Source organism: Anaerobacillus sp. ABD4_527, assembly GCF_056160805.1.
On record NZ_JBSWXZ010000002.1, the window covers coordinates 799,546 to 856,642 of the forward strand.

Sequence of the window (57,097 nt, forward strand, 5' to 3'; positions counted from 1 at the left end):
ATGGGGAAAAGTTCCGAACAATCCAAATTCTTGATAGGATTTTTGAACACCGATACAATTATTGAACAGAATGGAGGAATGTAGAGTGAACGTAAATTTTGAAACGCAGTCAGGAAAACGATCGTTCGAACAGATCGTTGAAGAAAACAGTAAGACCATGATCGTCTTTGTCCGCCACCTCGGTTGACCGATCTGTCGTGAATATCTCACGCAGTTGCGTGAGCGAATTGATGAGTTTCAAGGGGTCACTGTTTATGCGATTGCCCCTTCGAATGCTGAATTTATTGGAAAGTTTATCGAAGCATTCGGACCTTTTCCATTTCCGATTCTTGGTGATCCAAATAAAGAGGCGTATGATCGATTAGGTCATAAAACCTCTCCAAAATGGAAGCTTCTTTCACAAGCCGCAATCGGGTTTGTTTCTGGAAAGGTAAAGAATTTTATTCCAAGTGATGAGCGACAGAAAAAAGTCGTGTTAACATCTATGAAAAAAGCCGATGTTTACATACAAGGCGGAACGTATCTCTATTCTGAGAAAGGTGAGTTGATCTGGCGACATGTTGATTCCTCGCCTGAAGACCATGCGAAGATCGATACGGTATTGGAAAAAATAAAATAATTATGCTGATGTATAGAATAATGAATAGAGCTTGTGTAAGCACATGTACTTACCCAAGCTCTATTTTATGAAACGATTATAAGTTCAATCCTTTAGCAAGTAGCTTTACTGGATAGAGTGGATCGATGAGCTTGTCCATAGACCATGTCCACCAAATCCACCCTGTTACAAGGGACATTAATATAAACTTTTTGAGGTTCGTTTTGTCTTTCTTAACGATAAGATAAATCACTGTAATGAGGATGAAAGCAAGAAATGGGAAAAACATGAACACATTCATGACTGAACTCCCTTTCGCACATATGAAATGATTAGCAATAGTAGCGGCAGAAAAATACCAAGGATTACAGAATAGATGGGTACCAGTGTTTTAGCGTAATGAATGTTTTCAACGATATTAACATGAACACCCATTGAAAAAGCGGTCGTAGTAAATAGAAGGATAAAGAGTATGGGAGTTTTGTATGGAAAACGGAAGATGCATTTTATAAAGATAAATGCCGCATAGAGCAGAATCGAAACTTTAATCAATACAGTCGTTATCAAGATTGATGAAACAAACACGTCAAGGTTTTCAATGGTTTTAAATAGACTAATTTCTTGAGCGGAAGCCATGGTAGGATACGTTAAGTTGGATATACGCATACAACCGATCGTTCCTACTAGAAGGAAAATGACTCCGATCGTAGATACCGTCGTAACGGTGCTAGCTAAATACACACTCTTCCTTGTTCGGTTGCTATTTCTTGTGAGTGGAATCAGCATGAGAATCGGAAGAAATTCAAGATAAGGAAAGCTGAAAAACGAGACCGTCATGCTGCCGATCGCTTTCATATCGAATGACCCAGGCAGTGGAATGAGGCGTTCTGTGTCCCATTCCCCGATAACGAGCAAGAGTGAACCCCAGAATATGACGAAGATTAAAGGAGTTAAGATTTCTACTGTACGACCTAGAGTGCGTATTCCTTTAGAAATGACATAGATCGCGACGGTAATGGTAAGGAGGTTAAACACGACGGTTGGCGTAAAGTCCATCGCTACGGTATTGATTACATCACCAACATTTCTAGTTGCAAGAGATGCGATTAAGATGAAGATATAGATAAAGATCAAGGAGATAACGAACCCTATTTTTTTCCCAAGCAGGTTAACCGTAATTTCTGCAAGGTCTTTTCCTGGATGTCTTTTCAGGAGATGTAGCCAAAGCCAAATAACACCAAGGCTCATGATGAATGCAAGAATAGGAGGAATCCATGACCATTGTTTTGTTGTTCCGATCAACCCGCTCATTTGGACGAAATAGGTAGGTCCGATCAAGTAGTTCGTTGCAAGTAAGAAGAATTGCCACGTTGTTAAGTGGTTGACGCTTGAATCCTTCATCTCTCTTCCTCCTAGTCACTGTATGGATTGATGATGTTTCCGACGTCATCGATTCTGATGGTAACGTCATATGAAATCGTAGCGTTCTTGAATGCTGCCCGTTTCTCTTCAGTGTTCATCGAAGGATACCTCGCGAAAAGCCCGAGTAAGTCTAGCTCTTCCTCTTGCAGCTTTTCAGTTAACTCTTTTAGTTTTTCTTCAAGAGTTTCGTTGGCATTTTTCTGGATGTTATCGATTGTATTGATCGTTATAGATTTTGAAACTTTACTGTTTAAAAAGTCAGCATTGCATTTAACATCGAATGAAAATGCAAAAGGATATTTTTTTGTGGTTTTATGGTTTGTTTCGCATCGATTGATATCTAAAAAATGAGCATCCTTCTCATCTTCCATAACTGTGATCGGCATTTGATTTAGTTGATTCGTTAATAGATGGTACAGCGCCATCTCCTCATTTGAAAGTGATACCGGATCAGCTTTTTTTTGATACGCCACTCCACCTACAAACTGAGCATGGCCACTACTCGTGTCGACTTCACTTAAGAATTCCATGTTTTCTGCTTCTTGGTCTAAGAAGATAACTGCAGGGAACAAGAGGTTTCCGTCTCTGTAGTATTTTTCTACGTTGTCTCTGATTCGATACTTCGTATGTGTTGCTGTGTAATGTTTTTGAGAGGCTTGAAAGTTATCAGAGAGCCACTGCCCTGGAATAAAATTTATCTTTGTGAGACGAAACATCGTTTCACTTAGCGGTTGGAGAGAGACGGCAGTTTGAATGGGTGCTCTTGTTTCGCTATTTCGATCGAGGAAGTTAAACACTTCGATCATATCCGCTACTTCTAACTCGTTTGATAACAATAGAATTTTTGTTTTAGCAAAAAACATATGTCTTGGAACTTGTAGACTCGCTTTATCTACTGCAGCTTTTAATGACTTGTGTCTGCTAACATACGTATAGACTGGACTTGATTCTACTCTTCTATCCTGTGTTGCAAAAGATGTTGGGTTGACAACTTGAAAGTAGAGGATAAATTCATCGGTCGTTTTATCTTTATCGATTCCTATCATGTCCACGATTACGAGTTCTGAAATATCCCCCTGATCCCAGCATCCAGAAAGGAGCACGAGGATAAGAAGAGGGAGAAGAGCAGTAATTTTTCTCATCTTCCTACTCCTTTCTTTCAATTCCTTTAGGTAGTTGGTTTTTCACCCAGTTACTTGGTAAACGCACGAACGTATCTTGTAAATCACGCAAGTTTATTGGTGCAAAAGGTGTGAGGTATGATACTCCAAATGATTGAAGGGAAGCAGCATGGATCAGGACGATCAAAAACAAGAAGAACATGCCATAAAATCCTAGAAATCCGCCTGCTAAAAGGAAACCGAATCGAAGGATTCTTCCAGTGACACCGAAGTTGTAGGCAGGACTAACAAAGTTTGCGACGGCTGTGAGTGACACGACGATAACAACCGCAGCAGAGATTAACCCTGCTTGCACCGCAGCCTGACCTAGGACGAGCGCTCCAACGATCGATATGGCCGAACCGATCGCAACTGGCATCCGAACCCCAGCCTCACGGAGCACTTCAAAGATAAACTCCATAATGAGGACTTCCACTAGGGATGGATAAGGGAGCCCCTCACGTTGTGCCGCAAAGCTGTATAAGAGATGCCCTGGTATCATTTCTTGGTGATAGGTTGTGAGTGCTACAAAGAGTCCCGGTACGAGCGTGCCCCATATGAACGTTGTAAATCGTAACAGTCGAAGCAGCGATGCAATGTCCCAACGCTGATAATAATCTTCTGGAGCTTGAAAGAACTCGGTGAAAAGGGAAGGGACGGTTAGTACGAAAGGCGTCCCTTCAGTGAGGATCGCAACTCGTCCTTCGATCAGTCTAGAAGCTACTTTTGCAGGAAGCTCTGTATTTGAAATTGTTGGGAAAAGCGATATTTGTTTATCTACGATTGCTTCTTCAATCATTTGGGATTCTAAAACAATGTCTACATCGATTTGGTTCAGCCTAGTGAATACTTCTTCCACGATTTCTGAAGGAGTCGTCCCTTCGATATAACTCACGACGACTTTCGTCTTGGTTACGTTTCCTAGTTGAAGGCTGACTAGACGTAGGTTAGGATTTCGTAGTCTCATACGAAGTAATCCTAGATTTTTATCAAGTCTTTCAGTAAATGCTTCATGTGGACCTCTAATGTTAATCTCGGTTTCTGAAGGAACGATATCTCTTCCTTCAGTCGATGCAACATCACACATCACGTATGCATCTGAATGACTCACGAGCACAACGGCCATTCCTTCTAAAAGGTCATCCAATATTTCGTCTTGCTCTTTGAGTGAAGCGGGTGATGTCACTACATTCATGTAGCTTTCTAGAAAGTCTTCATCAACGGAAGAAAGCTGGATCTTCTTGACGACTTCCCTTTTTAATGCATCTTGTTCTACGAGGCTTTTAAAGTAGATGATGGCAAGAGTAATGGATCCTTTTTGAACAATATGAACGATCAAGTCATCAGGCTGTCCGAACGCCTGCTTTATGTTCTCGATCCGTTTATGAAAAGACTTCTTCTTATTGAACATCACCATCACCTCGCTTTTTACGTATATAGCTTTACTGTGTGCAATCGTCGCAGGAATATGCCATAAGATGAAATTTCAGGAATCGACTGGACATACAAAACGGCCGCTCATATGAGCAGCCGTGCACCTGTTATTCTTTCAGTTCTTTTTGACAAAGGTACCAGTCGATGCACTCGAGGTTTGGATCCATCGTCCGTTCGTTCATTGCTTTAACCGTTTTAGGTGGAGAGACGAGGACCTTATCTCCAGGTTCCCAATTTGCAGGAGTTGGGACTCCTTTTTCATCCGTTGTTTTTAATGCTTTCACGAGTCTCAAAATTTCTTTCATGTTTCTCCCGGTTGTTAATGGATAATAGATAATCGACCTTACGACCTGCTTATCATCGACGACGAAAACGGCTCGACTCGTTTCAGTTTGACTTTCTCCAGGCATAATCATGCCGTATTTTGTTGCGACTTCACGGTCAAGGTCTGCGATGACTGGAAACTCGATCTCTTTGTTAAAATTCTTCTCGATATTTCGGATCCATGCGAGGTGAGAAGATACGCTGTCAACGCTCAAACCGATAAGCTCGACCCCATAATCTCGGAGCTCTGGATAAACCTCTTGAAAAGCGACGAACTCAGTCGTGCAAACAGGTGTGAAGTCTGCAGGGTGAGAAAAGAGAATGAACCACTTGTCTTTATAGTCTTCAAGAGAAATCTTTCCATGTGTACTTGTTGCTGTAAAAGCAGGTGCTGGTGAACCAATCCTTGGCAGTTGATAAGTCGTTTCAGTTTCAGGCATAGAGCTAACATCCTCCTTTAATTGATTCTATAGCAAATCTTCCACCGACATTGAGAACTAAACTGAGGAATCCGTTGTGTATTTTAAGTAAAACTTTACTACTATTTCTCTTTTTTTCCATAAAGAACTTCGGTAGACTGATTGCAAGGGAGGAGTGGAGGTATGAAGATTGAGTTCTTAGGAACAGGGGGAGCGATGGCTGCACCGCGTCCGCTTTGTCATTGTCATGTATGTAACGAAGCGAGAGAGAAAGGGGTCCCATATAGTAGGTCAGGCCCAAGTGTTTTTGTTCATGGTCCGAACGTCTTGATCGATACACCAGAAGATAGCTACATGCAATTGAATCGCTCATCCGTTCAGAAGATCGATGGTGTTTTGTATTCTCACTGGCATCCTGACCATGTGATGGGAAGAAGGGTACTAGAGACGATGAATGCAGATTGGATCAACTACCCACCGAATGGAACGACGATGGATGTGTATTTACCTGAACAAGTAGGCATCGATTTTAAAACGAGGTTAGGTTCCGGTGAGCACCTTTCCTTTTTTGAAAGTCAAAACTACATAGGAATTCATCATCTTCTGGATGGTGAATCGATTACACAAAATGGGGTGACGATCACACCATTCCGTTTATCAGAGGACTATGTGTATGCCTTTTTATTTGAAGGAGATAAAAGAATTTTGATTGCCCCAGATGAGCTATATGGCTGGAATCCACCAGACTTAGGAGAACTTGATCTCGCTGTTGTTCCATCAGGAGTATTTGAGTTCAATCCGTTAACAGGGAAAAGGAAAATTCAAGAAGAGCACCCCGTTCTTTCTGAAGAAGCAACATTCGAACAGACGTTAGAAATTGTTTCGAAGTTGAATGTAAAACGCGTTCTGTTTACACATATTGAAGAACCGGACGGGTTGGGATACGACGACTTATTAAAAGTTGAAGAAAAGCTTAAGCTAAAAGGAAAGCACATGTCATTTGCTTACGATACGTTGCTAGTTGACGTTTAAGGGGAGTAAGCAATGATTTAAGCTGTTTATTTAAAAATTCAATAGGGTATCATTTTACCAACAGAGAAGTGAGGTGAGTTCATGGAGCTATCATTGAGTTTATTGATTAATATCGTAATCGCTATTTATTTATATGTTGATGCGAAGAAACGAGACAAAAGCGCTATTATCTGGGCGATACTTGGATTCTTCATCGGTCCGCTCGTACTAGGGATCTATTTCATCCAAACAGGTAGAAAGTTTATCGGTTGGATTATTGTAATCTTTGCGATCTTCTGGGTAATCCTTATCATTATTTTAGGAGTTCTAGGAGCGATTGCAGGAGTGCTGTTTTAAGTGATAGATCCGAAGCATAAGCTTCGGATTTATACATATCGGTTCACAAAAGAATAAGGGAGCGGGTGAAGCAGAGGTGAAGGATCAAAAAAGAATGTTGATGGATTTGATGGAATGGGGAAGCGCAGATGATCATGTTCGAGCGTTATTGATGACGAGCTCTCGTGCAAACCCTCATGCATTTCGCGATGTATTTACAGACTATGATATCGAAGTATTTACAGACAGCTTGGACCGGTTTCTTGAAGATGACACGTGGCTGAATCGGTTCGGTGATCGTTTGACTACTGTCCCGCTCGTCCCGAGAGAGAATGAAGGTTGGATTACGAGGCTCGTCATGTATATGGACGGTACTCGAATCGATTTTCAAATCTCAACCACAGAGACGTTAAAAGAAATCGCACAGCTAAAGGAATTGCCACCTCACTATGATTTAGGATATAAGGTGTTATTAGATAAAGATCAGATCGTTGAGGATATGGTAACGCCTAGCAACAAAGCATTTCAGGTAAAAAAGCCTACACAAGATGAATTTCAGGAACTCGTTAACAGCTATTGGTGGGATACAACGTATGTTGCGAAAAGCCTGTGGCGTGATGAACTCTTTTTTGCTAAATATATGCTCGACAATGTGATGCGGTTTAAATACTTGCAAAGAATCCTCGAATGGTCATTAGGGGTTCGTTTCAACTGGGAAGTGAACCCCAATAAATGCGGACGCTGGTTTAAGCGCTATCTTGATTCAGAAACGTGGGAAAAGCTTGAAGAAACGTATGCAGGGGCAGACATTGAGGATAATTGGAACGCGCTTTTCAACATGAACGACCTATTCATGGATCTTTGTAGAGATGTTGGAGAAGAGCTAGGATTTGAATGTCCACATGAAGTTGAGAAGAATATCACTTATTACTTACAAAAAGTACGGAACCTCGATCCAGAGGCTAAGGAAATGGAAATCTAACAAATAATGGTTTTAGTAACCCTGATGTGTGGAAACGTAATGTTAATAAGCTACATCTTAGGGGGAAGTTATGGGTGAGAATGAAGCGGTGATGGAGTGGATCAGAACAGAATTAAATTGCGATTCTCTACAAATCAACGAGTATCCGTTGTATAATTGTGGTAAGTGCATGAAAGATCAAAGTGGAGACTATCTAATAGTCTACTTTCATCCTGATCAAGAAGAAGTTGTTTATACCTTTAAAGACAATGAAGATGTTTATTTTTCTGGATATGCATATCAATGGGGTCAGGCGCGTGCCTGACCCCATTTTAGGAGGTTTACCGATGGGGAATGATTTAAGCACGAATCACCACTACCTAGATGTGAACGGCTCGCAGTTTGAGTGGGATACAGACGAAGGAAGTTTTACGTATGAAGGAGATGGGGCATTAATCTTCTGGATTAATACCGCGTTTAAAGTTTTTCTGGATTCCATTGAAGAAATAGCAGGGGGAGACGAGGCAGCTCTCGTATTAGAAACGGCAGGCTATCGAACTGGAGAAATCGTAAGTGATTTTTATCATGAATCGATTGGAGAGCTCGACCTTATCGTAAATAGTTTACCTAAAACGTACAACACAGCTGGTTGGGGCATCACGACGATCCTAGAGGTTGACGAAGCAAGAAACAAAGCTATTGTTCGTGTGAAGAACAGCTGGGAATACAAGGTTAATAGAGAACAAGGGAAACAGGAGGAAGGAACGTTTATTCCAGGACATTGGGCAGGGGTTTTCAGTGGCTTGTTCAAAGAGAAGGTTTGGTACAACGTTAGGAAAAGCCAAATTAAAGGCGACAGCTATTCGGAGTATGAATTCGCGCCATCATCCATTACACCCAAGGAACACATCAGGGATATGATTCAGGAGAAAAAGCGACTGGAACTCGTGGATCTAGAGAAAAAAGTTTCGGAGCGTACCAATGAGCTTCAGCAGATGATCAAGGAAATATCGGCACCAATCATTCCAGTATTGGATCATATTCTCGTCATTCCACTCATAGGGAAATATGATGAAACTCGAATAGATGACCTTATGACAAAAACGCTTCAAAAGCTTCCAGACTATAAAGCAAATACATTGATTCTCGATTTAACAGGAATCAATGATGTTGATAACGTGACCATCGACTTACTGCATAGAATGGTAAAAGCGTCAGAATTATTAGGCGTAACATGCTTGTTAGTTGGGATCTCACCAAAGCTTAGTATACAAGTTGTTCAATCAAGGGCAGAACTTGAAGGACTTACGTGTTTTTCAACATTACGTCACGGCATTCATTACGCACTAGCGAGAGAAGGATTAACGTTAGTAAGTCAAACATAAACAAAGGGTCGGGCATTTTGCCTGACCCTTGTTCATTAATTGTTGATGTAGCGTTCGAATACATCTCCAAAGTCCTTGATCGTGTATTGTTTCTTTGATTGTTCGAGCCAGTTGAATGCAATCTCGTTGATCTGCTTGAACTCTTCATGAAGGTTAGTATTACTGTGGCGCATGCTGGTTAAGGTAGAAGAAGCTAAATCTAGACTTTTTCTTGAGAATTCATGATACGTTTCGTTTTCTCTAGAAAGCTCAGCAATTCGGATGAGAGATTTATAGAGATCTTTCAGCTCCTCGATAAACTTCTTATGTACATCGATCGAAAACACTTCATTTCCTAGCTGAAACTTGATTTCGACGTCAAGGTCAACGGTACCAGCTGTTTCAAGGGCTACGTTCTTAAACGTGTTGTGGCTGTATTCATAGCGTCTTAACGTACGTTTGCTGCTCGTAGCGCTCTTACCATCGACATGAATCAAAGCGAGGTTTGTGAAACAATATTCATCAGCTTTCGATTTAATCAAAAAGTAGATTTTCTCTCCATCTTCGTGAAGGACGTAGTCATCAGCATCGACCTTGTCATAATCAGCGGGTTTAATGACACTTCCTACATCACTTAGTCCTAATACGTCTGAGGCAACCTTTTTAAACAATGAGATCATCCTTTCAATTGTGAGGTACAATACATATACGAATGAAGGGAAGAGAAAGTTTCATATAAGATGGTCGATCCTCTTGATCACGTTGTTTCATCAATTTCTATAATGGGAAAAGAACCATAGCTTTCTACCTATCAATTAGTTAGAGAAATGGGGATGTTGTATGAAAAAAGCGATGTTGATCGTCAATCCTTCTTCCGGAAAAGAGAAGGCAGTGGAATTTGAAGAAGAAGTTGTAGCGCTATTGAAAGGGAATCACGATGAGGTGACCGTCCGCTTTACAGAGAAAGAAGGAGACGCCACAAGGTTTGCGGTGGAAGCGTGTGAAGGACCATATCAAACGCTCATTTCTTTAGGTGGGGACGGGACGATCAATGAAAGTATCAACGGTCTTGCTGAAAGAGAAGACAGACCTGATTTTGGATTTATCCCACTTGGAACGGTCAATGATTTTGCAAGAGCACTCGGTATACCGATGCAGCCTGAGAAAGCGCTCGACGTTCTAAGAGAACGTCATACAAAATCGGTTGATATTGGAAAGATCAACGATCAGTACTTCATGAACGTGCTTGCTGTCGGAGCAATTGCTGAAGCGGTGTATGATGTAACCCCTGAAGAAAAGTCGCGTTTTGGTCCACTCGCTTATTTCATCGAAGGAGGAAAAGCGCTCAGAGACAAAACGCCTTTTGATCTCACGGTTACATACGATGACAAAGAGTGGCGTGGTGAAGGTTATCTGATGCTCGTAGCTCTAACGAATTCGGTTGGTGGCATCGAGTCGTTCGCATCACATGCTGAAGTAAACGATGGGTATTTTCATGTGTTCATTCTTAAGAAACTTTCGATTCCGCATGTGATCAAATTGATTCCAGACCTTTTCAATGGCAAGCTGCAGAGTAACGAGCAGATCGAGTACTTCAAAGCTTCAAACCTTGAAGTGAGCTCCTCGGTGGACCTCGTCGTGAACATCGACGGAGATGAAGGCTTTCCCCTTCCGTTCAGCGCGAAAGCCCTGCACAATGAGCTAACGATTTTTGTGAAAGAGCAGTAGGTGAGAACTGCTCTTTTTCTTGTATGAAAGCAATGAAAAACAGGTTAGACAAGACTCAGTTTCGACGATTCTTTTCGAATACGTCTATATGCCGCTCTTATTGAATAAATTCCCATAAGGATGAAATCGGATGAGGTGGATTCTATGGGACAGAAGGTATTGTTTTTTGGAGACGTAGGGATCGATGATACGATTGCACTTCTGTATGCTCACTTATCGGGTGAAATCGATGTGATTGGGATCGTTGCCTGTTATGGAAATGTTTCGAAACAACAAACTGCGAATAACGTTCGTTATCTTTTAAAGAAAGTGGGGCGTACGGACATTCCCGTGATGGGTGGTGCCGAAAAACCTATGACCGGTGAAGTTCCTGTTTTCTATCCCGACGTTCATGGGCCAGATGGACTTGGTCCCATCACGCCACCAACGAATCATTCTCCACCGCTGGAAAACTTTTTTCAGGTGATTCCGTTAATCGAAAAGTATGATGATCTCGTAATCGTGAACGTAGGGAGGATGACGTCACTCGCGACGTTGTTTTTGTTGTATCCGGAGAAGATGGAAGAGATCAATGCTTTTTATGTAATGGGTGGTGCGTTTAATGTACCTGGTAATGTGACACCGAGTGCAGAGGCCAATTTCCATGCAGATCCAGTAGCAGCGAACATTGTGATGCGCTACGCTCAAAATGTGAATCTTTTTCCGCTAAACGTGACACAAAGCGCGATCATTACGCCTGGGATGGTCGATTATATCGATTCGAAAGGCAAGTCTGATTTAATCAAGCCACTACTGGATTACTACTACTATGAATTTTATCAGAAAAAGGTACCTGGTTTAGGTGGATCACCTGTTCATGATGCCACAACGATCATGGCGATCGTTCATCCCGAATTGTTTACGTTTTTTCAGACGCCAGTTGCGGTTGAAATCGATGGTGTCGCACGAGGGCTCAGTATCGGTGATTTCAGGCAAAGTTTTGAGCAGGAAGAATTTGATGGTAGGCCGGTACAACACGTTGCGATAAAACTGGACTATTTCAACTTTTATAGAGATTTCATGGAAATTATGACAGGAGACTCATTCTAGCTATGAAACTTTTAGTATAGAAAAATCGTAAGAAATGTATATGGTACTGCTCTTGAACCGTTACCATAGTGGTAGTGGTTCTTTCGTATATAATAGAGATAACGGCAGGATCAGGAGAGGAAGAGACCCTATGACAACAGCAGTCGATCTCGTTAACAGCATTCGTTTTGAAGGGGCATCCATCGTTACGTATCCAGACGGACTCCATCCGATAGGGAAAGGAAGGAGTGCAGCGGTATTTAAACTTTCTGGTGAAGAGAAGGTTGTGAAAGTTTTTTATCCTGAATTTCATAACCTAGCAGTTCAAGAAGCAGAAATTTATAAAGAACTTGATAATGACGTCTACTATCCGAAGCTCTACGAGGTTGGGGAAGGTTATTTGATTCTGGAATATTTGGATGGCATCACGTTTTATGATTGCTTGATCGAAGGGGTCGAAATCACAAGGCAAATGGTTGAGGTCGTCGATGAAGCCCTCAACTATGCTAGAAAGAAGGGGTTGAATCCAAGTGACACGCATCTTCAAAACGTCATGTTACTTAAAAATGGAGAAGTGCGTGTGATCGACGTTGTTCGTTTTCGCCAGACGAAAGAATGCAGCCATTGGGAAGATTTGAAGACAGCTTATGATACAATTTACTGCAATTCTTATTTTCCGAAAAAAGTGCCAGCATGGCTCGTAGAAACGATCATCAGATTATATCGAAAAGGGATCATTAAATTTAACAAAGAAAAGTGAGTGATGCTTATGATCGAACGGTCGCGTTTGTTTCGTTTCCTCATATGGCTTCTATTGATTTTTACAGTGATATGGGTCGGAAGTAAAATCGAATTTCTATTTCGACCGATCGGGATTTTAATTACCACGCTCGCATTCCCTATTATTGCAGCAGGGGTATTCTATTATTTATTGCGCCCGATCATTGCTTTATTAGAAAAGGGGAAGGTTCCGAGACCGCTTGGAATATTGATCGTGTACCTCGCTCTTGCTGGTGGGATAACAGGTCTTGTACTGAGCATCGGACCCATTCTGACAGAGCAGTTTAATAGTCTTGCTCAAGGTGCGCCTGCACTTGTCGCTGACCTCCAAGACGCACTAACAGAGTGGGAAAGCAATCCTTACATAGCGAATCTTTTACAGAGTGAAATGGTGTCGGTCGATGGCTTAACAGAACGGATATCAGGTTCGATCGGAGAGATCAGTTCATCGTTCGGTAACTACTTACTTTCGTTCTTGAACATCGTGACGGATGTTGTAATAGGAATTGTTCTTCTACCTTTTATCCTCTATTACATGTTGAAGGATGGAAAAAAGCTTATGCCTTCTTTGTTACGGGTAGTGCCTCGGGCTCACCGTAAGGAAGGTGCAAAGATTCTTGAAGATATGGATGATGCACTCAGTGGGTTCATTCAAGGACAGCTGATCGTAAGCCTGTTTATCGGAACGTTCGTCTATATCTGGTACGTGATCATCGGCCTCGACTATGCGCTGATTCTAGCATTCATAGCGCTGTTCTTAAACGTTGTACCGTTTATTGGACCAATCATCGGGACAGCACCAGGTGTGATCGTCGGGTTTATTCAGTCTCCACTAACTGCGCTTTACGTCGTCTTAGGTGTCATCGTGATACAACAAATTGAGAGTAACTTGATCTCACCTCAGGTGATGGGGAGAAGACTCGATATTCATCCTCTGACAATCATATTATTATTGCTAGTTGCTAGTAGTCTAGCTGGGTTTCTCGGACTCATTCTAGCCATTCCGACCTATGCTGTTCTAAAAGTGATCGCTACCCATACCTATAGACTCATAAAGCTCCAGCAGCGCGGTAAGCATAGCGCTAGTTAAACAAAAACTCTCCACTTGAGGAGAGTTTTTGTTGTTAATGGAAGAATTTTTTGACATTATCTATCAAAAAACCAGTTCGTTGTTCTCAGACAGAAACTTGTTAGATTCGACCAATAGCCCCCTGAAATCGTGTGTTTAGTTGTGCTAGATTAATAGTTGTTCGAATCTAAAATAAAAAAACTTGGGGGAAACATCACATGAAACGTAAAGGGTTTGTTGCGCTATCTCTAGCACTTACGCTAGCGATCGCGCCAGGGTTTTCAACGCATGACGCTCATGACGGAGAAACTACCGTCGATTCTGCAGGGAATAAAGTCATGATCGAAACACTTCCAAAAGCGAAGAATAAAGGGAAAAAAGAGTTCACTGAAGCTGCTGAAGTAGAGAATGATTCCGTTGCAGAGATCGTGAACGAACAAGGCAAGAAAATCGGAGAAAAGAAAATTAAGAAGAATGCTACGAAGAAACAATTGAAAGAAGATCGAAAGATTGCAATGAACAAAACAAAGGAAAAAGATCTAATCTGCTTGTTCTGTGGCGGCGGTGGAGGTGGATCTGATGACGATGGCGATACAGGTTCAGGAGATAACGGAACGCGTGTCGTAACGGTCATTGTTGCAGCTGACGAAGAATACCGTGCAGCACACAGCGACTGGCAAACGTATACTCAAAACATTATTGAAAACGCAGATAACGGATTTACTCGTGACCACGATATTGATTTTCAGGTGAAGACATTCGCACAATGGAAATCAGATGGTGCGAACGCTTCTGAAATTCTTCAAGACCTTGACCGAGACTGGAATGGAAATGGAGAAGATTTCTTAGTAGGATTCACAAGGGATGCGAACTTTAATTCTGGAGGAATCGCTTATGTGTACTCCAACGACCCATATCAGAGCGCAGTTTCAGTAAACCTTGACCAAGGTGCTGAAAACACATGGCATGCAGCTCAGCATGAGTTCTCGCATAACTATGGCCTAGGTCATGACCAGCAAGGAAGCGGCATCAAGTGCATCATGAACTACGATTACTCTTATAGTGTCGACTACTGGCACCAAGAGCATGACGACCAAATCGAAGCCAACAAAAGCTGGTATGGAAAATAAGATAGTTTAGTAAGAACGCCCGGTAGAAACCGGGCGTTCTTTGTATGCAATACCGAATGATCGTTATGAAAGAGAAATTCTATGATAAGCTTGTCATAGTAGGATTTTCCAGAAAGGAAGCGAAAATAAAAAGCGAGTTTGAGGGGAAAGGGTTGGTTCGGTTGTATGGTATTGAACCATATTTTTGGCTGAAGTTATTGATTGTGCTGATGATCTTGGTTTTATTAATCACATCTTTCAATGCGATTATGAGAAGGTTGCTAAAGGTAGAAAAGAAGAAGCTCTTTTCCAATACCATTGTGAATAGCACACATAAGAAAGTGGATCGGGTTATAAGAGCGGTAGCAATCGTCCTTATCCTTTTGGGATTTTTCTATAATATAACAAGAGCTCCGACAGAGTTTGTATGGTTTCTCGAACCTTGGTTTTTATTAATGTTATTAATCATTATTTCTGATTCATTTACTGCTTTCATGGAATGGAAGCATGCAACGAATCGAAAGGATTTCCTGTTTACGATAAGTCAACTAATCTTTTTCATCTTCGTTATGGTGTCAGCATTTTATAGTGATTTCTTTTGGTTGATGTGACCATAAAAGCGTTAAGAAATAATAAATTATTCAGAGACTGGGGCAAAACCAACATACATGAAGGAAATCGCGAATGTTGAATGTTAAAGAGTAAGACCTTAGCGTAGCCAACATACGTAGACTCCTGCGGGAACAGCACGAGTAGGAAGGCCACGCAGGAAACCGTTTTTTGCTTTCTGAGGAGACTGAGGCCGTGCACGCGGAAGCGAAGTATGTTGGCGAAGCGGCGGTTTCCTATCTGTAAATTACAAAAGACCCGATCTAATTCAAATGAATTGATCGGGTCTTTCTCATGGTTATATGCTTATGTCACAGCCTATTTTTATAATAGTTGAATAGAATAGAAATTTATAGCTTTGTGTAAGAAGTATGGTTTAAATGTAAGAAAATTCATGAAAACACTTGAAAACCACGATTATGTTTAATATTATATACTTAAATTTAAGTATATAAATGAGGGATAACATGTATAGGTTAATCATTCTCGGATTAATACACAAAAAACCGATGCACGGATATGAAATTCAACAAATTTTACATGATAGTCAAGTGGATCTATGGACAAGGATTCAAACAAATTCAATCTACCATGCGTTAAGGCAAATGGAGAAAGAAGGGTTAATTGAAGAGTTGCGTAAAGAAACGGCTGGGAAAAGAGTAAGAGTCGTTTATACGATAACTGAAGAAGGAGAACGTGAATTTAATAAGTTATTAGAGGCGTCAATAAAACAACCAACCAAAAACGTACCTTCAGAATTATATGCTAGTTTGTCTTTCATAAAAGACCTTGCTCCAAAAGATGCTAAAGAAAATATTTCGGAACATATCGAAGAGTTACACACTGTTATTTCAAAATGGGAAGAAGGGTTAGGTGTAGATAAGGGGTTTGATGATGAATTTGAATCTTCAATGTACCATTTAATTCTTCAAAATGGTATTGAGCATATGAAAGTGAATATGAACCTACTGAAAGAAGTAAACAAACTAATAACGGGGAGGAACGAATGAAGAACCTTGTTTTGTTGGATGTTCTTTTTTACTTTATCTTTCCGGTAGCAATTTGGAACCTTGTTAAAGAGCCTATAGGAATTTACCATGCCATGTTACTATCTGCTGTACCAGGTTTCTTGTATACAGTATATCGAACAATCAAAACAAAACGGATTAATTTTTTTGGAGTGTTTATTCTGTCGACCCTAACCATAAGTACATTGGTTGATTTATTGTCAGGCACAGGTATTGAGCTACTTTGGAATAATGTCTATTATCAAGTAGCATTAGCAATATTTTTTATTAGTTCTATTTTGATAAAGAAACCAATCGTGTTATTTTTTTCGTTAGATTTTGCAGAATTACAAGGATTTAATAGGACTAATACTAAATTGAGGTTTTACCAAAGAGATATTTTCAAGATCTTTCAATTCATTACATTAGGTTTTGGGCTTAGAAGCGGAATATTAGCGGGTACAAAAGCTTGGTTGATTTTAAATTATGGTGTAGAAGCATTTGATGAAGGTGTTGTTCTAGAAAATTTAATAAGCTGGGGAATGTATGGTCTATGTTTCTATGGTTTTTATGTTATCAATCAAAGAATTCAATTGAAACAGCCTGATGCTAATGAACATTACAATCATTAGAAAAAGTTAATGAATATATAGCTTCTAAAAAGCAGATGTAAAAAAACGTACCGCCTCTACTTCCAGAAGCGGTACGGCATTTATTTACTTGATTACTTTAATCTTCACGTCTTTACGACCCCATGCCATTGCATCGTCTTGATCTTCAATAAAGACATCGATTTTCTTTCCGTTGATCGCGCCGCCTGTGTCAGCAGCAATCGCACGGCCGTATCCTTCTACTTCAACGATCGACCCTAACGGAATCACTTCTGGGTCAACTGCAATTAGATTTGCGTCAGGGTACTTCTTCAAGTTTACACCCATTCGCGTTACACCTGAGCAGCCTTCACAATGAGCCGTGTAGGCTGTGCTTTCAACGGTTAGTTCTTTCCCTGCAGCTGTACCTTTTGAAGCAGCTTGATCAAGAGCGGAGCGGGTGCTAGGTCCGGCGATTCCATCCACTGTAAGGCCGTTTGCTTTTTGGAAGCTCTTCACGGAGGATTTTGTTCCGCTTCCATAAACACCGTCAAGGCCTGACGTGTGATAGCCTGTCTTTTCAAGCTGACTCTGGATATGTATGACTTGTTTACCGATATCACCATAGCGAAGCACTTTGATTTTACTGTTCGTGTTCGGTCCAGCGATGCCATCTACTTTCAGATTACGAGATTCTTGAAATTCTTTCACTGCATTCTTTGTGATCTCTCCATAGTATCCTGTTGCCGTATGATACGGAAACACACCTTTTGTTAGGAGATAGTTTTGAAGTTCCACAACGTCAGAACCTCTGTCTCCTTTGTTTAATGTTCGATCCCCAAGCTCGGCTGATGCTAGCGCGGGCGTTGCCATCATTACGAATGCAGCAACTACGAACATCATGATCATTTTTGATTTAAGAAACATCATGTTTCCTCACTTTCTGCAATTGTATTCACAGAAAGGTATTCGGCAAGGTTCGCTATGTAACGACAATCGAGCAGGAAAACACTACCTTTTAACCAGAGAACGACCAGAAAATGGTTTTACAAAGAAGGCGACGCATTGTTATATACTAGAAAAGGAGAATAGTAGGGATAGCGAAAGGAGAATTCGTATTGAAGCCGCTTGAAAAGAAATGGATACATATCATAAATGGAATTCTTGGAATCATCATCGTGCCATACTCGATACTCGAGTTGATCGGCGTGATTGTCTTGAGGTCAGATAACGTGTACGGCTTGATTCCAATCGGGCTTTTGCTCATTTGGCTTGTTTTATATATTGTACAACTGAAAAAGCAAAACACGTTACTCGTCTTCGGAGCAGTTTTCTTGAATGTTTTTTACATGTTCTTTATCATTCCAAAGGTACTGTATTAGTCTAGCCACTTCGTATGATTAAAAATGAATTCATCGGGTAATATACAAAAGTGGTTAGATCACAGAAGATAAAGGAGAGGATTTCATTGAGTAAAAAAGTACTAATGGTCGTAACGAACCATACGGAAATCGATGCAGAAAATAAAACAGGCCTTTGGCTTGAAGAGTTTGCAGTTCCTTACAATATCTTCAAAGAAAAAGGTTACGATATTAAGGTAACGTCAATAAAAGGTGGACGAGTAGAACTTGATCCAAACAGTATTCCTGAAGAGAACCCAGCAGAGTGGGAGGAAGCGCAGGAGAAGCTAACGAATACAACACAATTATCGAATGAAGATGCGAATCAGTTCGATGCCGTATTCTTGCCTGGTGGACATGGTACGATGTTCGACTTCCCAGATAGCGAAGCGCTTCTTCACGTTCTTCAAGAACAAGCAGAGAATGACAAGGTCATCGGAGCTGTTTGCCACGGTCCAGCCGGACTCGTTAACGTAACGTACAAAGACGGCTCACCACTTGTGCAAGGTAAGCAAGTGACTGCATTTACAGACTCTGAAGAAGAAGAAATGCAGCTAGTCGAAAAGATGCCGTTCTTGCTTGAGTCGACACTTCGTCTTAAAGGCGCAGATTTCACTTCACAAGACAACTGGGCTGACTTTGCAGTACGCGACGGCAAGCTAGTAACGGGACAAAACCCTCAATCAAGCGCTAGCGCAGCAAATAAAGTCGTCGAAGCATTAGAAGCATAAGCATATACGGAGAGCGAATCCTTGAGATTCGCTCTTTTTCGTTTTATCGTGGGTTTTCAATGACGATAATTAAGGGAATAACAGATATATCGACGAAAATTGAAAGAATATCAGCGACTTTTTCTTTTTATCAGCGAAACTTGGTTGGATATCAGCGAAACATGAGTTTTATCAGCGAAATCTCTCTTATATCAGCGAAACCCTGCTACATACGTTCCAAAAGAAGGAGCTAGAGGGCATGGTGTAGAAGTGGATTTTTACTGAAGGTTTAAAACATGGTATAACAGGCATATAGTTTAAACTGAGTATATGTAAAGAAAGCAGTGACGAACATGACATTTATCACTTCTCATCCGTTTATAGAAATGGTTCGTAAGATTGAGCGGACCGGTCAGCATACGGTAGAAGAAAAATATGAATTAGAGCTCTATGAAGATAGCATTCGCTCCACGTCTCAGTATTATCGGTTGAACGATGTGTTCGATGTTTCGTATCGGTTCACATCGGAAAGCTTTGGTTTTCTTTATCTGCACACAAACAGAGGCGTCATCTCTTTTATGATAAAAGAAGATCCTCGTTCGTTTGTTGAAGAATATAAAAAGTTGATTTAACCACAGGGGGAGGATGAAGAGGGGATGGGAATAGCACGCGTGACACTCTCAAACGGCGTGAAGATGCCAGAGGTTTGTTTTGGTGTTTTTAAGCTAAATGGAAATGAAGCTGTTCAAGCTGTGACCGAAGCGCTGCAGTGCGGATACCGAGGCATCGATACCGCTTCTTACTACGGAAACGAAGAAGAAGTTGGCGAGGCGATTAAGCAATCAGGCATTCCTCGTGAAGAACTCTTTGTAACCTCAAAAGTTTGGAACGATGAGCAGGGGTATAATGAAACGCTAAACGCGTTTGAAAGGTCACTCGAGCGACTTGGCACTGATTATCTCGATCTTTATCTTATCCATTGGCCCGTTCCTGAGCTATACCAAGAGACGTGGCAGGCACTAGAGAAGCTGTATCATGAAGGAAAAGTTTGCGCGATCGGTGTAAGTAACTTCGAGAAGCATCACCTCGAAACGATCCTCAAGAATTCAAGTGTGACGCCTGTCATGAACCAGATCGAGTTTCATCCTGAACTGATTCAAGAAGACCTTAGAGCCTATTGCGATGCGAAGAATATTCAAGTGGCGGCATGGTCTCCTCTGAAGAGAGGAAAGGTGTTATCGAACAGGGCAATCAAAGAGATCAGTAAAAGCGTTGGAAAGTCACCAGCTCAAGTTGTATTGAGGTGGTGTCTAAACCACGATGTTGTTGTTAATGTAAAGTCATCAAAGCCAGAGCGAATAAAAGAAAATGCAGACTTGTTCGATTTTAACTTAACACCTGAACAAATGAAGAAGATCGATTCTTGTAATGAAGATAGCAGGCTTGCTCATCATCCGGACCATAAACCCTTTTATGATGAAACGGTCCCAGGAAGAAAAGGGTAGTCGTATTTGAAATAACATTACTCTATATCAACAAAACCGACCAGAGGCATTTGCCTCTGGTCGGTTTTATTGTACTTCTATTTAACGGGCTTCCTTAAGATCCTCTATTTACATTTGACCAAATCTCAATAAGCGGACCATCGCCACCGAAAATAGGATCTGTCTCTGGAAACGGAACGTGCTGAATTGTTTCAAGAGCATCTCGTTCGTTCGGATCACCGGTTTTCAAGTCGTGATCCACTCCATTCGGGTATGCACCAACGACCTGAAAATCTGAAGATGCCTTTTCTCTTTTATGTCCGACACCTGCAGGAATAACGACTGCATCGCCCTTTTTAACGTCTACTTTTTCACCGTTTTCACCGCCGAACGTGATGGTCGCTTCACCACTTACGACACCAAGGACTTCGTGCGTGTTGCTGTGATAATGATGGTAATCGAATACGCCGTTTTGCCAGCTGTTCGTCCAGTTGTTCTTTTTGAATTGATCCGCGCATTGGTTTTCAAGATCTACTAAACTACCACGATAGAGGATAAGGGGAAGGTCTGGGTTGTTCGGTATCTCCCCATTCTCCTTTAAATAGAGCGTTTCAACATCCACTTTATTCATTCCTGATCCCTCCTTCTTATCTAGTACATATATTAAACGATTTCATACAACATAAAACATCTTTTCGTTTAGTAGGAGGATAAAAGGGTAAAGAATTATTGGTTTCATTGAAAATTGCTTCTTCCCCCAGTTGTAAAACGTTCCAGTTGACTAACTTGTATATACAAGGTAAACTACGAATTGTATTGAACATGTATAGACAAGTTAAACAATAAATGAAAGCGGTTGAAAGGAGAATACATGATGCTTAAGAAACTATTCGGTAAAAAGGAAACGCCTACAGAGGAGAAGATTCTAGCTCCGATGAACGGGAAGGTCGTTGAACTTGAAAACGTACCGGATCCGACGTTCGCACAAAAAATGATGGGTGATGGTGTTGCGATCGAACCGACTGATGGCGAAGTTGTTTCACCAGTAAACGGTAAAATCATTCAGTTCTTCCACACGAAACATGCTGTCGGCATCGAGTCTGAATCTGGACTAGAACTACTCATCCATGTTGGTTTAGAAACAGTTGGTATGGGCGGAGAAGGATTTGAAGGACACGTGAAGGAAGGCGACAAAGTTAAGGTCGGCGACCCATTGATCTCAGTAGACCTTGATCTTGTGAAGGAAAAAGCAGCAAGTACGATCACGCCGGTCATCATCACGAATGCAGACATTCTTGAGAATGTTGAGAAGTCTTATACAGATGGCGCTACTCGCGGTGAAGTCGAAATTATGCATACAAAGGTTAAGAAGTAATTGATGAATGACAACAGGTCGTTCGTAGGCGGCCTGTTGGTTATGAATAGGGGGAAGAAGCATGGCTATTGACAGAAAGTCTGTCGAGCAGATCGTTGAAGCGATCGGTGGTAAAGAAAACGTATCAACTGCTACACACTGCGTAACTAGACTACGACTCGTATTACACGATGAAAGCAAAGTCGATCAGGAAGCACTCGAACAAAATGATCTTGTAAAAGGTTCTTTCTCGGCTAACGGTCAGTTTCAGGTCGTCATCGGGCAAGGAACTGTGGATAAAGTGTTCAAGATCTTCGCTGAAATTACAGAAATTGAGAGCGCATCCAAACAGGATGTGAAAAATGCTGCAGCACAAAAACAAAATATGTTGCAACGTGCTGTTAAGACGCTAGCAGATATTTTTATTCCAATTTTACCTGCCATTGTAACAGCAGGTTTGTTACTCGGTATCAACAACATTTTAACTGCTGAAGATATCTTCTTTAGTGCCCCTCTCGTTGAGGTCTATCCTCAGTGGGCTGACCTTGCAAGTATTATCAACTTGATCGCGAATACCGCATTCGTCTTTTTACCTGGACTGATCGGTTGGTCAGCAGCGAAACAGTTTGGTGGTAGTCCGTTACTCGGTATCGTGCTCGGTCTTATCTTAGTTCACCCTGATCTACTTAACGCTTGGGCATATGGTCAGGCAGATGATATTCCAACTTGGAACTTGTTTGGTCTTGAGATTGAAAAAATCGGTTACCAAGGGCAGGTCTTACCAGTTCTTGTATCCGCGTATATATTAGCGAAAATCGAAACGTTCTTAAATAAACGGGTGCATGATTCCATTCAGATGCTTGTCGTTGCACCAGTCGCATTGCTCGTAACTGGATTCCTTGCGTTCACGTTGATTGGACCTGTTACGTTCTGGATTGCAAACCTATTGACTGATGGATTTATTGGCTTGTTCGATGCTGTACCAGCGATCGGTGGGCTTGTATATGGTGCACTGTATGCTCCACTCGTTATTACGGGTATGCACCACACGTTCTTAGCAGTCGACCTTCAATTGATCGGAAGTACAGGAAGCACATTCTTGTGGCCGATGCTAGCTCTTTCTAACATCGCTCAAGGTGCAGCGGCACTTGCGATGATGCTGGTAACGAAGCAGGAGAAAACGAAGGGTCTTGCAGGAACATCTGCAGTATCTGCATTCCTAGGTGTAACCGAGCCAGCTTTATTCGGTGTAAACCTTCGCTATCGTTTCCCATTTTTTGCAGCGATTATCGGTTCTGCTATCGCAGGACTCGTTATCACGGTAATGGGTGTAGAAGCACAGTCGATTGGAGTTGGGGGCGTTCCTGGATTCTTATCGATCTTTAAAGAATATTGGGGAGCATTCTTCCTAGGAATGGGAATCGTTCTTGTGCTACCATTCCTTCTTACACTTCTGTATGGAAAGGTAAGAAAAGTAGAGAATTAATTAGGACGTACGATATCACCTGGAATGTCTACCGGTTCATATGACAGTTCCGGTGATATCGTTTTTTCGTGTGAGAATAGAAAATGAGTTAGGGAGTTGAGTTACGTGCAAGCATGGTGGAAAAAGTCCGTTGTGTATCAGATTTACCCAAAGAGTTTTAACGACACAACAGGAAACGGTACAGGAGATATCAACGGAATTATCGAAAAGCTAGACTATTTAAAAACACTCGGTGTCGACGTGGTGTGGTTAACGCCGATCTATGATTCACCTCAAAATGATAATGGATATGATATCCGTGATTATTTCAGCATCTATGAAGAATATGGAACGATGGAAGACTTCGATCGTTTGCTTGAGGAAGCTCACGCACGAGATATTAAGATCATCATGGATATCGTTGTAAACCATACGTCGACAGAGCATCAGTGGTTTGTTGAATCACGCAAATCAAAAGATAATCCATACCGTGATTATTACATTTGGAAAGATCCAGTGGACGGTGAGGAGCCAACGAACTGGCAATCCAAATTTGGCGGGTCAGCATGGCAGTATGATGAGGAAACAGGACAGTATTATCTTCATCTATTCGATGTGACACAAGCTGATTTGAATTGGGAAAATGAAAAAGTACGTGATGAAGTCTATAACATGATGACGTTCTGGTTCGAAAAAGGTGTTGATGGGTTCCGTCTTGACGTCATCAACCTAATTTCGAAAGATCAAGATTTTCCGAACGATGATGGATCGGTTGCCCCTGGAGATGGACGTAAATTTTATACAGATGGACCTCGTGCTCATGAGTTCATGAACGAAATGAATCGAGAAGTATTTATGAAGTACAACCCGATGACAGTGGGTGAGATGTCGTCAACAACGATAGGTGACTGCATAAAGTACTCTAATCCCGAACGGAATGAGCTAAGCATGACGTTTAACTTCCACCATTTGAAAGTGGATTACCCAAACGGTGAGAAGTGGTCGGTCGCAGACTTTGATTTCCTCAAATTAAAAAACATCCTGTCAACATGGCAGAAAGAGATGCATGAAGGAGGAGGCTGGAACGCACTATTCTGGTGCAACCATGACCAGCCAAGAATCGTTTCTCGATATGGGAACGATGGTGAATACAGAAAAGAGTCGGCTAAGATGCTGGCTACGACGATGCACATGATGCAAGGAACGCCGTACATTTATCAAGGCGAAGAAATCGGAATGACCAATCCGAAGTTTGACGATATTTCTTCTTATCGTGACGTTGAATCGTTGAACATCTTTTCTATTCTTCAGGAAAAAGGGTATAGTGAAGAAGAGATTCTTGAAATTTTACGTCACAAGTCGAGAGATAATTCTCGTACGCCCGTACAATGGAATTCAAATTCTCAAGCAGGATTTACGACAGGTGAACCTTGGATACCTGTTGCAAAAAACTATGAGCAAATCAACGTAGAAGATACGCTTCAAGAAGAAAATTCGATCTTCAATCATTATCAAAAGCTAATCGAATTACGAAAGAGCGTTGATGTTGTAACGGAAGGTAGCTATGAACTCATCTTAGCGGAAGATCCTCAAATTTTCGCATATGTTCGTGAAACCGATCGAGAAAAGCTGCTCGTTGTTAACAACTTTTATGAAACTGAAGCGACGGTTCACCTTCCTGCTCATGTAGAGGTAGACGGATTTGAACGTCTTCTTTCTAACTACTCTGAAGATCCGCATGAGGAGATCGATGGGAAGGTCCTTAGACCATTTGAATCCGTCGTGTACTATGTCAAGAAGTCATAGGTGATGGTGAGATGAAACAAACGAAGTATGCTCAGATTTATCAAGAGCTCTCAGCGAAAATTCAGGATGGGACTTATAAACCGAACAGTAAACTCCCTTCTGAACACGAACTAGCAGAGTTGTATGGAACATCTCGAGAAACGATTCGCAAGGCATTGAACCTCCTTTCGCAAAATGGACAGATTCAAAAGATCAAAGCGAGAGGTTCCGTTGTGATCGACGTTAATCGATATGAGTTTCCTGTTTCTGGCCTCGTGAGTTTTAAGGAAGTATCTAAGCGAATGAGCAAAACGTCCAAAACGATCGTTCACTACCTCGAAAAAGAACAGCCCACAGAATGGGTGAGGGAGCAACTTGGTCTTCGTAATGGTGATCATGTGTGGCATGTCGTCAGGGCAAGAGAAATTGACGGGGAAAAAATCATTTTGGATCGAGATTATTTTCCAGTTCAATTTGTTCCTGAATTAACGAAAGAGATCTGTGAAAACTCGATCTATGATTATTTAGAAAACGACCTCGGTTTATCGATCAGCTATGCGAAGAAAGAAATCGTTGTTGAGAATGCACACGAAGATGACAGGCGCTATCTAGATTTAAAAGATTATGAGCACGTCGTTGTCGTACGGAACTATGTGTATTTGAACGACACATCTTTAATCGAGTATACCGAGTCTCGTCACAGGTTAGATAAATTTCGGTTCGTTGATTTTGCAAGAAGAGAGAAATGACATATTGGCAGCATACACCTCGTATGCTGCTTTTTTTATTAGAAGAAGGTTTTTTGATATGTTAAATAGAATGAGTATGGTGCGAAAGGAGAGAGAAGTGATGACAAAGCAGGCTACAGATCAACTAAAACTAGCAAGAACACAAGGATTTCACCTTGAAGCATTAAGGAAATTTACTCTTTCAGATGATCAGATGAGGTACACTTCTCTACCGATGCCAGCATTTGAAAAGTGCATGAAAGATCCTGAGCGGCATCCAGTCGTCATTTTATCAGGAGAGAGAGTTGTAGGTTTTTTCGTATTACATAGTGGTGAAGGTGCGAAGGAATACACTTCCAACAAAAACGCTATGCTGTTAAGAGCGCTCAGTATCGATCAGAAGGAGCAGGGAAAAGGGTATGGAAAACATGCCATGTTTCTTGTTAAAGACTATGTAAAATCTAATTTCCCCGAAATTGATGAAGTGGTGTTAGCTGTTAATGTGAAAAACGGAGTGGCTCGATCGATCTACCTTGAACAAGGATATGTGGATTTAGGTAAGAAGAAAGAAGGTAGATCAGGCCCGATGTCCATTCTTCATTTGTTTCTATAAAATCCCCAACGTCTTTCCGTTGGGGTTTCTTATTTATGAAGACTTTTTAAGTGTAGTCTCTATTTCTTTTAAGTAAGCAGCAAATTCTTCTTTCGTAGTGGATGAATTCATCGCTTCTTTCACCAGTGGTAGCCAATCTTCTGGTAGCGTTTTGCTTTTATGCATTCGTTCAATCCTCCTAAACTGTTCTTTTTATCGAATGTACTATCAGTTTATCCATTGCCTTGTTGGAAATCAATAGGATTCGTAAAAAATGTAGAAAATTAGCAAAATTTAAGAGGTGAGTTATGTGTGAAGGAAGTACTGAACGATATCTTATTTAAGTTTCCAAAACAAACCAGGATGGTAGTGGGTATCGATGGATTGAGTCGGTCAGGGAAAACGACTTTTGTGAATAACATGCAGAAGAGGGTTACTGAACGCGAAGTCATCGTGATCCACATCGATGACTTTATCGTTTCAAGGAATAAACGATATGGAACAGGCTATGAGGAGTGGTTCGAATATTACTATCTTCAATGGGATGTTTCCTACTTACGAGATCACTTGTTTGATAAGGTTAAACAGACTTCTGAATTAACCCTTCAGCGTTATGATGAAAAGAGTGATACTCACACCTTTTACGTTCAACAAATCCCAGAAAATGCACTTGTCCTTATTGAAGGAGTTTTTCTTCAGCGAGAAGAGTGGAGAGAATATCTCGATTACGTTATCTATCTTGAGTGTTCCCGTAGAGCCAGGTTTGAAAGAGAGAGTGAGGAAACGAAAAAGAATCTTAAAAAGTTTCATGATCGTTATTGGAAAGCTGAAGACTACTATTTGAAAAAAGTAGAGCCTGCTCTCCACGCAGACTTTGTCTTAGATAACGGAACAAGCCCCTCTACGTAGAGGGGCTTTTCAAGGGACTTGCTTGTGGTACGGCCGGCCATCTGACAGCATCTTCATTGTAATGAAAGATAATGGCCGACTGTATAAAAAAGTGTTGTCATAAATCCGGAATCAAATACGTTAAAAAAATAATTAAATTTTGTGCTCATGTTGTAAGGCTGAAAAATGCCCGGGGATTTTGTAAGAATTTCGATAAATTCCTTGTTCCATCCTATCTTCAATTCAATGTATGATAAAGAAGAGGGGGGAAAGATATGATACAGGTTGCAACTGGTTTAATCATATTTTTTATCGTGTTAATTTTGATCGGTACGCTCATGGTAGCAGGAAAAAGTGATAGTGGGTACGAGAAGAAAGCGAAAAGTACGAGCATTACGATTTTTTCTATTTATGTTGTAGTGAGTATAATCGCTGTTGCAGGAATCGCAATATATGTGTACATGATTTAAGAGCGGCTAAAGCTGCTCTTTTTATTTTGAAGCTACAAATAGCATTTCTGCAGCAAGGTAACCAAATCGAAGACCGAAGAAGAGTAAGACAAGGCTTGCAACAACGCTTATTCCTCTCAGCGTTGATGGTTTCATAAGTGTTTTGCCAAAATGGACGGTCAAGGACATATTTAAGTTCCAAAGACCGATCCCGACGAAAACGAGTGTGGAAAGAAAGAACGCTTCCCATTTGTCAGGGCGCTGCAAAGATTGACTGAGGACAGAACCATAAATTCCAAGCCAAAACAAGAGGTTCATCGGATTGAAGGCAGCGATCATAAAACCTGTTGCATAAGAGTTAAAAAGTCCCGACTTATCTTTGTCTCTCGCCTCGTCAATACTGACAGAAGACAGGCACCCCTGAAGTCCAGATAGTGTAAGGATCACACACCCGAGTACGAGTAATGCTATTTGTACATAAGATATTTTCACAAAGGCAGCGATTCCAAAGTACATCAAACACATCAAAATGAGATCTGCACTCATCCCTCCTCCACCTACTAGAAGAGACGACCAGAATCCTTTATGTATTCCTTGCTTCATGATCTCAATATTTATAGGACCGATCGGTGCCGCAATTGATAAACCAAGAATGATATGACCTACCACAGTTTCTAGCATCGATAGCATTCTCCTTTTTTGCATGTCTCTAATTAAATACATGTCCCAAAGTAGAAAAATAGAAGTGATGCTTGAAAAAATATCTGAACAATCGGTTAAGATTTTGTGGAATGCACAGAAGATTGTATAATGAAGGGTACTACTACGCTGAGAATTGATGTGATATCGAGATGAACCAATACTCAATGTTTACGAAGAGTGAAATAAAAGAACGGTTTCCTGTGAGCTTCTATCAAAGAGGCCTCACTTACTATCAGGACGGTCGCGTTCATGTTCTAAACTATGATACAGAGAAAAAATCGTATAAGGCACACGTACACGGAACGGATGATTATGAAGTTGTGATCGAGCTTTTGAGCGATAACTGGTTCGGCTCGTGCGAATGTGCCGCATTCGATACGTATGGAACGTGTAAGCATATCGCGGCTGTTCTAATCGCGATCAGCGACTCTCATCCACCGGATCAAGAAAAGAAGAAAGAAAAAAGCACTGCGCCACCCAAGAACTACGATGAAACAGATCAGTTGATCCGGGCTTTGAGCGACTATGATGTGGATTTATCAGATATCCCTTCATCCAAAAAAGATCGCCTGCAGGTGGAGTTTACGATTAAAGGAACCTCCTATCCATCGCTTAGACGATCGAGGGGAGATGCCCCGTGGACGATCGAGATGAAAATAGGGGTGGACCGCTTATATATCGTGAAGGATATCCGGGCATTTCTAGATGCTGTGCTAGCTGAAGAGTCGCTATATTTTACTAAGAAATTCAGTTATGAGCCTCATGAACAGGAATTCGATGAGCGGGATTACCCCTTTATTGAACTGTTGCTAGCTGTTCGAAGTAACGAGAAAGTGTATTTAAGCATTCCGGATAACTGGGGGAGGTTTACAGATAACAGAGAGTTGATCCTTCCTCCATTGACAGCTAACGAGTTTTTAGAAGAGCTTTATAAACAGGACCGTTCGCTACGTTTTGAATACAATCGTGAATTATTTGAAGGCGTTACGCTTTATAAAGATAAGCATCCTTTCGACTTTGGTGTTGAGCAAGTAGAGTCTGACTATGTTTTACACTTGAATGGGTTTGAAGAAGCTGCTGTATTCGGAACATACGGATGGGTGTTTCACGATGAATCGCTTTACAAAGTGAGCCAAAGGCAGCAGAAACTTTTAAGAGAGTTAGCCCCCTTCCGAAATTCAGCTGCAAGTTCTGTATCCATTTCTGGTGACCAGATCGAACCGTTTTTATCCCAAGTCGTCCCACGTTTAAAGAAACTAGGAGACGTCACATTGTCAGAAGATATTTCAGAAAAGATCGAAAGTCCAGCGCTTCGAGCAAAGGTCTATGTGAATGCAGAGGGTGAGCGCCTGCTTGTTAACGTCACGTACAAATATGGTGAAGATCGAATCGATCCGTTCGACAGCGCTTCACGAATTGAGAACAAGGATGGAGGAATCATCCTAAGAGATAGTGAAAAAGAACAGCAGATCATGGCGCTAATCGAGCAAGCATCTTTAAAATTCAATGGCCGTGAACTGTACGTAGACGATGAAGCATTAATCTTTGATTTTCTATATTGGACGCTTCCTCGGCTTGACGAACTTGCAGAAGTTCTTTTAACAGATTCTGCAAAGAAATGGCTGCTTGATGAAGAGTCTGTTCCGGTCACATCTGTTGACGTTGATGGAACCGGGACATGGCTCGATGTTAGTTTTGATATGAAGGGCATCGATGAGGGTGAAATCTCAAATGTACTGAAAGCGATGATCGAAAGAAAACGGTATTATCGTCTTGAGAACGGTTCGTTCGTTTCGATCGAAGATGAAGATTTCCAGCATGTTGGAAAGCTATTGGACGAATTGAACATTAAAGAAAGTGAAATCAGCCGCGGAGATCTCAAGCTTCCACTTTATCGAGGCTTGCAGATCGATGAAACGATGGGGAAAGAGAAGCGAAGCTCTCGTTATGGCAAAGCTTTTCGTGAACTGTTATCGAGACTGAAACATCCTGAAGACCTTCAGTTCAGCTTGCCAGATGGACTAGATGCTGAATTGCGTTCCTATCAACTGACGGGTTTTCAGTGGTTGAAGGCACTCGGATATTATCATTTAGGCGGTATTCTTGCTGACGATATGGGGCTAGGAAAAACGCTGCAAAGCATCTCCTATCTGCTTTCTGAGAAGAAAGAGAATCCGAATGCAAAAGCACTTGTCATCGCACCTGCTTCGCTCATCTATAACTGGAAGAAAGAATTTGAGAAATTTGCACCAGGTATGGACGTAGCAGTTAATGCCGGCGCTCCTCCTGAACGTAGAGAATTGTTGTCTCAATCGGAGCCCGATGTGTGGATTACATCTTATCCGACGTTAAGGCAAGATATTTCTCAATATGAAGCGATGGAATTTGATTCAGTGATTTTAGATGAAGCGCAGGCGATTAAGAATCCTGCTACGAAAACGTCCCAAGCCGTTAGGCAGTTGAGAGCAAGAAAAAGGTTTGCGCTTAGTGGTACGCCGATCGAAAATTCACTAGATGAACTGTGGGCATTATTCCATTCGATCATGCCTGGATTCTTTCCAGACTTAAGTTCTTTTAAAAAGCTACCGCATGAACAGATATCTAGAATGGTTCGTCCATTCATCTTGAGACGTGTGAAGCAGGATGTATTGAAAGAACTTCCAGACAAAATCGAGACTGTTCAAGTTTCTGAATTAACAAAGCAGCAAAAAGAACTTTATCTCGGTTACTTGCACAGAATTCAGCAGGAAACAAAGGAGAGTTTAAGAGGAGAAGGTTTCCAACGCAACCGAATGAAGATTCTTGCAGGGCTGACAAGACTACGTCAACTTTGCTGTCACCCCTCATTGTTTCTTGAAAATTATGATGGGTATTCAGGTAAGCTAGAACAGCTCATGGATATCGTAGCGACGTCTATTCAAAACAAGCAGAGAATTTTGATCTTCTCTCAATTTGCAAGCATGCTACGCATCATTCAGGATCATCTTACGGACGCAGGTCACGAAGTGTTTTATTTAGATGGTCAAACACCATCTAAAGAGCGAGTTGAGATGACGGAACGATTCAACGACGGTGAAAAAGAGATCTTTCTTATTTCGTTAAAAGCTGGAGGAACTGGACTCAACTTAACAGGTGCAGACACCGTTATCTTATATGACCTGTGGTGGAACCCAGCGGTTGAAGAGCAGGCAGCTGGAAGAGCACATCGAATCGGTCAGAAGAAAGTCGTTCAAGTTCTGAGATTAATCACGCAAGGAACGATTGAGGAGAAAATATATGAGCTCCAGCAAAAGAAAAAAGAGTTGATTCAAAAAGTCATACAGCCTGGTGAAACGATGATCTCGAGCCTTTCTGAGGACGAAATCAAAGAGATTTTAAGTATATAGCGCAAGAAGCCTTCCGAAACATCGGAAGGCTTTTTTCTTTTCATTAAGTGGTATACCTAATAGCAAAGAACAAATAATAACGAAGAGTTAAGGGGTGGTTAGGAATGGAATGCGAACTGTGCGGACGAAAAGGAGTATCTAGTACGGTTCATCATTTAACACCAAAAGAAGAGGGAGGGACCTTTGGACCAACTGCAAATTTATGTGCTGCATGTCACAAGCAAATTCATGCGTTATACACGAATCAAGAATTAGCAATAAGACTTAACACGATAAAAAAACTAAAAGAGGACGACCAAATTCGACGGTTTTTAAAGTGGATCAAGAAACAGCCACCTACAAAACGAGTCAAAGTGTCGAAATCCAACGAAAAAAATAGAAAAAAATAGTCCCGCTATAGACCCTATTATAATAGGGTTTTTAGTAAATAGTGGGTAAAAGAGATCGCCTTAACTTAAAATTCGGTGTTTCGACCTATTTTGTAGTGGTATAGATAGATAGAGGTAAAAACGTACTATATTCTGTATTAAACAGAAAAATTAAATGAAGTTGAGGTGACTACTGTGACAGGAAAAATTTCATCAGTGTTTTGGAGTACGCTGGTTATCAGTTTATTGATGGTCGTATGGGGATCGATTTCTCCTGGCAGTCTCGAGTCCATGTCGGCCAGTGCTCAATCGTTTATTTCCAGTAAGTTTGGCTGGTACTACTTAATCTTAGTAACGCTTCTTGTCATTTTTTGTGTGTTTATCATTTTTACACCGTACGGAAAGATCAAACTTGGTAAGCCGGATGAAAAGCCGGAGTTTACAACTCTAAGCTGGTTTGCCATGCTGTTCAGTGCTGGTATGGGGATCGGACTTGTTTTCTGGGGAGCAGCAGAACCGATCTATCATTATGCTGTGAATGCTCCAACAGCTGAAACAGGGACACCAGCAGCAGTAAAGGAATCGATGCAGTACGTATACTTCCACTGGGGAGTTCATGCTTGGGCTATCTATGCGATCGTTGCACTCGTGCTCGCTTATTTTAAGTTTAGACATGATAAGCCAGGGTTGATCAGTGCGACACTTTACCCGATCTTCGGTGATCGCGTGAACGGTTTGCTTGGTAAAGTAATTGATACATTAGCTGTTTTTGCTACAATCGTCGGGGTAGCAACAACACTTGGTTTTGGTGCAGTACAAATTAATGGTGGACTTTCTTACTTAACAGGCATTCCTAACAATTTTACCTCTCAGTTGATTATCATTGCCGTCGTTACTGTGCTATTTATGATTTCAGCATGGACAGGAATCAGTAAAGGAATCAAGTACTTAAGTAATGCGAACATTGGACTTGCTGGATTTTTATTCCTTGCGATGTTCATTTTAGGACCAACGATTTACATTTTGAACATGTTTACAGATACAATTGGATCATACTTAACAAACCTATTAGCAATGAGTTTCCGCATTGCTCCACTTAACCCTGAGAATAGAGAGTGGATCAACAACTGGACCATCTTCTACTGGGCATGGTGGATTTCGTGGTCACCGTTCGTTGGAATCTTCATCGCACGAGTTTCTCGCGGAAGATCCATCAGAGAATTTCTTGTTGGGGTACTGTTAGTTCCATCTGTCGTAGGGTTCCTTTGGTTCTCAACCTTTGGTGTTTCTGCGATTAACCTTCAGCAAAATGGAACGGCAGATATCGCGTCACTTGCGACAGAAGAAGCGCTATTCGGAACGTTTCAGAACTATCCGTTTGGTGTAGTACTTTCCATCGTAGCAATTACACTAATCGGAACGTTCTTCGTAACCTCAGCAGACTCTGCAACATTTGTTCTTGGAATGCAGACAACGTACGGGTCATTAAATCCTGGCACAAGTGTGAAGCTCACATGGGGAATAACACAGTCAGCTATGGCGGCAGTGTTGCTTTACAGTGGTGGATTACAAGCACTGCAGAATGTACTCATACTCGCAGCGATGCCGTTTTCGGTGATCATGATTCTCATGACCGTATCCTTCTATAAAGCGATAACGAAAGAGAAACATCTTGTTGCCAAAAGTCCTAAACCAAAAAAGGAAAAGAAGCGAGATAAAAATGTTTCAGAAGACCCATCACCTGCAAAATCGTAACATGTGACAAAAAAACAATGAGGCACACTCGCCTCATTGTTTTTTATATTACAAAGAAATAACAAAATATTGGGAAAAAGGTTTGAATCATTGAAAATATGTGAATGGTTAATTATTCGTACTTCTAAGGCAGGTGAATGATAATGCTTGCAAAATGGTTTTATGAAGCAAAACATACTGTTGTACTGACAGGTGCTGGGATGAGCACTGAGAGTGGCTTAGCTGATTTTAGGTCGGCACTCGATGGCATGTGGAATGAGTATGATCCATTGCTCTTTGCTAGTCGGGATGCCATGACATATGAACGCGATCTGTTCGTCCGTTTTTATAAAAATCGAATTGAGAAATTACAATCTGCAAAACCTCATGAAGGCTATTATTATTTATCAGAATGGGAGAAAAGCGGTCATATTAGCTCGATACTAACTCAAAATGTTGATGGTTTTCACAAAAAAGCTGGTAGTAAAAACGTCGCAGAAATGCACGGCACATTATGTGAGGTGTATTGTGACGATTGTGGTGAATCGTTTGAAAACGCTCATTTCTTAAACGATGATAATCTATGCGAATGTGGCGGATTTAAACGACCAGGAGTGGTGTTGTTCGGAGAGCCGTTGCCCATGAGTGCAATACATTTAGCGAAGCAAGAAACTAGAAAAGCGGATCTTTTCATCGTGCTAGGTTCATCCTTAAGTGTTTCACCAGCAAACTTGTTTCCAGTAGAAGCAAAGCGCCATGGAGCTAAAGTAATCATCGTTAACGATGAAGAAACAAAGTATGACTCGATGGCTGATCTCGTGATCAATCGAAAAATTAAAGACGTATTAACAGAGCTAGCAGAAGAGAAAGGGTAATAGAATGACTGCCATCGTTGGCAGTCTTTTATTATGAATTTATTAGCCATCACTTCTTTTTGTGAGTATTTCCTCTATTTTTCTGTCATATAAAATAGTACGATTACGATACAGTTGGGAAAATCTTACGAAAGGGGCGCTGTGAATGACGAACTTAAATCGTGTTACTGTATTTTGTGGTTCTAGTGAGAATGTAGACAGGCTCTACTATGAGGCTGTAGAAAAACTTGGAGAACAATTAGCACGCCAGGGAATAGAAGTTATTTATGGCGGTGGAAACGTAGGGCTTATGGGTGCATTAGCTCGTACGGTGATTAAACACGGTGGGAAAGTAACTGGCATCATTCCTAGAAAAATCTATGATAACGTTGCACACATAGAGCTATCGGAACTGATCATCGTAGAAACGATGCATGAACGGAAAGCAAAAATGTACGATCACGGTGATGCGTTCCTTGCACTGCCCGGTGGAATCGGTACATTAGAAGAGCTAACAGAAATATTCACCTGGTATCAGCTCGAATATCACAACAAGCCTATCGCCTTATTAAACACAAAAAATTACTACGCACCTTATCATTCGATGCTAGATCACATGGTAAGCGAAGGCTTCCTCGCGAAACAATATATGGAGCCGCTCCTTTCACACGAAGACCCCGTTCAATTACTAGAAATGATCAAGCATCATAACGTGCCTAAAATGAACAAGTGGAGTCAGGAAGACCTGACCGATCGAATATAACTAGTGAGACTGTCGATAGTTGACAGTCTTTTTTATTTGGAAACTTGATACCTCTCTAGTCTTAGGTCTCGTTAGACTTTATTCATCAGAATTTTCAGATATAAAAAGGGTTTTTAGTAAAGTTATGGAACTATACACAGTGGATACATACATACGAGACCAATCATCGTCACACTATTTGAATGAGGAGGATGTACATGTACGTAACGATCGGTTCTCTATTTATGCAAACGGTAAGAAAGTTCGGTCCAAAGGAAGCTCTTGTCGATAAGACAAAAGGGATACGGTGGACATATGAACAATGGAATGTCGAAGTGAATCGAGTGTCGAATGCGCTTTTGGATGCAGGTGTTAAAAAGGGTGACCGTGTTTCTACACTGCTATTTAATAATACGGAGCTTGCTTGTTTGTTTTTCGCATGTGCAAAGATCGGAGCGATTCTTAATCCGATCAACTTTAGGTTGAAACCAAATGAAGTCGCTTACATTTTGGAAGACGCTGAGCCTTCAGTAGTGGTTTATGAAAAGATGCTTGAACCTGTGATAGCAGCTGTGCAAGAGAATTTTCCTAACGTCTCGTTCTGGTTAACAGAAGGAGAGCCACAAGCGTTTTCTGAAAGCTATGAAAAGCTTGTTCGTCTTTCGTCTGTAGAAGAGCCGACGATTGAGGTAGACGAAAACGATACGTATGCCATCATGTATACGAGTGGAACTACAGGAAGACCTAAAGGAGTCCTTCATAAGCATAGAAGCATGGTCGAGCAAAGCTTGATTTGTGGAGCTAGTCTCCATATGAAGGATCATGATATTGGACTTGTCGCTGCTCCGATGTTTCATTGTGCTGAACTACATTGTAATTTCTTGCCTCGTGTGCATTTTGGAGCGGTTAACGTCATCCTTCATCACTTCGAACCAAAGAAAGTGTTAGAAACGATTCAAGAAGAAAAAGTAAGCATCTTCTTTGGTGCACCTACGATGTGGAACATGATCCTTCAAGAAGACCTTGCTTTGTATGATATTAGCAGCCTTCGAATAGGGCTATATGGTGCTGCGCCTATGGCACCGGCGATGGTGAAGATCATTAAAGAACGACTCGGTATCAATCTTCTTCAGGCTTATGGCATGACAGAGATGGGACCTGCAGTGACGTTCCTTGATCAGCATGAACAGTTATCAAAAGTTGGTTCAGCTGGGCGAGCCGCGATCAACCATGAAGTACGAGTCGTGCGCCCGTCTGAAGATGGACCATCAGATCCAGAAGCTATTCTTCCACCGGGAGAAGTAGGAGAAATCATCGTGAAGGGACCATGTATGATGATCGGCTACTTCAACCGTCCTGATGCGACAGAACAGGCTCTTTATAAAGGATGGTACCACTCTGGAGACCTCGGCTATATGGACGCTGAAGGCTATCTATACGTGTCCGACCGAGTAGATGATATGGTGATTTCTGGTGGAGAGAACGTGTACCCAAGAGAGATCGAGGACGTTTTGCATGCACATGATGGTGTCTTAGATGTAGCGGTCCTTGGGCAGCCAGATGAAAAGTGGGGCGAAATTGTAACGGCGATCGTCGTGAAAAAAGACGCATCGATCAGTGAAGAAGACCTTGATCGTCACTGTCAAGAAAGTCCTAACTTAGCGACTTATAAGAGACCAAGGAAATACATTTTTGTTGATGAACTACCGAGGAATGCAAGTGGGAAGATTCAAAAGTTCATGCTCCGTGAACGCTTTGAAACAAAATCTAACGCACCATCCTAACCACCTGTTGTGTCATAAACCGTTCAGATGTATAATTTAACGGGTTGTCAGGTTGTCAGAAAAAGCGAGCTACCGTGCTCGCTTTTTTTTATGAGGTGGATTTTCGTAATGATTTTAAACGCCACGCACATACTAACGTGGAATAGGAGGAGTGGGCGATGATAAAACTTTTTACAGATAGTGACCTAGATGGATCAGCATGTGCACTCATTGCAGAACTTGCTTTCGAGAAAAGTGCTGACATTACACATTGTACATATCGAAATTTAAATGAACGCGTAGAATCTTTTTTAGAGAAAAACGATGAAAGTCCACTTTTTATTACAGACCTTTCTGTGAACGAAGAGATCGAACAACTATTAGAAAAACGTTTTCAAGAGGGAAAACATGTACAAATGATCGATCATCATGCGAGCGCAATGCATTTTAACGAGTACGAATGGGGATATGTAGAGCCTGGTGATGACAAAAAAACGTGCGCAGCTACGTTGTTTTATCAATACTTAGTAAACCGTGAAAAGATTGAGCGAAGTGAGGGATTAGAGCATTTCCTAGAACTCGTACGTAAATATGATACGTGGGAATGGGAAGAAGACAATGATACGGATGCGAAACGCCTGAACGACTTGTTTTCGATCCTAGGGAGAGAAACGTTCAAAGCAGAAATGATAAGACGTTTGACTCGTGATCCGGACTCATTTTCATTGAGCGAATCAGAAGAAATGATTCTCGATTTAGAGGAGCGAAAGATCAGTCGCTACATTCATAAGAAGAACTTTCAAATTGTACAAACGTTCATAGACGAATATTGCGTAGGAATGGTTCATGCTGAATCTTATCATTCTGAATTAGGAAATGAACTGAACAAACGCCATCCACATCTCGACCTCATCACGATCATCAACATTGGAAGCAAACGTCTTGGTTTTCGAACGATTCATGATGAAGTGGATGTTTCCGAGTTTGCCGGTCGATTCGGAGGCGGTGGCCATCCAAAAGCTTCTGGATGCGAACTAACAGAAGAAACATTCGAAGTCTTTATCGCAAAACCATTTCAATTAAAGCCGTTGAAAAGCGACGCTGATCGTAATCGTCTAAACCAAAGAGATGGTGAAAGTGGTTCATTCTATGAAAATCATGAAGGTGACATCATATTCATTCGCCAAGTCGATGAGACATTTGAGGTAATAAGACAAGGTGAAGTGGAAGACTGCACGTTCCATACGTTCGATGACGCAGAACGATACGTTAAGAGACAGTATCACGCTTGGTTAAGGTCAGATGAGCGTGTGGTGGAGGATCTTACAAGAGTACTACCTCTTTCAAAAGAACAGCTTTTCGAACGCTACGATGAACTATTAACTGTGCTAAATCATCAGAAGGAAGACGCTCTTAGCTGAGCGTCTTTTTTTACATGAACTGAATATCTACGCCATCATACGATGAAGCAATCATTTAGAAAGGGGAAGCATCTCATGAAAAAAGTTCTTTCCGTCACGCTATTAAGTGTTGCTGGATTTATTATCAACGCGGTCAGGAAGTATGAACGTGTTTTAAAAGATGCTGAATATGAGAAATAACGAAGGAAAATCAAAACAATTTTTTATAATTTTTGGGAACCTTTCAAAATCCTTGTGCGTATATACAGGTGAGTAAATTAGAAAGGTTGTGACGAGATGAACGAAAACTCAACAAATCCATCAATCCTAGGGATGATCTTTAGCCCAGGTGAACAATTTGAAAGGATTCGCGAAAAGCCAAAGGTATGGATACCACTTCTGATCGTAGTGCTCGCTTCACTTTTTGCGGGTTGGTTGATGGTAATGAGCCCTGACTTTGAACAAGAAATAATGGCTGGTAACATGAACGGCGCAGAAGGTATGGAAGGCATGCTGACTTTCATTAAGCTATCCACAGCGATTTCGATCGGTCTCTCCCCATTATTCGGTGTATTGATCGGAAGCTTTATTTACTGGTTGATTTCAAAAGCTACACCCTCTGAAGTGACATTCAAGCAGTTATTTTCTATGAACTTATTCATTACTTTTGTTGGTGCGATCGGACTTTTATTGAACGGTGGTTTGATGGCATTACTAGGTGGATCGATCGATTCGATGTATACGAGTATCGGTAGTTTAGTAAATGCAGACGGAGCTGCAGGCGGCATCTTGAATGGTCTTGAAATCTTTGGAATCTGGACAACAATTTTAACGGCGATCGGTCTTAGAATTACAGCAGGATGGCCAAAAGCACTTGCATGGATTATTCCAATCATCTTCTTCTTAATCGGTATCGGCTTCGCAGCAATCGGTTCGATGGTGAACGGAATGGCAGGTATGTAATCACATGAAGAAGAAGGTTTGGATTTCAATAGCAGTAGTAGCAGTATTAGCTCTGATAATAGGATTTAACGTATATCAAACGTCAGCTAGTAAATCAGCTGAGGTTGAAACAGGAACATTAGAAAGTGAAAACATCAATACGACGGTAATGACTCCTGGGACATTGACTCTCGCAAATGAAAGTCTTTTGTTTGAAGACCCATCGAAAGGTGAACTAACTACGGTTCATGTAGAAGAGGGAGACGCTGTTAAGAAGGGTGATAAGGTATTAACGTACGAGAATCCTGATCTAAAGATGGAGAAAGAGCAAAACGATATTAACATCGAATCGCTCTACCTTCGCATTAATTCACTAGACAAACAAAAAACGAGGTTACAAGACAAAGAAGATGAACTTGCAGACGACGTAGGAAGAGAAGAAGCAGAAGAAACGATGGAAGCTGAGCTCGACCAAATACAAATGGATATTCGCATGGCAAATCTTGACCTTCGTCAAGCGTTGCTACAGCGTGATCGTCTGAAAGAACGCATGTCTGAATTAACGGTGACGAGCGAAATCGACGGTATCGTGATTGAAGTGAACGAAACTAGCTCGCCAACTACTCAGGGTGAAAAGCCTCTCATTCGACTCGGGAGTATGAACGATCTAGTAGTTAAAGGGAAGCTTTCTGAATACGACACGTTGAGCATCGAGGATGGACAGAGTGTAACACTTACGTCTGATGCGGTTCCGGATCAGGAATGGAAAGGAAAAGTTTCTGAAGTCGCTTATTTACCGGAAACCACTGCAACAGACAGCGGATCTTCTGCCGTTCAGTTCCCTGTCACCGTTACAATCGATGATGGGCAAAAGCTTAACCTGAAACCGGGCTTTCAAATGATTGTAGAAATCGAAACCGAATCACATCAAGCGATGACGCTGCCGTTTAGTTCAGTCCTTCAGGACGGTGATGATCAGTATGTCTACGCTGTTGAAGGTGGAAAAGCTGTTCGAAAGGACATTAAAACGGGATCTTCTACCGCTGAACGAATTGAAGTAACAAGCGGCGTTACGAAGGATGATCAAGTTGTCATCGACCCTCCTGGTAAACTTAAGGATGGGATGGATGTGAGTGTTAAATGATCCAACTAGAAAAAATCGTCAAAAGCTACTCGCTAGGTAAAGAAACGGTCGAAGTATTAAAAGGGATTTCCGTAGATATTGAAAAAGGTGAGTTCGTTGCGATTATGGGGCCTTCTGGTTCAGGAAAATCAACGTTGATGAATATCATCGGATGCTTAGACCGTCCGACATCAGGATCTTATTATTTAGAAGGAGAAGATGTATCAAAACACGCTGACCCTGAACTTGCAAAGGTCCGTAATAAATCGATCGGATTTGTTTTTCAGCAGTTTCAGCTTCTGCCGAGGTTGACCGCTTTAAAGAATGTAGAACTTCCAATGGTCTATGCAGGGGCTTCGAAGAAAGAGCGTGAAGAACGCGCTAGTGATTCATTGACGCGCGTCGGACTTAGAGATCGAATGGGGCATCTTCCAAACGAATTATCCGGTGGGCAGAAGCAGCGTGTCGCGATTGCAAGAGCGCTTGTTAATGATCCATCTCTTATTCTTGCGGATGAGCCTACAGGTGCCCTCGATACGGCTACGAGTGTCGCGATTATGGAACTTTTCGTCGAACTGAACAAGGAAGGAACTACGATCATCGTCGTAACACATGAACCAGAAGTAGCAGCGTATGCGAATCGTGTGATCTACGTTCGAGATGGCTTACTCGGTAAACAGCCTACGACTGGAGGGTACCCTTCATGAGTCTCTTAGAAAATATTAAGATGGCTCTGATGTCCGTTAAGGCACATAAGATGCGTTCGATTTTGACGATGCTCGGCATCATCATCGGTGTAGCCGCTGTCATTGTCGTCGTTGCGATCGGTCAGGGTGGCGAAGCGATGCTAAAGTCTCAAATCGCTGGAGATGGAAATACGATCGAAGTATTTTATCAGCCATCAGAAGAAGAGATGCAGCGTGGTGACTGGGAGCAAAACCCATTTACAAACGATGATATCAGAGAGCTTGAAAAGATTGAAAAAGTAACGAAAGTCGTAGCATCGACTTCAGAATACTCCACTGTTCGGCTTCGGGAAGAATCGACCGATACATCGATCATCGGCATCAACCAGGCGTACATGGACGTCAATAAGCTTGATATTGAAGAAGGACGTGGGTTTACTTCCGCTGATTTCCTTGGTGGTAGAAGAGTGACGGTAGTGAGTGCTGCAATGAAGGAAGAGCTTTTTGAAGGAAAATCGCCTATCGGAGAAATCATTCGCGTAGGTGTTCAGCCGGTGGAAATCATCGGTGTACTTGAAAAGCCTACTGGATTATTCGCATTTGGATCTGTCGATACGTATCTCCCATGGTCTGCAATGCGGAACATGTTTGGAACGAACAGTTATAGTCAGGTAACGTTGCAAGTAGGAGATACGGATGACCTTAAGCCGACAGGTGAACAGGCAACAGAAGTTTTGAATCGCTTGCATGATACTGAGGATTCCTATCAAGTGATGAACATGGAGGAAATCGCTGCAGGAATCGGTCAGGTCACGACAATCATGACGACGATCATCGGGAGTATTGCTGGTATCTCTCTGCTCGTTGGAGGAATCGGAGTCATGAACATCATGCTCGTTTCAGTCACGGAGCGAACAAGAGAAATCGGGATAAGAAAATCACTCGGGGCAACGAGACAGCAAATTCTGCTACAGTTTCTCGTGGAGTCGATCATCTTGACGTTGATCGGTGGCACGATCGGCATCTTGCTAGGTGCAGGTACGGCATACCTCGTATCGTTCTTTGCCAACTGGCCATCGCTCATTTCATGGCAAGTTGTCGTAGGAGCTCTCGTGTTCTCGATGCTGATCGGTATCGTCTTTGGCATTTTACCAGCAAACAAAGCGTCTCGACTCGATCCGATCGATTCGTTACGTTATGAATAAAGTAATGAGAGGGAAGAGCAGAGGTGCTCTTCCTTTACCTTTTAATGTTATTTCTAAGGTGTTTGGAAAAAAGAGGAAGAGCGAATCGCTCTTCCTCTTTTTAATTCGTGACTTTTCTCTTTTTCGTTAAGACTGCTTTAATTTGTGTATAGGTAATTTCTTCTGGCAGTGCTTCTTTCAATGGCTTGAGTTTCTCTACTCCAATTCGATCTGCTTCATTCAAGATGAGCTCTTCCGTTTCAGGAGCTACTAATCGATCGATTTCAAGCAAACCTTCTTCAAATGCTTTTAAAAGGTGAGCTTCGACGGTTGATTCACTTAGTCCTCTCGAAGCAGCAATCATCGGAATCTCTTTTCCATCTTGAAAAAGTTCGAACGTTGCGAGGTGGCTAGGCTTATCATCTTGATGACGAGAAGAGAGAGAGTTTAATAGGTCAAGAAATGCTTTTCCGTATTTTTCAAACTTCATTTCTCCAACACCTTTGACCTTAAGCATCTCATCACGTGACGTAGGAAGCACGTCGCTTAATTCTCTTAACGTACTATCAGCGAAAACGACGTACGGTGGAACACCGTCTTGGTCAGCGATTTGTTTCCTGAGCGTTCTAAGCTTTTCAAATAGCTCATCGTTTCCTTCGATTGCTTCTGGCTTTCTCGCTACTTTCTTATGGATAGTCGTTTCTCCTTTAAGCACGGGCAAGGTTTTCTCTTGGAGAATGAGTGTAGGGTATTTACTATCTGTTAAGTTGATGAATTGCTCAGCAGTGAGAAAATCAATCATATCGATGATGTCCTGTTGAGTTCGACGTGCAAGGAGACCGAACGTGGTAACTTGATCAAGCTGAAGTTCTTTTATTCGTTTTGATCTAGAGCCTTTTAAAATCTGTGCGATGATTGTTTTCCCAAATCGTTCGTTCACTCTCTTGATCGTAGAGAAGATCATTTGTGCTTCTTTCGTAATATCCATCGCTTCACGCTCGTCAACACAGTTGCTGCATTTGTCGCAGCGATAGTTCGGACGTTCATCACCGAAATAGTGTAGGATGGCACCTTGAAGACATTGTTCAGTATGGCAGTAATCCACCATCGCTTTTAATTTAGCAAGATCCGCTGACTTTCTTTCAGGGTCATGCTGGTTTTCTTGAATGAGGAATTTCTGAATATGAATGTCTCCAGGTGAAAATAAAAGAAAACAGTCACTTTCCTCCCCGTCTCTTCCCGCACGGCCTGCTTCTTGGTAATAAGATTCCATGTTCTTAGGAAGGTTATGGTGAATAACAAACCGAACGTTCGATTTATCAATTCCCATACCAAAGGCGTTCGTAGCAACCATTACCACGATATCATCGAACAAGAATGCTTCTTGGGCCGCTTTGCGCTCTGTTTCTGATAATCCAGCGTGGTATTTACCAACTTTTATTCCGAGCTTCTGAAGTGAAGAAAATAGCTGATCCGCTTCCTTTCTGGTAGCGGTGTAAATGATGCCGGATTGAGAAGCGTTCTTTTTAAGGTAAGAGGTAATAAAGCTTTTTTTCTTTTCTCCTTTTACAACAGAAAAATGAAGGTTCTCTCGCTCAAAGCCCGAGATAAACGTCTCTTCTTCATTAATGTTAAGGATGCGCTGAATGTCATGTACGACTTCTGGAGTAGCAGTCGCAGTTAACGCAATGATCGGCGTGCGTTCAGAGAAAGCGTCCATCATGTGGCTGATCTTCATATAGCTAGGGCGGAAATCATGTCCCCATTGAGAGATACAGTGTGCTTCATCAACTGCGATTAAGGAAACCGACGTTCGTTTCAATAACTGCTGGAAAGAAGGTGCTTCTAATCGTTCAGGTGCGATATAAAGAAGTTTTACCTCACCGTATTCTGCTTCTTGCATTGTCGCTCGTATTTCTGTTTCTGTTAGAGAACTGTTTATATAAGCAGCATCGATACCATATCCAGATAGGGCATCTACCTGATCTTTCATCAAAGAAATCAACGGTGAAATCACAATCGTTAACCCATCGTTCATAAGAGCTGGGATTTGATAACAGATCGATTTACCTCCACCTGTTGGCATGATTCCTAGCGTATTTTGCTTTGAAAGGATACTTTTGATGATGTTTGATTGACCGGATCGGAACTCATCATATCCAAAATAATGTTTCAGCTGATTTTTTGCTTGATCGAGCATGGTATCTTCCTTTCTGTCAGATCGGACAACTTTAATCTTATCGTACACCATGGTAGCTGTACAGGACACATAAATTCCAATTCAGTTATGCAAACTAGTAGAAAATGTTAATGAGATGTTTCAAGTTGAAAAAAAGGGGAAAATGAGATGAGTGATTGGTTAGAGATCGTTGGAAGGTCATTTTTTACACTGATCGTCTTATTTTTATTAACAAAGTTTCTTGGTAAAAAGCAGCTATCAAAACTGTCTTATTTTGAATACATTGTCGGAATCATTATCGGTGATATCGCAGGTACGTTGACGATGAGTAAAGAAGCTAATCTGTTCAACGGAATGACGAGTCTGTTTATTTGGGCAGGAGCATCTGTCGTGATCAGTATCATCTCGCTAAAAAACAAAAAGTTTCGTGATATCGTTGAAGGGAAAGCAACCGTGTTCATCAAGGATGGAAAGATCCTTGAAAACAACTTAAAGAAGGAGCGCATTTCTACAGATGAGCTTTTAGAGATGTTACGTAAGAAAGACGTTTTTTCAGCGAGTGAAGTTGAGTTTGCATTACTAGAAGCAGACGGAGAGCTCAGCATCCTCTTGAAACGAGACTATCGTCCGGTACGGCCGTCCGAATTATGGCTTCACCTTCCTGAAGAAAAGGAGCCGAAGTCATTGATAATGGATGGAGACGTCATGACAGAGGTGCTTAATAATATCGGAAAATCGAAAGAATGGTTACATGCAAAACTTAAGGAGAAAGAAGTCAGCATAGATGAGGTCTATTTAGCGCAATTGCACTCGGATGGAAGGCTGACACTTGATTATTTCGATGATGGTAAACCTGAAACCTAGTAGTTGGAGGAATGAACGTGGCAAAGATTACACGCTCGAAAGATGAGCTTATCTCCCTTTTATTAGAAAAGGGGATATACAAGATTAAGCATAAGCAATTATACGAATGTTCTACTACAGAATTATTTTATTACTACTTGTCGCTTACTAAAGAAACGCTTCAGGTATTAAATTCTAAAGTTAGTTCTTAACAGCTTCTCAATTAGAAGCTGTTTTTTATTTCAAAAATATGGTCGTAAATTGGAAGTTTGTGCGAATGAATGTATAGAGATTAATCACAGCAGGAGTTTTTGTCTAGTTTTGACGAAAGGGTTCACAAGGTGAGTGAAAATTTGGATAATAGAGTTTGTACAAATTGAAGGAGGGACCTGGATTGTTGTATGTTGACTATGATGCTAGGGAAGTTTTGCTTGATTGGATAAAACGTAAACAGGAGGAAATGATAGAGATAGGGGTAAAAAAAGGAATTTCGCATGAGGAAACGTTACAGTGTAGTCAAGAGTTAGATAGTTTGTTAACGTCTTATCAAAGATTTCAGTTTCAACAAAAAGAAGCAGTTCGATAGATCTCGGTTCTTCTATTCATCAAGACGCGTTACACACAATCACTTCTACTTCTAGAGCTACGTCGCTCAACAACCTCCACGATAATCTTATCATAACTATTCCATTGAATCTCTATCGATTTTTTCATACGGTTTTTTTAAGATGCTGTCGTCCGTATGTACGAGTTGATAAGGTCGTTACATAACATAAAATAAATTTTTATTGAAAATCTGTGATTCAATGTTTGAACAAATTGCTCAAAGATTATATACTAGGAAGGACGGGTTTTGAACTCATCGTATGTTGAAGTCAAAATCTCTTAAGTTATACCCTTCATTTAAACGTAAATGATGATTCGATCGATAAAGGAGGTCTACTAATGAAGCAAGGAATTCATCCTGAATACCAAAAAGTTGTTTTTCTAGATGTAAGTAGCGGATTTAAGTTTCTAACTGGTTCTACTCAAGGATCAAACGAAACAATCGAGTGGGAAGACGGTAACGAATATCCACTAATCAAAGTTGATATCAGTTCTGAGTCTCACCCGTTCTACACTGGTCAGCAGCGCTTTAACGATGCTGGTGGTCGTGTTGAGAAGTTCAAGAAGAAATACAACCGCTAAGCATGAAAACACCCCGTGTCCACGGGGTGTTTTTTTATTGTAGTGCTTTCCTCAATTTCATGATCGCACGCTTTCGCCACGATTTTACCGCTTCAACCGTCACACCTTCTATCAGTGCAATGTCGCTAACGGAAAGTTCTTCGACAAGTGATCGTTTTATCCACTTCCTCTGATTCGACGTTAATATAGAAAGATACTCGGACAATTCATACTCAAAGCGAACGGAAGTTTCGACAGAAGGAAACTCAGTGATATCATCAGAGCTAACGAATCGGGTAGAACGGGTTGCTTCTCTTCTTATATCATCGATCAATGCCCCTCGTATTTTTACATAAGCAAAGGTTGAGAAACTGCCTTTTGATGCTTCATACCGAGTAGCACACTCCCATAAAGCGATCATAGCGATCTGTTCATAGTAGGCATAGTTTTTCGTAAGACGCAGTTTAGCAATCTGACTCTTTATGAGAGGCGTGTATTGCGTAACGAGCATTTCGAATTCATGATCTTCCACCTATACTTCTCCAGTGAGGGTGCACCCTTTTCAAATTCCGTCGGTAAGGCAACTTTAGTGTATTTTAATTCGTACTTCACCTTAGTAAACAGAATGTTTGATCGAGATAAAGGTTTCAAATGGCATGTTTCGCCGAAGCAAATGAGGAGTATAGGGGCAGTAGAAGAGTTCAAATAAGTCGTTTATGTCTATTTTTAAACAAAAAAAAACGACCTTTTGGAAGATCGCTCAGAGTGTCCTATGCTTTTCTGTAGCAGAGCTGTGCTTTAACACCTTTCCCTTGAAGATCGCGTACGATTCGTCGTAGTTCCTCTTTCGTTAATAGTTTTTCTTTTAGCATGTGGCACCTCCGGGAGAATGTATGATACAGGGCAAGAGCCATTGGCTTCGAATTATCATGTCAAAATACTGTTTCCCTTTGCTTTGAAATACTAAACGTATCGATATGAATAAACTCTCCACCTTATACTATTCCACTTTAATAAGCTAATACCTTTTAAAAAAATGGCATATTCTTCATGATAGTAAAGTGTATAAAATAAAAAAAGGGGGAATCAATGTATTAACAATAAATTCTAAAAAATAGGAGAAGAGATCATGAACAAAGTTGAACGAAGATATGTAGATTTCTTCCAAGACCACATAGGAGAAATCGGCGAAAAGTGGATCGCAAGACTTCATTTGCTTGTAAATGAAAATGAGGCGACTGATACGGGAGTTATCAATGATGCAGAACTTAAAAAAGAAATCGAAGCGTTTTGCTCAGATTTTGTACGTCAAATGATTTTCCTTGAATCTAATGAACGCGATGTTATGCAGTGGGCGAGTCGAATCGTAGAGATTTTTGTGAACCATACGTTTTCTTTGCAACAGTCTGTTGCGAGTCTTACGTATTTAAGACAGATTCTCTGGGACGTTATGGTTGAATTTAGTCAAGAAACAACAGAAAACATTCAAGCAAGCCAACTGGCTGAATGGGGCAGCTTCATGAACAAGTCCTTTGACCTTCTTCTTCACAAAGTGACGGTTTATACGAATCAGCTTAATGAAGAAAGGATGAATGCACAGGATACGAAAATTTCAGAATTGAGCGTTCCGATCATACCGCTATCAAAAAACGTTGCCGTCCTTCCATTAATTGGGACGATCGATACGTACCGTGCGTCTTTAATTCAACGAAGAGGGATTGAGAAAAGTGCTGAGCTTGGTCTTTCTCACTTAGTAATCGACTTATCCGGCGTCCCGATCATGGACACGATGGTCGCGAATGAAATCTTTCAGTTGATTAAAATCCTAGAGCTATCAGGTATCGATGCAACGGTTACAGGAATTCGACCAGAGATTGCACAAACAACGGTGAGCTTGGGGCTGGATTTTGATCGCGTTAAAACATACGCCCATTTGCACCAAGCCATACATGAAATTTTATAATGAAAAGGTAAGATAGCCACTTAAGTGTTCGTAGTTACCGTGCTTTAATAAGAAAATGGCTAAGATGTATTTATGATAGCGCTTAAGGGTCGATTTATTAAATAAATAGTGCTGCACAAGTTCTCGATATGGCAGCTTTCGTGTTTGAATGACACGGTCTGAAAGCTTAGGAAGTTCGATCAGCTTGTATGCCACACCTTTGCACCAGTTTCGTACAGATGGTTCTACAGGTGTATGAACACTTAACTGTTGAAAAGAAATTCGATATTGTTTCAAATGTTCCTGATAACGAATGATTTCATTTTTGAATAAACCGTTTTCTTGCATCATACCCATCCCTCCTTACCACGTTTCATCAATCTTGTACTATGCGAAGATTATAAGGCTAAGAGGGGAAAGAATCAATGGGTATAAAATGGGAAGTTAGCTCGTCTCATTTAGGTCTAAAGACCTGTTCTTTTTGGAGAACTTATGCTGCTATAACGATGTAGCGTAAAAAGTAATAAAAAGAAGAGGGAGTTTCCCTCTTCTTTTAGCACAGATTAATAAACGAAAGCAGCACCTACAATGATAAGCAGAATGAAAAGAACTACGATAAGCGCGAATCCTTGGCCATAGCCGTAACCCATTCTAGTCACCTCCTTTAACAAGCTTTTGTTGATCTGTAATAGTATTGTATGTAAGAAGTTATAAATGGTTTGGGCAATTATGAATGAAAAAAGTCATCAAAAAAACTGCCGTGGTTATCTCTCGGCAGTTTCGTATTTCTAAATAGAATTGTCGTTTACATCCATTTCTTTAATCCTGTTAAATCATGATAGATCGATGTAGGTGGAAGGCTCAGTTCTTCGACAGGCTGTTCTTTTCGGTTGATCCAGGCTGTGTGGAACCCGAAATTCGCTGCACCAGAAATATCCCAACCATTTGACGACATGAATAAAACGTCGTCCCTTTTAATCCCTAATGAATCGATGACATGCGTGTATGATGCTGGGGTAGGCTTATACTGTTTGACGTCATCAGCGCTAATAATATGATCAATATATTCTGAAAGAGGCGACTGTTCTACAAGAGGGTCTAACATATCATGGGACCCATTGGAGAATATCGCAATCGTTACGTTATGTGCTTTAAGCTCTTTTAAAACATCAGCTACTTCTTCATATACCTGAAGCTCTTTGTATGCATCCAATAGCGCTTGTTCATTTTGATGGGTTAACTCCTGCCCAGCTTCTGCAACTGCATAGCGAAGCGCATCTCTTGTGACTTCAGAAAAAGGCCGATACTTTCCCATCATCTGTCTTAAATAACTGTACTCTAGCTGCTTTTTCCGCCATGTTTGGCTTATGGCGTCGCCATTGCTAGGGAAAAGCTCTTCACATTTCTCTATGACTGAGAATACATCAAATAACGTTCCATAAGCATCGAATACGAATGCTTTACTAGTATCCATGGATAACCTCCTAAACGTGTGATACGTTAAGTTCACCATAAACCGGTGTGAAAATGAAATCTAATGCTCAAAAAATAGGCAGTTAGACGGTGGCATAGACTAGAAAATTATAGGAAAATCATGCTAGAATATACTGGGAATCTCATAAGGTTAGGATATTATGCATACTAGGAGGATCACATGGAGAAAGAATCTCAAACAAAATGGGTAAAAGAGTGGGCAAGTCCTTTATTATTTGCGGTCGCTCTAGCCTTTGTGTTGAAAATGTTTATTGTAGCACCCTATATCGTGGAAGGTGCTTCGATGGATCCAACCCTGCATGACGGTGATCGTCTATTAGTTAATAAATTGATTTCATATGTACAAGACGAACCTGCAAGAGGTGATATCGTCATAATAGAAGATCCTGAGAAGGACAAACACTATGTTAAACGAGTAATCGGCTTGCCTGGCGATACGGTAGAAATGAAGAATGATAGCCTCTTAGTGAACGGAAAAGAATTAGAGGAACCTTATCTTACGACGAACCGAAACAAAGCGGAAACGATGGGGATGCAGTTAACTGAAGATTTCGGACCCGTCGAAATTCCAGAAGGCCAATTGTTTGTTATGGGCGATAACCGGCTTAGAAGTATGGATAGTCGAAACGGTCTAGGTAAGATTGCAACGGATGATGTAGTAGGGCGAGCGGAAATGGTTTGGTATCCGTTCACTGACTTTAGATCAACAAATTGAGTGTTTAAGAGAGATGCTGTTACAGCTCTCTCTTTTTTGTTACGACTTTGAAATAGTTGAAAAGAAGAGTTAATGGCTAGTTATCTCCTATAATATGGAATGGTTTCCAAGTAACGTTCGCTATAAAATGACCGGTAAATGGATTGAACCCTTGATATTAAGGGTTTTTTCGCATTTATGAGTTTTATAGGCTTTACCATAGATTTCCCTAACAGGAATTTTTTACGGTCTTACATGCTCATTTTCATATGGTACGTTCAATGTGCAAGACATTTTCACCAAAACAAGGAGGAATACCATTGAAGAAATCAATTATGCTAAGTGTCACAGCGGCAGCAGCTCTGTTGGCAGCAAACCCAGCAACAAGTTCAGCGAGTACAGGAGCTGAACAAAACTCCAATATCGACGTGAAGACACAGTCTTATCAATTTGATAACATGAAGGATTTTCAGTCGTTCATCGAGCGATTCGAAAACCAATATAATATATCGATTCAAGATTCAATCAACTTTTCAAATGGAAAAGTAGAGCAAAAGCCTGCTCCGAAGCAGAATGAAGAAAAAGCTACACCGCAGGCACCGAGTGAGTCAGCTTCAAAGAATGAAGCTCAAAACAACAAATCTCAAAACAACGAATCAAAGCAAGGAAATGAGCTTTCTCAATTTGAACAAGAAGTAGTCGAGTTGACGAACGCTGAAAGACAGAAAGCTGGTTTGCCAGCACTAGAAGTTGATACTGAACTTAGTAAAGTAGCGCAAGCGAAGTCAGAAGACATGAAAGCGAACAACTATTTTGCTCATAACAGCCCAACTTACGGTTCTCCATTTGATATGATGGATCAGTTTGGCGTTGAGTATCGAACAGCAGGAGAGAACATTGCGAAAGGACAGCAAACTCCTGAAGAAGTTGTAAATGCTTGGATGAACAGTGAAGGACACCGCAAGAACATTATGAATGAAAGCTTTACTCATATCGGTGTAGGTTATGTTGAAGAAGGTAACATCTGGACGCAACAATTTATCGGAAAATAACAATTTGCATAGAAGAGGCTGTTGAGACAATGTTCTCAACAGCCTTTTTTTATCTGTTAATAGTAGCTTGTTTCTTAACCACTTTCAGTCCTTCACGCTTACTTAATGGAGCTAGTTCATGCTGTTCAATAAACAGCTCGACAGCATCAGGGTCTGTCTTTGAATATTCTCTCAACGCCCATCCGATCGCTTTCTGTAGAAAAAATTCTTTTGATTCAGCGTGAATTAAACAGTAGTCTTTTAAAAGTTCAAAATCTGTTTTCTCTTTATACTTTAATTGAAAAAGGATAGCTGTTCGATTTAGCCACATGTTTTCATGGTGAATCCATCTTCCTGTAAGCTCTTCTGTCCGTTTTGGGTGTTGCTTAAAATATGTACCTGCAGTGTTGGAAGCAAGTCCATCCACCGTATCCCACCATGATTTTGTCGTTACTAGAAATTCGATCAGTTTATCATCATCTTCATCGAGCTGTTTTTTACGAGCAAGTATTTCTTGGGCTACGTATTGGTATTCTCGTTCTTCTGCATGCCATAGTTCCTTTACAATCGGAATGATCTCTTCTCTAGCAGGTGCGCCATATTCTTTTAAGACAGATCGATAAGCCTGTTTTCTTTCAGGAGTTTTAACACCTAGAAAAGGAAAGAGGTTCCGCATGTATTTCTCCATTTTCTCTGCATTTTCACGATTCCTAAGCGGTTCGAAAGTGGAATAAATATGTTCTGCCGTAAGCATCTTCATCACCCTCCTAATGTCTATCATACAGGAAATAGGAAGGGGAATCTTTGTTGCAGGAGAAAATGTTTATGAAAAGGACCTTCTACAAAAAACGAAAGAGGCGCGTCTCGAGACGCGCCTCTTTCTAGCTTTAAGAATAAGGAGGTTTTTCCGGGGGGAAAGGGATGCACTTACTTACTTCTCCTATCAACACCAGTTCCTTTCCGGGTTGAGAGAAAGGTTAACTGGATTGATATCAGTATAGCAGGGGAGGGAAGAGGATTTGGTCTTTATGTGTTATTTTCGATAACCATTACAAAATCTTCGATAATGTTACAAACATGATTCATTGGCAATAAAAAAGAGGCTGGGACAAAACCAACATACATGAAGAAAATCCCGAATGTTGAATGTTAAAGAGTAAGACTTTAGCGTAGCCAACATACGTAGACTCCTGCTGGAACAGCACGAGTCCGAAGGCCCCGCGGGGTTATTTGCTTTCTGAGGAGACTGAGGCCGTGCCCGCGGAAAGCGAAGTATGTTGGCGAAGCGGCGGTTTCCTATCTGTAAATTACAAAAGACCCGATCTAATTCAAATGAATTGTTCGGGTCTTTCTCATGGTTATATGCTTATGTCACAGCCTCTTTCAATTACTGTGGTACAAGCTCAAATTCTTTCGCCATCGCTTTATACTTACTTGAAATACTAGATGCTGACGTTTCATATTTTTTAGCAAGTGCGCTTTGACTTACTGAAATGCCGTATTGCTTCGCTGCTAAATACTCGAGTGCAGCAGCGAAGATCGCAGGCTTTCTAATAGAAGGAGATTCTGTTTCACTGTATCTCTTCCAGAATGAGAGAATGTCATCTCGCTGATCAGTGCTTATTTCATCACTTAGCTTAGTAAAGAGAGATGCCACTTCCCGATCTTCTTCTCGTGCCCACTGAAGCTCTGTTCGTTCGTTTTCATTGCTACCGCTCTTCAGTTTTACAATGTCGCCCAATACTTCTGGGAATGCAGTATGCATGAGTGTTCGGATCGTTTGCTGATCTTGCTCAAGTTTCGTGATGATCATCTTCATCGCTTCGTTTGAAATCTTAAGTAGTTCGATGAATGGCATCGCGCCGCCTTTTACTGGAAGCATGATACCTGCTACGATCTCACCTCTTGTAAGATCGGCGCCATCTGGAAGTAAGATACTAAATGGCTGTGAAGAACTGTATTCTTTTACAACTGCCGTGTTCCCTGTTGTTTCTTCAACAAGATACACAGACATGTAAGCATCGCGCCAATCTTGAACAGCTTCTCTTACTTTATCAGTTGAAAACGTGCTAGCGTAGCGCTGAATGTATTCTTTCACGATCGTTTTGTTCCACTGATTAACAGATTGATGGAAAATCGCCCATGGGAAAATGCCATGCATGTACGTTTCTTCTAACTCTTTTGGTATGTTATAGCGGATGAAAAGTTCATTTGCAAGTGTGACCATCTTATAATCGTGTTCGCTCATTGCGTATTCAACAAGCTGTGCTTGAATCGTGTAAATCTCCTGTGTGTAAAGCTGATCTTCGATTTGACCTTGTGCTGCCTCTGATCCCATACAGCATTTTTTATATTTTTTTCCGCTTCCACAAGGACACGGATCATTACGTTTGATTTTATCCAATGTTGCTTCCTCCTTCAGGTGAACCTTATTCGAACATAAGAGACGAAAGATATTTTAGCATAGATTGGGAAGGAAGGACAAAAAAATTCAAATTAAGACGACTAGTTTGGGCTACTCACACGCCGATTCAGCGAGGGGTAGCTTTACGGTTACCCTTGTACCTATGCCTTCTGTGCTATCAAAAAATAGAGACCCTTTGTGATTTTCTACGATACGAAAGCTAGATAAGAGGCCAAGGCCTGTACCGTCATCTTTTGTTGTATAAAAGGGTTCACCGAGTGTTTTGATCTTATGAGCAGGAATGCCTACTCCTTCGTCTTGAATCGTAATCGTTACCTCGTCATCAACATGATCTGTTTCAAGTGTTACCGTCCCGCCAGTCGGCATTGCTTCGATCGCATTTTTGATCAAGTTGATGAATACTTGCTTCAATTGATTTTCTTCTCCGTAAATACATAGACACTCATCTGTTAACTCCATCTTGAAAGAGATATTATATAGGGAAGCCTGACTGTTCAATAGCTGGACGACGTATGAGAGTAAATCGTTTATCGAGAGTGTCGTATAACGTTCAGCCTGAGGCTTTGCAAGGACTAAAAGATCTTTAATGATATTATCCATCCGATCGATTTCAGATAGAATGATACTGAGATATGGCGCATTCTTTGCAATCTCTTCATCTCGCTGTAGTAATTGAATGAACCCTTTTACAGAAGTGAGCGGATTCCGTATTTCATGAGCAACACTTGCAGCGAGCTGCCCAACAGCCGAAAGCTTTTCCGTCTTCAACAAGGCTTCTTCAGTTTTCTTCGTATCGGTTACATCCATAAAAGCAGCCATAATTCCGTTGATTTCTCCCATTTCGTCTTCGATAGGAGCAGTTGATAAAACGGTGTAAACAATCGAGCCATCTTTTCTTTTTCGTTTCACTTCTTTGTTTACGATATGGCCATGCTGAACGATTTCGGCGATCGTAATATCTTTTTCATCTTTTGGAACGATGGGGTTTGGTTTTCCGATGATTTCGAAACTACTCCAGCCAAATATCTTTTCAGCTGCAGGGTTCCAAGAACGAATGATCGAGTTTAAATCGAGCGTCACGATCGCAATCGGTGAAGCGGTTATAATGGCTTGAATCATTTGCTTTGCTTCCCACAGTTCTTTCAAAGCTGATTTATGTTCTGTGATATCTTTTGTCTGGATGATAACGGCATTCTTATCTTTGAAAGAGATTGGGGTAAACGTAGATTCCACATCGATTACATTTTCTTCGTCTTTAAAAATTTGATATTCAAAGGTTTCTGCGACACTATGATCCTTTTCCTGCAACCGTTTTAGGATTTCTCTTATATGTACAAGATCGACAGGGTCAACGACTTGTGGATGAGTTCGTTCTTCTATAACATCCTTGGATCGAACGCCCATCAAATCCAGTCCCGCTTGATTTGAATAAACGATCTTCTCCTCTTGATAGAGAACGATCGCGTAAGGAGACGATTCTACAAGCCTTCTGTATCGTTCTTCACTTTCAGTCAACCGATCCTGTGTGCTTTTATTTAAGGAAAGGAGTTGTTTCAATAAAAAGTAGAGAAGAAGACAGGTGATTAAGACAAAAAACCAGCCCTTATACAATCCGATCTGTTTACTGAGCATAAAATTATCTGTAATCTGATAAAGGATGGTATCGGAGAGCAAGATCCATAGAGAACCGAATATGAAATAGCTTCCTATAATAATCCACGGTACATATTTAATTTTTATCTCCACTTCGCTCCATCCCTTCCATATAGTCTACTCATGTATTTTACAGTTATAAAGCGTGAAACACAAAAACTTAGGGATTTCAACATTTAGAGCGTGTACCGTCTTTCTTTACCTGTGACATTCGAATGATCTAAATGTTTCGAAATGAGACTGTTTTAAAGGGGAATTTAGAACAATGAACAACCGATATGGAAAGCGTAGAAGAAAGAGAAGAAGTTTAAGAAGAAACGTTCTCCTCGTATTAGCTTTGCTTGTAATCGGAGTCACAGGCTACGGGGGTTATTTATTTTATAAAGTATCAGCGGTTTCAAAACAGTCTGTGATGGAACCAGATAGAGGGGCACAATCCACTTTAAGAGAAGAGGGTGTCGACATCGGGAAAGACCATTTCTCTGTACTGCTTCTTGGTGTGGATGATCGAGAAGCATCATCTGATGGGAGAAGCGATGCGATGATGGTCGCTACGTTTAACCAGGATGATAAGTCGATGAAGTTATTGAGTATCCCTCGAGACTCATATGTTGAAATACCAGGGCAGGGAATGGATAAAATCACACATGCTCATGCATATGGTGGCATCGATTTAACGATCCAAACGGTTGAAGGGATGCTCGGTATTCCGATCGATGAAGTGGTCCGAGTCAACTTCGATGCGTTTAAAACGGTAATCGATGAGATCGGTGGTATCGATGTTGCGATTGAAAAACAAAGTATTGTTGATCAATTATATAAAGAATCAAAAGGTGAGGTAGCTTTAAAAGTCGGGCAAAATACGCTCGATGGAAAAGAGGCTTTGGCATTTGCAAGAACTCGTAAAGCGGATTCTGATCTTATGCGTGGACAGCGACAGA

Annotated in this window: 62 protein-coding genes (1 of these 62 cut by a window edge); 44 read left to right on the forward strand and 18 right to left on the reverse strand. The window is 41.1% G+C overall.

The window, feature by feature from the left end; translation table 11 throughout:
* Positions 1-190: 190 nt before the first annotated feature.
* The gene (locus tag ACXAHI_RS16395) at positions 191-619 is read left to right on the forward strand and encodes an AhpC/TSA family protein (protein ID WP_474849914.1); all 429 of its coding nucleotides are present in this window, start codon (positions 191-193) and stop codon (positions 617-619) included.
* A gap of 76 nt (positions 620-695) precedes the next feature.
* Here the strand turns inward: ACXAHI_RS16395 and ACXAHI_RS16400 are convergent, their stop codons facing one another.
* The 5 genes from ACXAHI_RS16400 to ACXAHI_RS16420 all read right to left on the reverse strand — a co-directional run bounded on the left by ACXAHI_RS16400 (position 696) and on the right by ACXAHI_RS16420 (position 5,378).
* A complete protein-coding gene (locus tag ACXAHI_RS16400; RefSeq protein ID WP_474849670.1) occupies positions 696-899 on the reverse strand; it encodes a hypothetical protein in 204 nt (67 codons plus the stop codon).
* A complete protein-coding gene (locus tag ACXAHI_RS16405; RefSeq protein ID WP_474849672.1) occupies positions 896-1,999 on the reverse strand; it encodes a GerAB/ArcD/ProY family transporter in 1,104 nt (367 codons plus the stop codon). Before ACXAHI_RS16405 ends, ACXAHI_RS16400 begins: the two co-directional genes overlap by 4 nt.
* Positions 2,000-2,010: 11 nt before the next feature.
* Entirely contained in the window at positions 2,011-3,162 is a 1,152-nt protein-coding gene (locus ACXAHI_RS16410) for a Ger(x)C family spore germination protein (RefSeq protein WP_474849674.1), read from the reverse strand.
* 4 nt (positions 3,163-3,166) lie between these two features.
* Positions 3,167-4,591 (reverse strand): spore germination protein, encoded by a 1,425-nt coding sequence (locus ACXAHI_RS16415; protein ID WP_474849676.1) that lies wholly within the window; start codon positions 4,589-4,591, stop codon positions 3,167-3,169.
* 130 nt (positions 4,592-4,721) lie between these two features.
* Entirely contained in the window at positions 4,722-5,378 is a 657-nt protein-coding gene (locus ACXAHI_RS16420; protein ID WP_474849678.1) for a peroxiredoxin, read from the reverse strand.
* A gap of 162 nt (positions 5,379-5,540) precedes the next feature.
* Here ACXAHI_RS16420 and ACXAHI_RS16425 point away from each other — a divergent pair, with 162 nt between their 5' ends.
* The 5 genes from ACXAHI_RS16425 (at position 5,541) to ACXAHI_RS16445 (ending at position 9,050) form a co-directional block, all read left to right on the forward strand.
* Positions 5,541-6,389 (forward strand): MBL fold metallo-hydrolase, encoded by an 849-nt coding sequence (locus tag ACXAHI_RS16425; RefSeq protein WP_474849680.1) that lies wholly within the window; start codon positions 5,541-5,543, stop codon positions 6,387-6,389.
* 81 nt (positions 6,390-6,470) lie between these two features.
* Entirely contained in the window at positions 6,471-6,725 is a 255-nt protein-coding gene (locus ACXAHI_RS16430; RefSeq protein ID WP_474812603.1) for a hypothetical protein, read from the forward strand.
* Between the two features lie 76 nt (positions 6,726-6,801).
* The gene (locus tag ACXAHI_RS16435) at positions 6,802-7,686 is read left to right on the forward strand and encodes an aminoglycoside 6-adenylyltransferase (RefSeq protein ID WP_474849682.1); all 885 of its coding nucleotides are present in this window, start codon (positions 6,802-6,804) and stop codon (positions 7,684-7,686) included.
* Positions 7,687-7,756: 70 nt separating this feature from the next.
* Positions 7,757-7,990 (forward strand): hypothetical protein, encoded by a 234-nt coding sequence (locus ACXAHI_RS16440; protein WP_474849684.1) that lies wholly within the window; start codon positions 7,757-7,759, stop codon positions 7,988-7,990.
* A gap of 22 nt (positions 7,991-8,012) precedes the next feature.
* A complete protein-coding gene (locus tag ACXAHI_RS16445; protein WP_474849686.1) occupies positions 8,013-9,050 on the forward strand; it encodes an STAS domain-containing protein in 1,038 nt (345 codons plus the stop codon).
* 35 nt (positions 9,051-9,085) lie between these two features.
* Here the strand turns inward: ACXAHI_RS16445 and ACXAHI_RS16450 are convergent, their stop codons facing one another.
* Positions 9,086-9,700 (reverse strand): PH domain-containing protein, encoded by a 615-nt coding sequence (locus tag ACXAHI_RS16450; protein WP_270181454.1) that lies wholly within the window; start codon positions 9,698-9,700, stop codon positions 9,086-9,088.
* Between the two features lie 169 nt (positions 9,701-9,869).
* Between ACXAHI_RS16450 and ACXAHI_RS16455 the strand changes: the two genes are divergently transcribed.
* From ACXAHI_RS16455 to ACXAHI_RS16490, 8 genes are all read left to right on the forward strand, one after another.
* On the forward strand, positions 9,870-10,757 hold the full coding sequence (locus tag ACXAHI_RS16455) for a diacylglycerol/lipid kinase family protein (protein WP_474849688.1): 888 nt from the start codon (positions 9,870-9,872) through the stop codon (positions 10,755-10,757).
* Between the two features lie 144 nt (positions 10,758-10,901).
* On the forward strand, positions 10,902-11,846 hold the full coding sequence (locus ACXAHI_RS16460; protein ID WP_474849690.1) for a nucleoside hydrolase: 945 nt from the start codon (positions 10,902-10,904) through the stop codon (positions 11,844-11,846).
* Between the two features lie 130 nt (positions 11,847-11,976).
* The gene (locus tag ACXAHI_RS16465; protein ID WP_474849692.1) at positions 11,977-12,585 is read left to right on the forward strand and encodes a serine/threonine protein kinase; all 609 of its coding nucleotides are present in this window, start codon (positions 11,977-11,979) and stop codon (positions 12,583-12,585) included.
* Between the two features lie 9 nt (positions 12,586-12,594).
* Complete coding sequence (locus tag ACXAHI_RS16470; RefSeq protein ID WP_474849694.1) at positions 12,595-13,695, forward strand: AI-2E family transporter; 1,101 nt, start codon at positions 12,595-12,597, stop codon at positions 13,693-13,695.
* A gap of 197 nt (positions 13,696-13,892) precedes the next feature.
* Positions 13,893-14,804 carry a zinc-dependent metalloprotease gene (locus ACXAHI_RS16475; RefSeq protein ID WP_474849696.1) on the forward strand — a complete coding sequence of 304 codons (912 nt, stop codon included), beginning with the start codon at positions 13,893-13,895 and terminating at the stop codon, positions 14,802-14,804.
* A gap of 44 nt (positions 14,805-14,848) precedes the next feature.
* A complete protein-coding gene (locus ACXAHI_RS16480; protein ID WP_474849698.1) occupies positions 14,849-15,394 on the forward strand; it encodes a DUF4181 domain-containing protein in 546 nt (181 codons plus the stop codon).
* A 465-nt stretch (positions 15,395-15,859) separates the two neighbouring features.
* On the forward strand, positions 15,860-16,402 hold the full coding sequence (locus ACXAHI_RS16485; RefSeq protein WP_474849700.1) for a PadR family transcriptional regulator: 543 nt from the start codon (positions 15,860-15,862) through the stop codon (positions 16,400-16,402).
* The gene (locus tag ACXAHI_RS16490; RefSeq protein ID WP_474849702.1) at positions 16,399-17,031 is read left to right on the forward strand and encodes a VC0807 family protein; all 633 of its coding nucleotides are present in this window, start codon (positions 16,399-16,401) and stop codon (positions 17,029-17,031) included. Before ACXAHI_RS16485 ends, ACXAHI_RS16490 begins: the two co-directional genes overlap by 4 nt.
* Before the next feature lie 84 nt (positions 17,032-17,115).
* Here ACXAHI_RS16490 and ACXAHI_RS16495 read toward each other — a convergent pair whose 3' ends face one another.
* Positions 17,116-17,916: a peptidoglycan-binding protein gene (locus ACXAHI_RS16495; protein ID WP_474849704.1), complete on the reverse strand. Its 801-nt coding sequence runs from the start codon at positions 17,914-17,916 to the stop codon at positions 17,116-17,118.
* A 191-nt stretch (positions 17,917-18,107) separates the two neighbouring features.
* Here ACXAHI_RS16495 and ACXAHI_RS16500 point away from each other — a divergent pair, with 191 nt between their 5' ends.
* From ACXAHI_RS16500 to ACXAHI_RS16515, 4 genes are all read left to right on the forward strand, one after another.
* A complete protein-coding gene (locus ACXAHI_RS16500) occupies positions 18,108-18,371 on the forward strand; it encodes a hypothetical protein (RefSeq protein ID WP_474849706.1) in 264 nt (87 codons plus the stop codon).
* An 86-nt stretch (positions 18,372-18,457) separates the two neighbouring features.
* Positions 18,458-19,120: a type 1 glutamine amidotransferase domain-containing protein gene (locus ACXAHI_RS16505; protein ID WP_474849708.1), complete on the forward strand. Its 663-nt coding sequence runs from the start codon at positions 18,458-18,460 to the stop codon at positions 19,118-19,120.
* A gap of 332 nt (positions 19,121-19,452) precedes the next feature.
* Positions 19,453-19,731 (forward strand): hypothetical protein, encoded by a 279-nt coding sequence (locus ACXAHI_RS16510; protein ID WP_270181463.1) that lies wholly within the window; start codon positions 19,453-19,455, stop codon positions 19,729-19,731.
* Between the two features lie 24 nt (positions 19,732-19,755).
* Entirely contained in the window at positions 19,756-20,604 is an 849-nt protein-coding gene (locus tag ACXAHI_RS16515) for an aldo/keto reductase (protein WP_474849710.1), read from the forward strand.
* A gap of 94 nt (positions 20,605-20,698) precedes the next feature.
* On the opposite strand, the gene ACXAHI_RS16520 is transcribed toward ACXAHI_RS16515, so the two are convergent.
* Positions 20,699-21,214, reverse strand: coding sequence for a cupin domain-containing protein (locus ACXAHI_RS16520; RefSeq protein WP_474849712.1), 516 nt, complete (start codon positions 21,212-21,214; stop codon positions 20,699-20,701).
* 243 nt (positions 21,215-21,457) lie between these two features.
* Between ACXAHI_RS16520 and ACXAHI_RS16525 the strand changes: the two genes are divergently transcribed.
* From ACXAHI_RS16525 to ACXAHI_RS16545, 5 genes are all read left to right on the forward strand, one after another.
* Positions 21,458-21,958 (forward strand): PTS sugar transporter subunit IIA, encoded by a 501-nt coding sequence (locus ACXAHI_RS16525; RefSeq protein ID WP_270181466.1) that lies wholly within the window; start codon positions 21,458-21,460, stop codon positions 21,956-21,958.
* Between the two features lie 61 nt (positions 21,959-22,019).
* The gene (gene treP, locus ACXAHI_RS16530; protein ID WP_474849714.1) at positions 22,020-23,423 is read left to right on the forward strand and encodes a PTS system trehalose-specific EIIBC component; all 1,404 of its coding nucleotides are present in this window, start codon (positions 22,020-22,022) and stop codon (positions 23,421-23,423) included.
* Positions 23,424-23,528: 105 nt separating this feature from the next.
* Positions 23,529-25,208, forward strand: coding sequence for an alpha,alpha-phosphotrehalase (gene treC / locus ACXAHI_RS16535; RefSeq protein WP_474849716.1), 1,680 nt, complete (start codon positions 23,529-23,531; stop codon positions 25,206-25,208).
* 11 nt (positions 25,209-25,219) lie between these two features.
* Complete coding sequence (gene treR, locus ACXAHI_RS16540; protein ID WP_474849718.1) at positions 25,220-25,936, forward strand: trehalose operon repressor; 717 nt, start codon at positions 25,220-25,222, stop codon at positions 25,934-25,936.
* Between the two features lie 100 nt (positions 25,937-26,036).
* Entirely contained in the window at positions 26,037-26,528 is a 492-nt protein-coding gene (locus ACXAHI_RS16545) for a GNAT family N-acetyltransferase (protein WP_474849720.1), read from the forward strand.
* 33 nt (positions 26,529-26,561) lie between these two features.
* On the opposite strand, the gene ACXAHI_RS16550 is transcribed toward ACXAHI_RS16545, so the two are convergent.
* Positions 26,562-26,693, reverse strand: coding sequence for a hypothetical protein (locus ACXAHI_RS16550; RefSeq protein WP_474849722.1), 132 nt, complete (start codon positions 26,691-26,693; stop codon positions 26,562-26,564).
* Positions 26,694-26,819: 126 nt separating this feature from the next.
* Between ACXAHI_RS16550 and ACXAHI_RS16555 the strand changes: the two genes are divergently transcribed.
* Both ACXAHI_RS16555 and ACXAHI_RS16560 read left to right on the forward strand, forming a co-directional pair.
* Positions 26,820-27,416 carry a kinase gene (locus ACXAHI_RS16555; protein WP_474849725.1) on the forward strand — a complete coding sequence of 199 codons (597 nt, stop codon included), beginning with the start codon at positions 26,820-26,822 and terminating at the stop codon, positions 27,414-27,416.
* Between the two features lie 254 nt (positions 27,417-27,670).
* Positions 27,671-27,865, forward strand: coding sequence for a hypothetical protein (locus ACXAHI_RS16560; RefSeq protein WP_474849727.1), 195 nt, complete (start codon positions 27,671-27,673; stop codon positions 27,863-27,865).
* 21 nt (positions 27,866-27,886) lie between these two features.
* Here ACXAHI_RS16560 and ACXAHI_RS16565 read toward each other — a convergent pair whose 3' ends face one another.
* On the reverse strand, positions 27,887-28,525 hold the full coding sequence (locus ACXAHI_RS16565) for a LysE family translocator (RefSeq protein ID WP_474849729.1): 639 nt from the start codon (positions 28,523-28,525) through the stop codon (positions 27,887-27,889).
* 170 nt (positions 28,526-28,695) lie between these two features.
* On the opposite strand from ACXAHI_RS16565, the gene ACXAHI_RS16570 reads away from it, so the two are divergent.
* The 11 genes from ACXAHI_RS16570 (at position 28,696) to ACXAHI_RS16620 (ending at position 42,749) form a co-directional block, all read left to right on the forward strand.
* A complete protein-coding gene (locus tag ACXAHI_RS16570; RefSeq protein WP_474849731.1) occupies positions 28,696-31,932 on the forward strand; it encodes a DEAD/DEAH box helicase in 3,237 nt (1,078 codons plus the stop codon).
* A gap of 104 nt (positions 31,933-32,036) precedes the next feature.
* Positions 32,037-32,321, forward strand: coding sequence for an HNH endonuclease (locus tag ACXAHI_RS16575; RefSeq protein WP_474849733.1), 285 nt, complete (start codon positions 32,037-32,039; stop codon positions 32,319-32,321).
* Between the two features lie 174 nt (positions 32,322-32,495).
* A complete protein-coding gene (locus ACXAHI_RS16580; protein ID WP_474849735.1) occupies positions 32,496-34,055 on the forward strand; it encodes a glycine betaine uptake BCCT transporter in 1,560 nt (519 codons plus the stop codon).
* 143 nt (positions 34,056-34,198) lie between these two features.
* Positions 34,199-34,909 carry an NAD-dependent deacylase gene (locus tag ACXAHI_RS16585; protein WP_474849738.1) on the forward strand — a complete coding sequence of 237 codons (711 nt, stop codon included), beginning with the start codon at positions 34,199-34,201 and terminating at the stop codon, positions 34,907-34,909.
* 145 nt (positions 34,910-35,054) lie between these two features.
* The gene (locus ACXAHI_RS16590) at positions 35,055-35,651 is read left to right on the forward strand and encodes an LOG family protein (protein WP_474849741.1); all 597 of its coding nucleotides are present in this window, start codon (positions 35,055-35,057) and stop codon (positions 35,649-35,651) included.
* Between the two features lie 197 nt (positions 35,652-35,848).
* Entirely contained in the window at positions 35,849-37,414 is a 1,566-nt protein-coding gene (locus ACXAHI_RS16595) for a fatty acid--CoA ligase (protein ID WP_474849743.1), read from the forward strand.
* Positions 37,415-37,572: 158 nt separating this feature from the next.
* Positions 37,573-38,814, forward strand: coding sequence for a DHH family phosphoesterase (locus ACXAHI_RS16600; protein WP_474849745.1), 1,242 nt, complete (start codon positions 37,573-37,575; stop codon positions 38,812-38,814).
* A gap of 276 nt (positions 38,815-39,090) precedes the next feature.
* On the forward strand, positions 39,091-39,756 hold the full coding sequence (gene yknW / locus ACXAHI_RS16605; protein WP_474849747.1) for a YknW family membrane protein: 666 nt from the start codon (positions 39,091-39,093) through the stop codon (positions 39,754-39,756).
* A 4-nt stretch (positions 39,757-39,760) separates the two neighbouring features.
* Entirely contained in the window at positions 39,761-40,879 is a 1,119-nt protein-coding gene (locus ACXAHI_RS16610) for an efflux RND transporter periplasmic adaptor subunit (RefSeq protein ID WP_474849749.1), read from the forward strand.
* Positions 40,876-41,565 (forward strand): ABC transporter ATP-binding protein, encoded by a 690-nt coding sequence (locus tag ACXAHI_RS16615; protein ID WP_474849751.1) that lies wholly within the window; start codon positions 40,876-40,878, stop codon positions 41,563-41,565. Before ACXAHI_RS16610 ends, ACXAHI_RS16615 begins: the two co-directional genes overlap by 4 nt.
* Positions 41,562-42,749: an ABC transporter permease gene (locus ACXAHI_RS16620; RefSeq protein ID WP_474849753.1), complete on the forward strand. Its 1,188-nt coding sequence runs from the start codon at positions 41,562-41,564 to the stop codon at positions 42,747-42,749. The genes ACXAHI_RS16615 and ACXAHI_RS16620 overlap by 4 nt, the downstream gene beginning before the upstream one ends.
* Before the next feature lie 100 nt (positions 42,750-42,849).
* Here ACXAHI_RS16620 and recQ read toward each other — a convergent pair whose 3' ends face one another.
* Positions 42,850-44,928, reverse strand: a complete 2,079-nt coding sequence (recQ, locus tag ACXAHI_RS16625; protein ID WP_474849755.1) for a DNA helicase RecQ — start codon at positions 44,926-44,928, stop codon at positions 42,850-42,852.
* Positions 44,929-45,075: 147 nt separating this feature from the next.
* Here recQ and ACXAHI_RS16630 point away from each other — a divergent pair, with 147 nt between their 5' ends.
* The 4 genes from ACXAHI_RS16630 to ACXAHI_RS16645 all read left to right on the forward strand — a co-directional run bounded on the left by ACXAHI_RS16630 (position 45,076) and on the right by ACXAHI_RS16645 (position 46,938).
* Positions 45,076-45,771, forward strand: coding sequence for a DUF421 domain-containing protein (locus tag ACXAHI_RS16630; protein WP_474849757.1), 696 nt, complete (start codon positions 45,076-45,078; stop codon positions 45,769-45,771).
* A 17-nt stretch (positions 45,772-45,788) separates the two neighbouring features.
* On the forward strand, positions 45,789-45,962 hold the full coding sequence (gene fbpA, locus ACXAHI_RS16635; protein ID WP_474849759.1) for a Fur-regulated basic protein FbpA: 174 nt from the start codon (positions 45,789-45,791) through the stop codon (positions 45,960-45,962).
* A gap of 182 nt (positions 45,963-46,144) precedes the next feature.
* Positions 46,145-46,336 carry an aspartyl-phosphate phosphatase Spo0E family protein gene (locus ACXAHI_RS16640; protein ID WP_270181488.1) on the forward strand — a complete coding sequence of 64 codons (192 nt, stop codon included), beginning with the start codon at positions 46,145-46,147 and terminating at the stop codon, positions 46,334-46,336.
* A 359-nt stretch (positions 46,337-46,695) separates the two neighbouring features.
* Entirely contained in the window at positions 46,696-46,938 is a 243-nt protein-coding gene (locus ACXAHI_RS16645; RefSeq protein ID WP_270181489.1) for a type B 50S ribosomal protein L31, read from the forward strand.
* A 34-nt stretch (positions 46,939-46,972) separates the two neighbouring features.
* On the opposite strand, the gene ACXAHI_RS16650 is transcribed toward ACXAHI_RS16645, so the two are convergent.
* Positions 46,973-47,449, reverse strand: coding sequence for a sigma-70 family RNA polymerase sigma factor (locus ACXAHI_RS16650; RefSeq protein WP_474849761.1), 477 nt, complete (start codon positions 47,447-47,449; stop codon positions 46,973-46,975).
* Positions 47,450-48,046: 597 nt separating this feature from the next.
* On the opposite strand from ACXAHI_RS16650, the gene ACXAHI_RS16655 reads away from it, so the two are divergent.
* Entirely contained in the window at positions 48,047-48,880 is an 834-nt protein-coding gene (locus ACXAHI_RS16655) for an STAS domain-containing protein (RefSeq protein ID WP_474849763.1), read from the forward strand.
* On the opposite strand, the gene ACXAHI_RS16660 is transcribed toward ACXAHI_RS16655, so the two are convergent.
* The 3 genes from ACXAHI_RS16660 to ACXAHI_RS16670 form a co-directional block, all read right to left on the reverse strand.
* On the reverse strand, positions 48,875-49,210 hold the full coding sequence (locus tag ACXAHI_RS16660; RefSeq protein ID WP_474849765.1) for a hypothetical protein: 336 nt from the start codon (positions 49,208-49,210) through the stop codon (positions 48,875-48,877). The two genes, ACXAHI_RS16655 and ACXAHI_RS16660, sit on opposite strands and share 6 nt — an antisense overlap.
* Before the next feature lie 212 nt (positions 49,211-49,422).
* On the reverse strand, positions 49,423-49,509 hold the full coding sequence (locus ACXAHI_RS16665) for a YjcZ family sporulation protein (RefSeq protein ID WP_224882924.1): 87 nt from the start codon (positions 49,507-49,509) through the stop codon (positions 49,423-49,425).
* Between the two features lie 155 nt (positions 49,510-49,664).
* Positions 49,665-50,333 carry a haloacid dehalogenase type II gene (locus ACXAHI_RS16670; RefSeq protein WP_474849767.1) on the reverse strand — a complete coding sequence of 223 codons (669 nt, stop codon included), beginning with the start codon at positions 50,331-50,333 and terminating at the stop codon, positions 49,665-49,667.
* Positions 50,334-50,513: 180 nt separating this feature from the next.
* On the opposite strand from ACXAHI_RS16670, the gene lepB reads away from it, so the two are divergent.
* Positions 50,514-51,068 carry a signal peptidase I gene (lepB, locus tag ACXAHI_RS16675; protein WP_474849770.1) on the forward strand — a complete coding sequence of 185 codons (555 nt, stop codon included), beginning with the start codon at positions 50,514-50,516 and terminating at the stop codon, positions 51,066-51,068.
* 299 nt (positions 51,069-51,367) lie between these two features.
* Complete coding sequence (locus ACXAHI_RS16680) at positions 51,368-52,099, forward strand: CAP domain-containing protein (protein WP_474849772.1); 732 nt, start codon at positions 51,368-51,370, stop codon at positions 52,097-52,099.
* A 49-nt stretch (positions 52,100-52,148) separates the two neighbouring features.
* Here ACXAHI_RS16680 and ACXAHI_RS16685 read toward each other — a convergent pair whose 3' ends face one another.
* From ACXAHI_RS16685 to ACXAHI_RS16695, 3 genes are all read right to left on the reverse strand, one after another.
* Positions 52,149-52,832: a DNA alkylation repair protein gene (locus ACXAHI_RS16685; RefSeq protein ID WP_474849774.1), complete on the reverse strand. Its 684-nt coding sequence runs from the start codon at positions 52,830-52,832 to the stop codon at positions 52,149-52,151.
* 633 nt (positions 52,833-53,465) lie between these two features.
* Positions 53,466-54,482, reverse strand: a complete 1,017-nt coding sequence (locus ACXAHI_RS16690) for an SEC-C metal-binding domain-containing protein (RefSeq protein ID WP_474849776.1) — start codon at positions 54,480-54,482, stop codon at positions 53,466-53,468.
* A 111-nt stretch (positions 54,483-54,593) separates the two neighbouring features.
* Positions 54,594-56,249: a PAS domain S-box protein gene (locus tag ACXAHI_RS16695; protein ID WP_474849778.1), complete on the reverse strand. Its 1,656-nt coding sequence runs from the start codon at positions 56,247-56,249 to the stop codon at positions 54,594-54,596.
* A 172-nt stretch (positions 56,250-56,421) separates the two neighbouring features.
* Here ACXAHI_RS16695 and ACXAHI_RS16700 point away from each other — a divergent pair, with 172 nt between their 5' ends.
* A protein-coding gene (locus tag ACXAHI_RS16700) for an LCP family protein (protein WP_474849780.1) crosses the window boundary here: on the forward strand, positions 56,422-57,097 show its 5' portion. 341 nt of this gene lie beyond the right edge of the window; the window shows 676 of its 1,017 coding nt (coding positions 1-676); the start codon lies at positions 56,422-56,424; its stop codon lies off the right edge, out of view.

Bases quoted from the DNA above. Each gene is read 5' to 3' on its own strand.
- ACXAHI_RS16515 (WP_474849710.1), top strand. From the start codon at position 19,756: ATGGGAATAGCACGCGTGACACTCTCAAACGGCGTGAAGATGCCAGAG.
- lepB (WP_474849770.1), top strand. From the start codon at position 50,514: ATGGAGAAAGAATCTCAAACAAAATGGGTAAAAGAGTGGGCAAGTCCT.
- treR (WP_474849718.1), top strand. From the start codon at position 25,220: ATGAAACAAACGAAGTATGCTCAGATTTATCAAGAGCTCTCAGCGAAA.
- ACXAHI_RS16590 (WP_474849741.1), top strand. From the start codon at position 35,055: ATGACGAACTTAAATCGTGTTACTGTATTTTGTGGTTCTAGTGAGAAT.
- ACXAHI_RS16470 (WP_474849694.1), top strand. From the start codon at position 12,595: ATGATCGAACGGTCGCGTTTGTTTCGTTTCCTCATATGGCTTCTATTG.
- ACXAHI_RS16685 (WP_474849774.1), bottom strand. From the start codon at position 52,832: ATGCTTACGGCAGAACATATTTATTCCACTTTCGAACCGCTTAGGAAT.
- ACXAHI_RS16620 (WP_474849753.1), top strand. From the start codon at position 41,562: ATGAGTCTCTTAGAAAATATTAAGATGGCTCTGATGTCCGTTAAGGCA.
- ACXAHI_RS16615 (WP_474849751.1), top strand. From the start codon at position 40,876: ATGATCCAACTAGAAAAAATCGTCAAAAGCTACTCGCTAGGTAAAGAA.
- ACXAHI_RS16495 (WP_474849704.1), bottom strand. From the start codon at position 17,916: ATGTTTCTTAAATCAAAAATGATCATGATGTTCGTAGTTGCTGCATTC.
- ACXAHI_RS16575 (WP_474849733.1), top strand. From the start codon at position 32,037: ATGGAATGCGAACTGTGCGGACGAAAAGGAGTATCTAGTACGGTTCAT.
- ACXAHI_RS16545 (WP_474849720.1), top strand. From the start codon at position 26,037: ATGACAAAGCAGGCTACAGATCAACTAAAACTAGCAAGAACACAAGGA.
- ACXAHI_RS16460 (WP_474849690.1), top strand. From the start codon at position 10,902: ATGGGACAGAAGGTATTGTTTTTTGGAGACGTAGGGATCGATGATACG.
- ACXAHI_RS16440 (WP_474849684.1), top strand. From the start codon at position 7,757: ATGGGTGAGAATGAAGCGGTGATGGAGTGGATCAGAACAGAATTAAAT.
- ACXAHI_RS16600 (WP_474849745.1), top strand. From the start codon at position 37,573: ATGATAAAACTTTTTACAGATAGTGACCTAGATGGATCAGCATGTGCA.
- ACXAHI_RS16665 (WP_224882924.1), bottom strand. From the start codon at position 49,509: ATGGGTTACGGCTATGGCCAAGGATTCGCGCTTATCGTAGTTCTTTTC.
- ACXAHI_RS16400 (WP_474849670.1), bottom strand. From the start codon at position 899: ATGAATGTGTTCATGTTTTTCCCATTTCTTGCTTTCATCCTCATTACA.
- ACXAHI_RS16570 (WP_474849731.1), top strand. From the start codon at position 28,696: ATGAACCAATACTCAATGTTTACGAAGAGTGAAATAAAAGAACGGTTT.
- ACXAHI_RS16485 (WP_474849700.1), top strand. From the start codon at position 15,860: ATGTATAGGTTAATCATTCTCGGATTAATACACAAAAAACCGATGCAC.
- recQ (WP_474849755.1), bottom strand. From the start codon at position 44,928: ATGCTCGATCAAGCAAAAAATCAGCTGAAACATTATTTTGGATATGAT.
- ACXAHI_RS16520 (WP_474849712.1), bottom strand. From the start codon at position 21,214: ATGAATAAAGTGGATGTTGAAACGCTCTATTTAAAGGAGAATGGGGAG.
- ACXAHI_RS16630 (WP_474849757.1), top strand. From the start codon at position 45,076: ATGAGTGATTGGTTAGAGATCGTTGGAAGGTCATTTTTTACACTGATC.
- ACXAHI_RS16425 (WP_474849680.1), top strand. From the start codon at position 5,541: ATGAAGATTGAGTTCTTAGGAACAGGGGGAGCGATGGCTGCACCGCGT.
- ACXAHI_RS16610 (WP_474849749.1), top strand. From the start codon at position 39,761: ATGAAGAAGAAGGTTTGGATTTCAATAGCAGTAGTAGCAGTATTAGCT.
- ACXAHI_RS16420 (WP_474849678.1), bottom strand. From the start codon at position 5,378: ATGCCTGAAACTGAAACGACTTATCAACTGCCAAGGATTGGTTCACCA.
- treP (WP_474849714.1), top strand. From the start codon at position 22,020: ATGGCTATTGACAGAAAGTCTGTCGAGCAGATCGTTGAAGCGATCGGT.
- yknW (WP_474849747.1), top strand. From the start codon at position 39,091: ATGAACGAAAACTCAACAAATCCATCAATCCTAGGGATGATCTTTAGC.
- ACXAHI_RS16415 (WP_474849676.1), bottom strand. From the start codon at position 4,591: ATGTTCAATAAGAAGAAGTCTTTTCATAAACGGATCGAGAACATAAAG.
- ACXAHI_RS16560 (WP_474849727.1), top strand. From the start codon at position 27,671: ATGATACAGGTTGCAACTGGTTTAATCATATTTTTTATCGTGTTAATT.
- ACXAHI_RS16465 (WP_474849692.1), top strand. From the start codon at position 11,977: ATGACAACAGCAGTCGATCTCGTTAACAGCATTCGTTTTGAAGGGGCA.
- ACXAHI_RS16455 (WP_474849688.1), top strand. From the start codon at position 9,870: ATGAAAAAAGCGATGTTGATCGTCAATCCTTCTTCCGGAAAAGAGAAG.
- ACXAHI_RS16660 (WP_474849765.1), bottom strand. From the start codon at position 49,210: ATGATGCAAGAAAACGGTTTATTCAAAAATGAAATCATTCGTTATCAG.
- ACXAHI_RS16430 (WP_474812603.1), top strand. From the start codon at position 6,471: ATGGAGCTATCATTGAGTTTATTGATTAATATCGTAATCGCTATTTAT.
- ACXAHI_RS16550 (WP_474849722.1), bottom strand. From the start codon at position 26,693: ATGCATAAAAGCAAAACGCTACCAGAAGATTGGCTACCACTGGTGAAA.
- ACXAHI_RS16645 (WP_270181489.1), top strand. From the start codon at position 46,696: ATGAAGCAAGGAATTCATCCTGAATACCAAAAAGTTGTTTTTCTAGAT.
- ACXAHI_RS16490 (WP_474849702.1), top strand. From the start codon at position 16,399: ATGAAGAACCTTGTTTTGTTGGATGTTCTTTTTTACTTTATCTTTCCG.
- ACXAHI_RS16585 (WP_474849738.1), top strand. From the start codon at position 34,199: ATGCTTGCAAAATGGTTTTATGAAGCAAAACATACTGTTGTACTGACA.
- ACXAHI_RS16670 (WP_474849767.1), bottom strand. From the start codon at position 50,333: ATGGATACTAGTAAAGCATTCGTATTCGATGCTTATGGAACGTTATTT.
- ACXAHI_RS16525 (WP_270181466.1), top strand. From the start codon at position 21,458: ATGCTTAAGAAACTATTCGGTAAAAAGGAAACGCCTACAGAGGAGAAG.
- ACXAHI_RS16480 (WP_474849698.1), top strand. From the start codon at position 14,849: ATGCAATACCGAATGATCGTTATGAAAGAGAAATTCTATGATAAGCTT.
- ACXAHI_RS16655 (WP_474849763.1), top strand. From the start codon at position 48,047: ATGAACAAAGTTGAACGAAGATATGTAGATTTCTTCCAAGACCACATA.
- ACXAHI_RS16595 (WP_474849743.1), top strand. From the start codon at position 35,849: ATGTACGTAACGATCGGTTCTCTATTTATGCAAACGGTAAGAAAGTTC.
- ACXAHI_RS16475 (WP_474849696.1), top strand. From the start codon at position 13,893: ATGAAACGTAAAGGGTTTGTTGCGCTATCTCTAGCACTTACGCTAGCG.
- ACXAHI_RS16445 (WP_474849686.1), top strand. From the start codon at position 8,013: ATGGGGAATGATTTAAGCACGAATCACCACTACCTAGATGTGAACGGC.
- ACXAHI_RS16510 (WP_270181463.1), top strand. From the start codon at position 19,453: ATGACATTTATCACTTCTCATCCGTTTATAGAAATGGTTCGTAAGATT.
- ACXAHI_RS16410 (WP_474849674.1), bottom strand. From the start codon at position 3,162: ATGAGAAAAATTACTGCTCTTCTCCCTCTTCTTATCCTCGTGCTCCTT.
- ACXAHI_RS16565 (WP_474849729.1), bottom strand. From the start codon at position 28,525: ATGCTAGAAACTGTGGTAGGTCATATCATTCTTGGTTTATCAATTGCG.
- ACXAHI_RS16405 (WP_474849672.1), bottom strand. From the start codon at position 1,999: ATGAAGGATTCAAGCGTCAACCACTTAACAACGTGGCAATTCTTCTTA.